This window comes from Burkholderia sp. YHN3-13, assembly GCF_055810675.1.
Map to the genome: position 1 here is coordinate 283,013 of NZ_JBVVNQ010000002.1, position 57,032 is coordinate 340,044.

The following is a 57,032-nucleotide window of genomic DNA, read 5'->3' on the forward strand; positions in this document are numbered from 1 at the left end:
AACAGGCATGCGTGCGTGATCGTCCGGCCGCGCAGCGAGCGCGTCGGATGATCGAATACCTGGCGATCCTTGATCGAGCCGCGCAGCACGGGCTCGGGCAGTTTGAGGCCGGTTTCCTCGCGCAGCTCGCGGATGCAGGCCGCGTCGAGCCGCTCGTCCTGGTTCACGAACCCGCCCGGCAGTGCCCACAGGCCGCGCCCCGGCTCGCTGCGGCGACGCACCAGCAGGATGTGGCCCGAGTGCACGACCACCGCGTCGACCGTCACGAACGTGACGGGATACGGTGCGGCCGCCCACGCCTTGCGATACGCGGCGATGAATTCGGCTTCCGACTTCAGCTGCGCGAATTCCGGCTGCGTGCGAAAGCGCTCGAGCCAGCCGAACACGGGTTCCGGCACGGCCCACTGCACGAAGCTGTTGGTGCGTTCGGCGAAATACTGGTCGCGGATCTCGGTGGCGGAAATGTCTTCCGTCGCATCGACGTCGACGAGCTCCCATTGCGGGAACATCCGCAGGTAATACGACGTGGCGTCCTTCTCGTGGCCGATCAGCCCGACCTTGCGCTGCGCGACATCGCCGAGCGTGACGGCCACGGCCTCCTGCACCCAGCGCACCCAGTCGCCGTCGTTGTACGTCGAATCCTGCAGCGGCGCGATCGTCACGCGGTCGCGCTCGGACGCGTCGAGCAGCGAAGCCAGCATCTGCCGGCGCTCGTCGAACGAAAACGGATCCTTGATGGTGCGGGGCTTGTCGGTCGACCCGATCAGCACGCACACGCGCTCGGCCCGGCTCAGTGCCGACTTCAGCACGTTCAGGTGACCACGATGCGGAGGCTGGAAACGACCAATGAAAACGAGCGCGTCGAAGCGCCGGTTCTGTTGCGTACTCATGAGGCTCCCTCAAGAGATTGAAACGCTCCGGGTCTGTCCCGAAGGGTTGGAATGAATCCTAGGGGAAATCCCGAGGTGCGTCAATCACACGCAGTCGAGCGCATGCTCGACTTGACGAAGTATGACGAAACGCAGGTTATTGGCGGGGTACACTCGATTGCATCCCAATCCACGCCTTCGCGCCCGCCATCATGAGGATCTCAGTCAGCCGGACCGTCGGCGTCGATCGCAGGCGCCTCTTCACGTGGTCGCAGGATTATGCGCGGCGGCTCGTGTGGGACAGCTTCCTCACCGACGCCTACCTGCTCGACGGGACCACGGCCAACGTGGGCGTCGACGCATTCTGCCGCAGCCAGTCGGGCGCGACGATGGTGTCGCGCTACATCTCGTACCGTCCGCCGCAGGTCGCCGCCGTCGAAATGGTCGAAGGGCCGAAGGTGCTCGAACGCTTCAGCGGCAGCTGGAACTTCACCGAACACACGCCCGGGTCGACCGAGGTGAAGTTCACGTACAACTTCCGCGCGCAGCCGTCCTGGCTGCGCTGGCTGCTCGAACCGCTGATCGGTGCGTTCTATCTCGTGCAGACGCGCCGGCGTCTCGATTCGTTCAAGCGCTGGGCCGAAGCCGAAGCCCTGCCGCACTGACCGCGGGAGCCGCGCACGCGCCCTGTCACGGTATCGACACGAACACGATCCGGGGAGCCCGATAGCCCGAACCGCGTGCGGCAACGTCACATGACGGCTGCGTGACAGCCGTCGGCCCACCTGATGAGGAGATGATCGTGTTCGGCATTTGCGTTGTTCTCACGCCGGCCGCGACCCTGTACAGCGTGTCGACGTTCCGGTTCGACCGCTAGCGCGTCACGAACGCTTCGGTGCCCGATTCGCGGCGCAACGTCACTTCCATTCCGGTCAGCCATCCTGACGATTTCAGGATCGGGCGCGCGATCGCGTACAGGCGGTCGGCGCTGGCGCCATGGAAATACAGGTAACCGTCGTTGCCGTCGCGATGGAGCTCGGTCTCGCCGAGTTCACCGGCCCCCGCCCGCCGCACCGCGCGATCGAGCCGTTGCTCGAGCCGGTGAAGGCGCGCGTCGTCCCTCGCGTCGTAGTCGAAGTGGATCATCACGACCGGCCCGGGCGGTTTTGGCGGCGACTTGTGCGGCAACGTTGCCAACGAAGCAGGCCAGGCAGATCGATGCGGTCATTCCGGTTCTTTTGAGCATGTCGATAACGGTTGGGCAACGCCCTTTCAGGTCAACGCCCCGCCACGCGCCACCTGCTGACGGACCTGCGCGTGCGTGCCGAGCGCCGCGGCGATCGCGTCGACGGCTTCGGCCGCGCGCGCCGCGCCGCACATGAACGCGTCGACGGCCGCGAAGCGATGCTCGGGCCACGTATGGATCGTGATGTGCGATTCGGCGAGCAGCACGACCCCCGTCACGCCGTGCGCGCCGCCGAAGTGATGGAAATGCGCGCCGATCACGCGCGCGCCGGCCCGTTGCGCGGCGTCGGTGAGGATCGCTTCGAGCCGTGCCGCGTCGCGCAGCAACGCCGCGTCGGCGCCGGCCAGGTCGGCCAGCACGTGCGAGCCGAGCGTCGCGCGTGGCGGCTCGATCCCGTCGCGCGCGGTCATTTGTGCGACCCGTACGACGAGTAGCCGCTGCGGGCCGACGAACTGCCCCAGCCGCTGCCGCCCGACCCGCTGCCGCCGATCGATGCGCAGCTGAACAGCGTGACGACGATCAGGCCGTAAATGCCGTAGAGGATGTACCGGATCACGACTGGCCCCCGTCCGACGCAAAACCCTTCCACAGCCATTCCGGCAGCCACAGTACCAGCAGGCCGATCAGCACGTAGACGGTACGGCCGCTGAACGCGAACAGCGATCCCATGTTGAAGATCACGAGCAACGCGCTGAACACCCACGGCAGCGGCGCGAAACTGTGCGGACCCTTTCCGCCGAACAGGCCCGTCGATGCGGCCGCGCCTGAAGCGGCCACCGCCGCCAGCGCCGGCGTACCGAAACGTTCGGCAAGCGCGCTGCCCGACAGCGGCCGTGCGCGCGACCAGACGATTTCCGCGTCGCTGCGCTCGCGCGTCAGCTTGTCCTTCTGCCAGCCATAGTCGACGATCGACGTGCGATCGCCCACCTGCACGCGCCAGTTGAACGCACCGACCACGTAGACGACCTCCGAGTCGTATGCCTCGCGCAGCCGGTAGGTCTTGCCGCCGTCGATCACGTCGGACTCGCCGCCGATCGTCGGCCATTGGTCGAGCACCTGCACGCGCTCCCAGCGCCCTTCGCTCTGCACGAGCCACAGGAAGCCGCGCTTCGGGTTCAGCAGCAGGTATTCGTCCCAGGTCTCGGCGTCGCCCGGCACGCGGCACCGCATCATGCCGATCACCGTGTACTTCACGCCGTCGAACGTGCCGATCGCGCCGAGCTCCAGCGCGCCCTTCACCGCATCGAGCTTGCGCTGCGCGGCGAACACGGTCTGCTGCTCGGCCGTGCATTGCACGCCCGCGTGGCAACTGCCGCACACGACGTAGTCGGCCACGTTCGGCAGATACGTCAGCGGCGCGCCGCAGCTCGGGCACGCGAACGGCACCATCTCCGCGCCGCGCTTCTCGCGCGTGTCGTGTTCGGTATCGCGCAGCCCGGTGAATGCGAGCGCATCGAATTCCAGCGCTTCGCCCGTATAGACGGCCGGACTGCCGCCGTTCGAATCGGCGTCGGAATAGTCGTAGGTCGCGAATGCATTGCCGGTCCGCAGGTCGACGACGCGCGCCTCCCAGCCGGCGTCGACGCGAAACGGCAATTCGCCGTCGCCGCCCGTGCAACGCGCGGTACGCACGTCGGACACGAGATACGCCCGGCCGCCGTGGTCGATCCGCATGCCCGGCTCGAGCGTGCCGAACGCGGGCCACGCGCCGCCGGATGCATCGTCGGGCTCGCGCACCGTGATCGCGTACTGGCCCGACGCATCCGACAGCCAGCCGAACGCGCCGTCGTCGAACACGACGTACCACTCGCTCCACGCGCCGGCGTCGTAGGTCATCTGGATGCGGCCGAGCACCGTGAACGCACGCTTGCCGTAGCGCCCGGCCGTACCGATCTGGATCGGCGACGCATCGTCGATCACGGTAGCCAGCTTGCCGATCCGCTCGACGTCGGCGCCGCGCTTGAGCAGCGTGCTGCGGCAGAACGCGCAGACGGCCATCACGGCCGCCGCCGAGCGAAACTCGACCGGCGCGCCGCACTGGGGGCACGAGGTACTGAACATGCGCGATGCTTACCGGGTGAGCTTCGCGAGGATCTCGGCCTTCGCGCGCGAATATTCGTCTTCGGTCACGAGGCCCTTGTCGAACAGCGCCTTCAGCTGCTCGAGCCGCTGCACGTAGTCGGTGCCCTCTGCCGGCGCGGCACCCGCCGGCACCGCGGCGGGCGCGGGCGGTGCGGGCGGCGCCGGTTGCGCGGCGCCCGCGATCTGGCCGGCCATCGCCTGCCCGATCGCCGCGCCGGCGGCCAGGCCCGCACCGACCCCGGCGATGCCGCCCGGGTTCTGCGCGGCGAGCGGAATCGCCTGCGCCGTCTGGTATTGCGTGGCGCGTGCGAGATCGCCGGCCATCCCCGCGCCGATCCGCAGGTCGAGCGCCTTCTGCAGCTCGGCCGGCAGCGACACGCTTTCCACCGCGAACGCGTCGAGCGCGAGCCCGTAGCGCGTGAACACCGGCACCAGCGCCTCGGCCACGCGCTGCGACAGCAGCGACTGGTTCGCGGCCATGTCGACGAACGGCACGTCGGCCGAGCCGAACGTCGTGCTCATCGCGGTGACGACCAGGTTGCGCAACTGCTGCTCGAGATCGTCGACCGTGTACTGCGCACGCGTGCCGCTCACCTCGCGGTGGAACGCGGCCGCGTCGACGATCCGGTACGAGTAGATCCCGAACGCACGCAGTTGCACGAAGCCGAACTCGCGATCGCGGATCGTCACCGGCTGCGCGGTGCCCCAGCGACGGCCGAGCTGCAAGCGCGTGCTGAAGAAGTAGACATCGGACTTGAAAGGCGATTGAAAGAACTTGTCCCAGTTCTTCAGGTACGTCAGCACCGGCAGCGTATTCGTTTCCAGCGTGTACAACCCCGGCTGGAACACGTCGGCCACCTTGCCTTCGTTGACGAAGATCGCGACCTGCGTTTCGCGCACGGTCAGCTTGCCGCCGTACTGGATCTCCTGGTCTTCCATCGGGTAGCGCCAGGCCAGCACGCCGTCGGTGTCTTCCGTCCATTGCAGGACGTCGATGAACTGCTTACGGATGAATGAACCCAGACTCATGTCGGTCTCCTCGGACGCGTGGCGCGTCAGGTCAGGCAGGCGGCATTGATGATGCCGACGACGAGCGACGCGGTGCCCATCAGGCCGCCCATCGCGATGTTGCGATCCTCGATCGCATGATTCATGCCGGGCATCAGGCGCGTCAGCGCCGCATAGGTGATCAGTTGCACGATCATCGCGCCAACGGCCCAGACCACGACTTCGCCAAGCGTCGAGTTGTGCGCGATGCTGGATGCGAGCGTCAGACAGAAACCGATCAGCGCGCCGCCGAACGACAGCGTCGCGGCCGCGTTGCCGTCGCGGATCAGCGCCAGTTCGTCGAACGGGGTGACCTTCAGGTACACTGCCGCGAACACAAGAAGCAGCACGAACGCCGACAGCAAATGAACCGCATAGAGATAGGCACTATTCATTCTTTCCCTCGGATTTTGTGCTCGGTTCGCCGCCCCGTCGCCGGCCGGCCCGCGCGGGGCCAGCGGTCAAAATTCCGCGCCAGTATATCCACATTGCCGATCGCTGCACAACGGACGCGCCATGCTGCATAAGCGCGCGCTCGTCCTGTCGATTCTCGTGCTCGCGTCGTGCGGGCTCGGCTACGAACTGATCAGCAGCGCGCTGTCGAGCTACCTGCTCGGCGATTCGATCCTGCAGTTCTCGTCGGTGATCGGCTGCTACCTGTTCGCGATGGGGATCGGCTCGTGGCTCGCGAAGTTCGTCGAGGACGACGACGTGCTCGACCGCTTCGTCGATATCGAGCTGCTCGTCGGCCTGCTCGGCGGCGTGTCGGCCGCGCTGCTGTTCGCGGTATTCGCGTGGCTCGCCGCGCCGTTCCGCGCGGCGCTCTACGCGCTCGTGCTCGCGCTCGGCCTGCTGATCGGGATGGAGATCCCGCTCGTGATGCGTGCGTTCCAGCAGCGGCGCCAGGCGTTCCGTCATACCGTCAGCGAAGTGCTGACCTTCGACTACCTCGGCTCGCTCGCCGTGTCGCTGATCTTTCCGCTCGTGCTCGCGCCGCGCCTCGGCCTGCTGCGCACGAGCTTCCTGTTCGGCCTCCTGAACGCATGCGTCGCGCTGTGGACGACACACCTGTTCCGCGACGAGATCCGCAACGTGCGCGGCAAGCTGATGCGCGCGTCGCTCGTGATCGGGCTGCTCGTCGCCGGCTTCGCCCTGTCGGACCGCATCACGCACTGGGCCGAGCACGGCGTGTACGGCGACGAGACGATCTATTCGGAAACGACGCCGTACCAGCGCATCGTGCTCACGCAGTGGCACGACGACCTGCGGCTGTACCTGAACGGCAACCTGCAGTTCTCGTCGCGCGACGAGCATCGCTATCACGAAGCGCTGATCCATCCGGCGATCGAGGCGCTGCCGTGGGCGAAGCGCGTGCTCGTGCTTGGCGGCGGCGACGGGCTCGCCGTGCGCGAACTGCTCAAGCATCGCAACCTCGAACAGATCACGCTCGTCGATCTCGACCCCGCGATGACGAAACTGTTCTCGACGTCCGCGCCGCTCGTCAGGCTGAACCAGGGCTCGCTGAAGGATCCGCGCGTGCGCGTGATCAACGACGATGCGGTACGCTGGCTCGAATCGAACGCCGACGTGTACGACGCGATCGTCGTCGACTTTCCCGATCCGACCAACTTCGGGCTCGGCCGCCTGTATTCGGTGCCGGTGTTCCGCCTGCTTGCGCGCCACCTGTCGGAGAACGGCTATGCGGTGATCCAGTCGACGTCGCCGTACTTCGCGCCGCACGCGTACTGGACCATCATCGCGACCCTGCACGAAGCCGGGCTCAACACGTGGCCGTACCACTGCTACGTGCCGTCGTTCGGCGACTGGGGCTTCGTGATCGCCGGCAAGCGCCGCGACTTCACGGTGCCGACGCGTTACTCGGTGCCGACCCGCTGGCTCGATGCGCAGACGGCCGCCGAGATGTTCCACTTCCCGGCCGACATGCCGGCGCTGCCGATGTCGCCGAACGAACTCAACGACCAGCCGCTCGTGCGCCGCTTCGACGACGACTGGAAACACGTGCTGCGCTGATGGACCGCCGCACGTTCCTCCTTGCGTCGGCGGCCGCGTCGCTCGCCGCATGCGGCCGCACCGGCTGGATCGAGACGACGCCGCGCGTCGGCTACCCCGGCATGCGCGAAGGCCACGCGTTGCGCGATCATGCCGCGCTGCCGCCGCCGTCGGGCACGATCGACACGGATGTCGCGATCCTCGGCGCCGGCGCGGCCGGACTGTCGTGCGCATGGCAGCTCGCCCGCGCGGGCCACAAGCGCTTCACGGTGCTCGCGGGGCCCGAATTCGGCGGCAATGCGGCCGGCGGGCGCTTCGGCGAACTCGGCTATCCTAAAGGCGCGCACTACCTGCCGTTGCCGTCGCTCGAATCCACGCATCTGCGCGACATGCTCGCCGATCTCGGCGTGATCGAATCCGCGCCGTTCTCCGCCCGCCCGGTGTACGACGAACGCGCGCTCGTCCATGCGCCGGACGAGCGGCTCTTCATCGCCGGCCAGTGGCAGGACGGCATCGTGCCGACCGCCGGCCTCGACCCCGACGCGCTCGCGCAGCAGGCGAAGTTCTTCGCGTACACGGACGGCCTGCGCACCGCGCGCGGCGCCGACGGCCGCAAGGTGTTCTGCATCCCGCTCGCGGAATCGTCGCGCGACCCGCGCTGGCGCGCGCTCGACCGGCGTTCGTTCCGCCAGTGGCTGCTCGACGAGGGCTACACCGCGAAGGCGCTGCACTGGTACCTGAACTACTGCTGTCGCGACGACTACGGCGCGGGCTACGAGCATGTATCGGCCTGGGCCGGCCTCCACTATTTCTCGTCGCGCGGCGGCCATGCGGGCGATGCGGGCGACGGCGCGGTGCTGACCTGGCCCGACGGGCTGCACACGATGGTGACGAAGCTGGGCGATTCGATCACCGCACGCACCGGCTCGAACGCGTGGTCGCGGGAAGGGTTCGCGGTGCGCGCGACCGAGCGCGCGGGCGGCGTCGACGTGCTGTGCGCGCGTCTGGGCGAGCACGGCACGCTGTCGACGTTCACGCTGAAAGCGCGGCGCGTCGTCTGCGCGATGCCGCTGTTCGTCGCGGCGCGCGTGTTTCCGCAGCTTGCCGCGTATGGCTTCGAACCCGCGCGCGACCTGCCGCCGCGCGCGCCCTGGCTCGTCTCCAACTTCCTGCTCGACGGCATGCCGGCCGAAGCGGCCGGTGTGCCGCTCGCGTGGGACAACGTCGTCTACGACGGCGCGGGGCTCGGCTATGTCGTGTCGACCCACCAGCTGATCCGGATGTCGCCGCCGACGCGTTCGGTGTTCTCCGCCTATCAGGCGTTGAGTTCGCAAACGCCCGACGACACGCGCCGCTGGCTTGCCGAGGCCAAGCCTGATGCGTTGCGCGAACAGGCCGCGATCGACCTGCAGGCCGTCTACGGACGCGAACTCTGGAAGCATGCGACGGCACTGGAAATCACCGTGCGCGGCCACGCGATGGCGATACCCGACGTCGGCTTTCTGAGCCGGCCGGGCCTGCTCGCGCTGCGCGACGCCGACGGCCCCGTCGTGTTCGCGCATGCCGACCTGTCCGGGCTGTCGCTGTTCGAGGAAGCGTCGTACTGGGGCATGCTCGCGGCCCGGCGCATGCTCGCCTGACCACCGCCGTTCGTCATTGCGGCGCCGCCGCCAAAGGCTATAATCGCGCGACATTCCGACTGCATCGAGCAGGCCGACGGTGCCGCACCGTGCGACGCACCGTATGCCCTCCGCGACAACAACAATGACGAACCGAATCCATCGACGCCTTCGCCCGTTCGTGCGCGCCGCCGCGCGCGTGCTCGCGTGCGTCCCGCTGCTCGGCGCGCCGCCCGCGCTGCATGCGGCCGGCACCGCAGGCACCACCGGCACCGAGGCGGCCTCCGGGCGCTACATCGTCGTCGACACCGGCCATACGCCCGCGCACCCCGGCTCCACCGGTGCGAGCGGCCGCGTCGAATACCTGTACAACCTCGACCTGTCCGGCGCGGTCGCCGACAGGCTCGCCGCGCACGGCGACCGCGTGCTGCGCACGTCGGCCGACGGCCGCGAGATCAAGCTCGATCAGCGCTCGACGCAGGCGCCGGATGCGAACCTGTTCGTGTCGATCCATCACGACTCGATGCAGCAGCAGTTCATCGACGCGGGCCGGCAGCGCGAATTCCGCGGCTTCTCGGTGTTCGTGTCGGAACGCAATCCGCGCTACGCGGAAAGCCTGCGTTGCGCGAAGGCGATCGCCGAACGCCTGGTCGCGGCCGGCGAACGGCCGTCGCTGTATCACGCGCAGCCGATCCGCGGCGAAAACCGCCCGCTGATCGACCCGTCACTCGGCATCCACCGCTTCGACGATCTCGTCGTGCTGCGCACCGCGCCGATTCCGGCCGTGCTCGTCGAAGCCGGCGTGATCGTCAATCCGGACGAAGAGGCACGGCTCGCGCGGCGCGAGACGATCCAGCGCCTGTCCGCCGCGATCGCGGGCGGGATCGACGCGTGCACGACGCTGCAATAAATGACGGGTTCGCCCGTCGGGTTCAACGGTTTTCACCCAGTCAGGAGCATCACGATGAAAAAGAAGACGCTGTTCGCATCCTGCGCGCTGCTCGCGCTCGCCGTTCCGTTCGCCGCACAGGCGGCTGGCTGCGGGAAGCCGCGCAGCGCGTTCGACCAGGTGTACTGCACCAGCACGCAGTTCTCGCAATCCGATCGCGATCTCAACGACGAGTACGGTCGCCTGCGCAAGCAACTGAGCGGCGACCAGCAGGCCGCGCTGAAGGCCGGCCAGCTCGCGTGGCTGAAGCAGCGCGATGCACAGTGCAGCGAAACGCGCAACAACAGCTACCTCGTGGATATCCAGTGCGCGAACGACATGACGCAGTCGCGGCTGTCGTTCCTGCGCGAGCGTGAGCGCGAATGCTCGAGCACGGGGTGCGTGACGTCGAAGCTCGGCGAGTAAGCTCGTCGGACGCGGTGTGCCGCCGTGCAGGTCGCGGCACGCCGCCTTTGGAAGACACGACGATGCGGCATGAATTCTCCGAAGTCCTCAACGACCTGATCGACTGTTTCCTCGTCGGCGATCTTCTGCTGCTGAAGCGCTACAAGGAAACACATCGGCTGCCGGACGACGTCGCGTTCGCGTTCACGACCGGCGACAGCGGCGACAACGCCGTGCTCGAAGGCGTCGTCATTCCGCTGGCCGGTATCGAGAACCATCCGTATACGGTCATCTTCACGCTGGACGACGACACGCCCGAACTGCTGAAGGCGGGAAGCCGTCTGCAGCATCGGCGCGGCGGATACGTGCTACGCGTCGAACACCGTTCGGTGATGCTTTACACGTGGCGCATTCTCGAACGCTTCAACGACGAATCGGTGAACGCGCTGCTGGCGCGTTATCGCGAACCGGGCCGGCCCGTGATCGACCTCGACAACGGCTGGTACGACGTCGAAGTCCTCGGTGGCGAAGTGCCGCGCAACGGCTGGTACGAACCCGCGTTCGAGTTCGTGCTGAAGAAAACCGACACGCCGAGCGACGCGTCACACGTGGATCTCGGCTACAGTTTCGCCATCGACAGCAGCCTGGATCCGGCGGAATGAATTCCGTGCAGGGCAACGCTGCGCACGGCACACGATCAGGCGAGGTACGCATGGCACCGAACACGACGACGATCGACATCCGCGCCGCCACCGCCGCCGATGCGCCCGCCATTGCCGGCATCCACGTCGCATCCTGGCAAGCGACCTACACGGACATCATGCCGGCTCCGTTCCTCGCCGGCCTGTCGATCGAAAAGCGCACGGCCGGGTGGCGTTATGCACTCGACGCAGGACGGCCGTGCGTCGCGCTTGCGCTCTCGGGAAACGCGTTGACGGGCTGGATCGCCTACGGTCCGACCCGCGACACCGACAAGGATCGCGCGTGGGGCGAAATCGAAGCGATCTATCTGCATCCGTCGCATTGCGGGCAAGGCATCGGCGCGGCGCTGGTCGATCATGCGTGCCGGTCGCTGCATGATGCCGGCCATGCCTGGGTGTCGCTGTGGGTACTGATCAAGAACCGCCGGGCCAGGGCATTCTACGAACGCGAAGGCTTCGTCGCCGAAGACGACATCAAGACGTTCGAGATCGACGGGACGCCGATCGAGGAGGTGCGCTACTGGCGCGCGCTTCCCTGACCGGCTCTAGCCGCCGGCACGGCCGTCAAAGAAACCACCGATACTCCCGCGCGCCGATTTCATTGCGAAAATCCAGCTCTTCCTGCCGCTTGTTTTCGCAATACACCATCACGAACTCGCTGCCGAGCCCTTCGCGTACGGCCGGATGATCCTGCATCGCGGCGACGGCCGACAGCATCTCCTTCGGGAAATCGATCCCGCTGCCGCGATCCTCGTTGAGCGGCGCGATCGGTTCGATCCGCGCGTCGAGCCCGTGTTCCATCCCTGACAGGATCGCCGCGAGCACCAGATACGGATTCGCATCCGCGCTCGCGAGCCGGTGTTCGATCCGCAGGTTGCGGGCATCCGACTCCGGAATCCGGATGCATGCATCGCGATCCTCGAAGCCCCAGCTTGCGCGGCTCGCCGCATTCACCATCGACCCGTAGCGCCGGAACGCGTTGTGATTCGGCGCGAACACGGGCATGCAGTGCGGCAGCAGCGCGAGGCAGCCGGCCACCGCATGCCGCAACGGCCGCTGCCCGTCCGCCGCGAGCAGGTTGCGCCCCGCGTCGTCGTACAGGCTCACGTGCACGTGCATCCCGCTGCCCGGCGCATGCAGGTACGGCTTGCCCATGAAGCTCGCGCGATAGCCGTGCTGCAACGCGACGCCGCGCGTGCTGCGGCAGAACAGCGCCGACCAGTCGGCCGCGCGCAGCGCGTCGTCGGTGTGGCCGAAATTGATCTCGAACTGGCCGGGCCCGAGCTCGGCGGTGATCACGGTCGCGTCGACACCCTGCTCGCGCGCGGCATCGACCATCTCGTGCAGCACGTCGGAAAAGCGCGACAGGCGCTCGATATGCATGTTCGGCTGATCGTCGCGGTCGTCGCTCAACCGGTCGCGCGGATACTGCGGCATCCCTTCCGCCAGCTGCGCGGCGAACAGGTAGAACTCGAGCTCGAACGCGACGACAGGCCGGATGCCGCGCGCCGCGAACCGCCGCAGCACGCGCGCAAGCACCTCGCGCGGCTCGAACTCGATCGGCGCATCGGTGCCGTCGGAACTGATCAGCATCTGCGCGAGCGGCTGCCGCTCCCAGCGCACCGGCTTCAGCGTGCCGGGAATCAAGCGGCGCGGCGCGTCGGGATCGCCGTCGTTGAAGCAGTAGTCGCCGATCTTGTAGAGGCCGCCCTGCGTGCCGAGCAGCACGCAGTTCTGCGGCAGCTTAAGCAGCGAACCGGCCGCGACCTTTTCGAGCGCATCGATCGGGTAACGCTTGCCGTAGAAGTGCCCTGGCAGATCGAGGCAGATCAGGTCGACATAACGGATTTCGGGGTGCGCCTGCCGGAACGCGCGGACTTCATCGACCAGCGCGGGAACGACGTCAGCCATGTCTCATCCTTTCCATGTCCTGGTATGGCGGTGCCGCGACGCGGCGAACCGGATTCGCTCGGCACGCGTGATCCTGCACGCCGCATTTCAATCAGTACTGCAAACAGGCTGCGTGGCGCGGCGGCCTGTGACACCGCGTGCCCCGCCGGCCACTCAGGTGAATACCCAGATCACGCGCGTCGGCACGTCGGTCAGGTTGGCGTAACGGAAGCGCTTGTGCGCGGGCAACTGGAATGCGTCGTTCGGGCCGAGCGTGACCGGCGTGTCGTCGCCGTCGATCCAGATCGTCAGCTCTCCTTCCAGCACGAAACCGCCCTGCTCGTCGCTGTCGTCGACCGGCCGCTCGCCGCTGCTCGCGCCCGGCGCGAGATGGCTCTCGAGGATCGAGAAGCGCGAGCGCATGTTCGGCGACACGAGAATATCGGTGATGCCGGCCGCGTAATACACGGTGCGCCGTTCGTCGGGCCGCGTGACCCACGGCACGCTGCGCGGCTTGCTCAGACTGTAGAAGTACGTGGTCGGCACGCCGAGCGCCTCGCCGATCGCGGTGAGATCCGCGACCGTCGGGCGCGACAGCCCGCGCTCGACCTGCGACAGAAAGCCGACCGAGCGGCCGATCCGTTCGGCCAGATCGTTGAGCGTGACCTTGCGGTGCTTGCGCAGGTCGCGGATCAGGATCGCCAGACTTTCTATCTCTTCCTGTTCGTTCATGACGGGTTCCGGTGGGTCAGACGGTATCGCGCAAACGGTACCAGGCCTTGCCGATCGCTTCCAGCGGTGCGGCGAGCCGGTCGCCGCCGGGAAAACGCGGGTTGCGGATGCGCTGGTACTGCGCGAGCAGGCGTTCGTCGCCGAGCACGGCGTCGGCCACCGCGCGCGCGCCGGCCAGCGTCGGCAGCACGCCGTGCCCCGAGAAGCCCTGCAGCCAGAAACGCTGCCCGTGTCGGCCGATGTCCGGCGTGCGGCGCATGCTGATGTCGATATGGCCGCCCCATGCGTAGTCGAGCGGCACGCCGGCCAGTTGCGGGAACACGCGTTCGAAGTGCGGCCGCGTCGCCGCCGCGATATCGGCCGGAATTCCGCCGAGATACGTGCAGCCGCCACCGAACAGCAACCGGTTGTCGGGGCTCAGGCGGAAGTAGTCGGGCACGAACTGGTTGTCGATCACGCAACTGTTCTGCGGCAGCAGCGCACGCGCGACGTCGGGTGCGAGCGGCGCGGTCGCGACCTGGTACGTGCCGACCGGCAGCAGCCGGCGCGCAAGCTCGCGATCGAGGCGGTCGACGTAGGCGTTGCATGCCAGCACGAGTACGTCGGCACGCACTTCGCCGCGTAACGTGCGCGCGACGTGGCCGCCGGCCGTCTCGCGGCAGTCGAGCACGCGGCTCTGCTCGAAGATACGGCCGCCCGCGCGCTCGATCGTCTGTGCGAGGCCGAGCGCGAGCTTCAGCGGATTCAGGTGGCCGGCCTCGGGATCGTGGAGCGCGGCGAGATAACGCTTGCCGCCGATCCATTCGGGCAGCTCGTCACGGCCGATCACCCGCAACCGGTCGTAGCCCCAGCGCTCGGCCGCCTCGTCGCGCGCCTGCGCAAGCATCGCGACGCGACGCGGCCGTACGGCCGCCCACAGGCTGCCCGGCCGGTAGTCGATGTCGAAACCGTGCCGCGCCGGCAGTTCGCGCACCTCGGCCGCCGCCCAGCGCATGCTGTCCCACAGCAGGCGCGCGCCGTCGCGGCCGAGCGAATCCTCGAGCGGCTGCATGTCGCACGACCAGCCCAGCAGCGCCTGCCCGCCGTTGCGCCCCGACGCCGCCCACGCGACGCGGCTCGCTTCGAGTACGGCCACGCGCTTGCCGGCCAGCGCCAGGCGCAACGCCGTATGCAGCCCGCTGAAGCCCGCGCCGACGACGAGCACGTCGGCATCGATGCGTTCGTCCAGTGCGGGACGATGCGGGATCGGCGCCGGGTAGGTGCCGGCGTAGTAGCTTGCGACGTGACGGTCGGACTGCACGAACATGCGCGCTCCCGTGAAAATTACGCCGATAAATTTCATGAAAAATTAGCACGGCAATTTCACGGAAGCAAGCGAGCGGAAACCCGGTCGGATGAACCGGCATGGCTGTCGAGATGCATCCAACTTGGATTTTTTTCCTTCAAATCGGAACTTGCAAGGACCCACGCCGGCTGCGAACGCCCGCGAATGTTTCTCAATAAAACAATAGCTTGAAGAGGTCGCCACACGCCCTCGGCGCTACAGCGTGATCGACCACCGACCGATGCACCGGCTGCTGCGCGCTGAAGTCGCGTATGGGCGACTGTTGACTGCATCAAGCCGGCGTTTCCTTACTCCGCCGCCCGCTCGTGCAATGCAGCGGTACACACCTGACCAGGAGTGCACGCGTACAGAACTCGGAATTCCCTATGGCTACCACAGACTTTTCGGCGCCATGTTAATTATGTCAAATTAATCTGACACGCTGACCTTTCATTTGATGCCAGGTTGACGATCACGCATCCGGCACTTTGTCGCGTTTATAAGACAAAGACACCGTGTCAGGGGCCTTCTTAGGCCGCTCAGGTTGCGAACACCGGCGTGTTCGCTCCAAAGCACCCACTCGACTGAAATCGGTTTCAACGAGAATTTAATTTCGATGACCGCGCTTTTTATTATCTCTAAATTTAATATTTAGCTTCTGTCGCGCGGAATAATCTCACCTATACCACCAATAAAAAATTCACAATGAATTCATTCGTGAAAATATTCTAAAAATACCTTCACTTTGCTTCGTATGAGAAATGCAGAATTCGAACTCCACGCAGGTGATTCCGAGCGTCAAATGCGGAATGCATCCGCAATCTTTCGTTAATATAACTGAAATTCTTGGCGATCGCAAGATCCCACATAGTGCGATGGGGATTGATGTAATCCGCCTGTACAGGCGAATCGCGGCGGGGACACGTGAAATAATCGACCGACAAAAAAACCATGAATGATTCCAACCTGAACAGGCGGGCCGCGTTACGTAATTTAATTGAGTCGAAATGCATATTTCGCGCACCAAAATACAAGCTTGCATCGTCAAGCGGAAAGTCCCTTAAATGGCTGATCGATTTGCGACCACTCCTTCTTTCTTCGGAAGGACTCGATACGCTTGCGGATTTATTCTGGAATCGCTATGCGGATCAACTGCCGTTTCAGGTCGGCGGCATGGAAATGGCCGCCGTCCCGCTCGTGGCTGCGATTCTTATGGCCGGCGCACGCAAAGGGCACCATCTCGGCGGCTTCATCATTCACAAAGAGCGTAAGCGTTATGGCCGGATGAACGCGATCGAAGGCGAGGTTTCGGATGCACCTATTCTGCTCGTGGATGATATTTTCAACAGCGGCGCGAGCATTGAACAATCACGCGTTGTATTAGCGGAAATTGATCGCCCCATCTGGAAAGTGTGGAGCGTGATCGACTACCAGTCCAATACGGGTGAGGACTGGCAAAAGCGACATGGCGTTACAGTAGAGTCCGCATACGTTCTAGGTGATTTCGGCCTGAAACTGTCGGTTCCGACGAGCCATTCGACGCAGCTTTCGTTCCTCGTGCGCTGGCTCAGCAAAGCGACCTCCGCGAATCACCACTATGTCGTACCGAAATCCGCACCGCGCGCGCAAGGCGGCTTGATCTATTTCGGAACCGACAGCGGCGAAATGCGCTGCATCGATGGCGCAAGCGGCGAAACGCGCTGGAGTTTCAAGATCGAGGCGGCGCGCTCAAAAGGGATTTGGTCTACGCCGTACGTGACGCCCGGACGCGTTTTCTTCGGCGGCTACGACGGTAACCTGTACGCGTTGTGTGCCCAAAGCGGCCGGGAAATCTGGCGATACGTCGAACCCGATTGGATTGGCTCTTCACCGGCCTACGCATCCGATCTGAATCTGGTCTTTATCGGCGTTGAATACGCCAGTCCAACGCGAGGCGGCGGCATAGCCGCGATCGACGCTGAAACCGGTCACAAGGTCTGGGAATGTCCGGTCCGTTGCTACGTCCACGGCTCCCCGCTCTATGCCGCTGATGATTCGCTTGTGCTCTGCGGCACGAACGACGGTGCTCTGCTGGCGCTCGACGCACGTACTGGCGCACTCCGTTGGCAATTTCAGACGAACGGCGCGGTCAAGCATGCGCCCGCACTCGATCCCGATCGCCGGCAAGTCGTGTTCGGATCGTTCGACGGCGGCATTCGCGGCGTAAGCCTCGATAGCGGCGAACTGAAGTTCTGCATCCAGACCGGCAACGCCGTCTACACAACACCGCTGATCGACGGCGCTCGCGCCTACTGCGGCTCTACGGACAAGTACCTGTACGTGATCGATTTGGCGACCGGCGAAGGCATCGCGAAGATCGGCGCGCACTCCAAGATTTTTTCGTCTCCTGCCCGCATCGGCCCATGGATTTGGTTCGGAAGCACGAACGGGCGCGTACGTGCAATCGATCCTCAAACGTTTGCGCTCGCCGGTGTGTTTCAGCTTCCTGATGCCGTGACAACCGCCGTCGAATATGACGCGGTTAATCAGATGCTCACGGTTGCGACGACGGCCAATCGCCTGTACGGCGTGTCCGTGACGCCGCCAGTCGTGCGCGAACCAGCACAAGACGGGCAGTCGACGGTCGACGTGACCGCATTACAGCTTGCGCGGCGTGCTGTCGATGCAATTGCGAATCGCACCGCTCTGCCTGATCCGCTAGGATACAAATTGACCGGCGCTCTCCCGCAAGGTGGTGTCTTCGTGAGCCTGCGAAATCGCGCGACTTTGCAGCGCATCGGGCGCGGCGGTCAATGGACGTTCGACTCAAGCGACCTATCACCGGAATTGTCGGTCATCGTGGCGGTGACGAAGGCGTGCGCGAACCTGGCCGTCGATTCGCTTCGCGATACCGCCATTGGCGTAAGTCTGTTCGGACCGCTTGAGCAAGTCGCAGTCGATCAGTTGGATCACGAGAAATTCGGAATACTCGTGCGCGCAACGGCAGGCGGCAAGCTCGGCGGTGGGCTGCCGAACTCCCCTGAATACTGCAACGAACACGGCCAGTATCTGCACGCGCTGCGCAACGCCAAACTGACGCCCAGTGAAGGGCACACGCTTTACCGTCATACCGTTAAACGACAGACCGATGATATGTCGTGGCCGGCCTATGGCGTTCCGCTTCCATACGACGCGACGACACTGACGCGCTTCGTGTCGTGGTTGCTCGATCCGCGAAAGCAGGATGAGCTGGAAGATTCGCTCTCGGGCGTGGTAGATCGACTTTCCGCTCTGGCCGTCACTCGGTACATGGATGCAGCGTTCACAACGCAGCTTGTGCCGGCACCCAAGATGGCGAATTTGCGTGATCTGCAACAGTCCCTGCCGGACCAAGGTGCCGGTGCATCGCACATGTTCCTGTCACTGATATTCAGAGGCCGTCCTGTTGATCGCTCGCGCTGTCGCGGTCACTTCCGCATGGATCAGGATGCACTGATATGCCGAAATGGCAATCAGACGCAAGCTTTCTTGCCTGTATCGACATTGCATCGATGGACGGACGAAGAGTCGTTCATCGCGGCGCTGCCGGATATTCCGGCCTCAACCTGGGAAGTCGCTCCTTGCCTGACGTGGGCGATAGCAGACGACGCAAATCCCCTACCAGTGCGCGGCGCATTCATCGAGCAGGCGCACACGCAACCGCCGTCGCAAGTGCTGCAACGCTCGGAATCCTGACGCACAACCTTTTCGCGTCAGCTGTTTCGACAACCGATTGTGAATCAATGGCTGCGCGGGTGCCATTGTGGATGTAGACGTCAAACCCGCATACTTCAGGAGTGAATCACATGCAAACGATCGACGATCTGGATTTGCTGCGCTACGTGGCTGGTGGTGATGGTGATGGCGGCGGTGACGGCGATGGTGATGGTGGCGGATACGGCGATGGCGATGGCGATGGCGACGGGGATGGTGACGGCGACGGTGATTCCGCAGCCGATTCGGCAGTAGGCAGCGACGCGACGTCGTTGGCCGACGCAGGCTTCAACTCCGATGCCAACGATGCCATCGGGCAGGCTGAAAACGACGGTCAACTCGCGGAAGCCACGAAGGGCTTGCAGGACGAATCAATGTCCACGTGGGGCGGTGCGGCCGTTGCCGGATATGACGCCGCGCAACAGGGTCTGTCGTTAGGTCAGGCTGAAACTGCCAACCTCGGCTCCTTCCAATCTTCTCCGATCGGTTTCGCCGCAGGATACGCGGTTGGCGCTGCCGCTCACGGGCTCGGTATCGGCGGCGGCGGTCACAACCACTAAGCAACGCGCTGGTGTACAGGCTATGAACCAAGCCTGATCGATGAATGACGGCGCGCTACTGGTCCCGCGACTGGACGCGTTATCTTCATCGGTATAGCACCACACAGCGCACCGAAAATTGCGTCGCCAAAAGCAAGCACCCGTTGTTTCACTCGATCATAATTCCATGAAAACTGAAGACAATATAGCGCGTGCGTTTATTGATCTTGCCAAGCTTGGCCGAACTGATTGGCGAGCAACAGCATCGACGATCCTTCTTAGCGCGATCGTCAGTATCATCGGCACGCTTGGAGTCCTGATGTTTTCAGGATGGACGCTGTATTTCAAGAATTTTGATGCCGCTCGGGCAGCTATCTCGCTGTACACCAATACAGCTAGCACCACGGGCATCATAGGCTTCTGGCTTGCATGCAAGATCGTCTTGCGACGCCCGTACCTCTCCCTGATTTCCGTCGACCTGCGTTTCCGACTTCGGCGTTGCCTGTTCGGCGCGGTCCTTTATCTTCCTGCCTTCGTGATAGCAGCCTTAGTCATGTCCATCTATACGTCGATTCGAATTGGCGCATGGACGCTTCCGTTCGGGCATCTTCAACCGCTGCAGGACATTCTAAGTTTTGGTCGGATTCTAGGGATGCTTGGCGCGTGGCTCGGCATTCTCGTTCTCGCGTTCGCCGAGGAATTGTTTTTCCGTGGGTGGTTGACGCAAACGCTCGGGCAATATGTGCGTTCCCCGCTCATCGTCGTCGCAATCGTTGCCGCCCTCTTCGCGATCTACCACACACATTACGACTGGCCCATCAAAACGACACTGTTCTTTTGCTCGCTTGGGTTTTCTGCATTGAGTTTACGCGATCAACGACTGGAACTGTCGATCGGGGCGCATACGATGATGAACATCTGCGCAATGATGCTGCCGATCCTGTTCTCCCACGCGCAGCAACATGCGCAAATTTCAACGTCCGGATTCGTAAACAATCCAGTCCTGGTAGCTGACGCGGTTGTCTTTGCCATGCTCAAAGGTGTCCTGCCTTTCGCTTTGATGTACTGGTTTTTGAAGAAGACGAACGGCTGGTTTGTATCTAAAGAAGCCGCAAGCGCCATCGATGCTCAGCGCGTGTGATCATCCGCTGACAATAAGATAAGCATGAGCGAGATATCGACCGTCCCCAACGCAGAGCAGCCGGAAGAGAAACAGCCACGGCAAAGTAACCGTGCATTGCTATTCCGCCCCGCTGCGCTCGAATTTCGTCAGCATCAATGGCTCGGTGAGGTTGTGCTGACGGGTTCGGCACGCAGCCTCACGACCAGCATCGTGTTCTTCGCAATCGCGACCGCCGTCGTGTTGTTCATGATCTTCGGCGAGTACACGCGAAAGGAGGAAGTACAAGGCCGGGTCATGATCGACAACGGCGCGGCGGAGATATTCGCGCCAACGGTCGGCACGGTTATCCGCGTGCTCGTCAACGAAGGAGACGTGGTTAATGTCGGCCGGCCTTTGGTCGTCGTGTCAACAGAACGCACTATCGCTGGCGGCAACTCGCGGCAGCAGATCGGTGTTGAACTGAATGCGCGGCGTTCCAGCCTGGAAGGCGACTCGCGGCATATACAAAGCATCGTCGAACAGAACATTGCGATGCTCAAGGCGAAGGCCATCGAACTGAGCGCGGGTATTCGGCATCTGGAGACGGAAATCACGACCCTTGAGGCGCGATCAAAACTGGCAGAAATCGACAGTGCGCGGTTCGAACAATTGCGGCGTGACGATGTGGTGTCCCAATCCGAATTCGAGCAGCATGAGCAAAGCATGCTGATGAGTCAGGCGCAACTCGAAGACCTGCGAAAGCAACGTACGGCCTCTCAAGTGGAACTCGCGCAGGTTAAGGCTGATCTTCGAAATGCACCGCTTGATGAACAAAACCAACTGGACTCGATCCGTCGGCAAATGCTACAGGTGGACGGCGAAATCGCTGACAACGAATCCAACCGAGAAATCACGATACCGGCGCAAATCGCAGGCACCGTAACGGCTCTGCTCACTCGTCCCGGCCAGTCGGTCAACGGATCAACACCTTTGATGTCGCTACTGCCGCAAGGCGGGAGCCTCGACGTGAAACTGTTTGCGCCGAGCAAGGCAGTCGGTTTCGTCAAGATCGGCGCGCCCGTCGAATTGCGATACGAAGCGTTCCCGTATCAGAAATTTGGGGCCTACGCGGGCAAGGTCACGCAGATCGCTCGCACCGCCTTGAGCCCGTCGCAATTGCAGACCGCAACCGAAACGGGCGATGCCGACAGGTCCGAGAACCTGTATCAGATTACGGTTGCGCTCGATTCACAGACCATCAACGCCTACGGCGAGTCGATTCCCTTGCAGGACGGGATGCGCGTCGACGCAGACGTAGTGCTCGATACGCGCAAGCTGTACGAATGGGTACTGGAACCGCTGTACACGCTAACCCGCCGCTCACCCTGACCGCAGTTCACGCTTTACCCTAACCAGAGCAACCATGAACCGCCAACTTCAATTCGGATTTCGGCGTAGTGTTGACGTGCATTTGCAAACCGAAGCAACGGAATGCGGACTTGCCTGCATCAGCATGATCGCAACGTTTCATGGCTACGACACCGATCTGCCAACGTTGCGGCGACGCTTTTCGCCATCACTCAAGGGGCTTACGCTGCTCGATCTTGTCAAGATCGGCGCATCCCTCGATCTTGCCGGGCGCGCGGTTCGACTGGAGCCGGAAGAGCTTCACCTGCTGCGGCTGCCGTGCATTCTGCATTGGGATTTTCGGCATTTTGTCGTCCTCGAACGAGTTGGCCGCGATCATGTGATGTTGGTTGACCCCGCGCTCGGCGCGCGGCGCATGCCGCTCAAGGAATTGTCGCTGCATTTCAGCGGCATGGCATTGGAACTCTTGCCGACGCCGGCCTTTCAGCCTCGCCGGGACAAGCAGGAAATCGGTCTGCGTTCCCTGATGGGTCGTGCAAGTGGTGTCGGGCGCGGGCTGCTCAGAATCTTCCTGCTCGCCCTTGCGCTTGAAGTCTTCACCATCGTTGCACCTTTCTATCCCGAGTGGGTCACGGACCAAGCCATTACGACCGGCGATCGACACCTACTTCTGATTTTGGCGCTGGGTTTCGGGTTGGTGCTGGTGATCCATATCGCGACAGAGGCAATGCGATCGTGGGCTGTCACGACGTTCAGCACGCTCGTGAATGTGCAATGGTTGGCGAACGTGTTCAGACATCTGCTGAATCTGCCGCTCGACTATTTCGGCAAACGTCACATCGGCGATATCGTTTCCCGCTTCGATAGCGTCAACACGATCCAGCAAGCGCTGACGGTCGGCTTCGTTGAATCCGTGCTCGATGGTCTCATGTCGATCGGCACCATCATTATCATGATCGTCTACAACGCCCGGCTATCGCTTATCAGTGTGGTTGCCGTGGTGCTCTACGCGATCTTGCGCGCCTGTATTTATGGCGCACTGCGCATGTCGAACCAGAAGCAGATTGTTTTCGCCGCACGAGGCAAAAGTCTGCTCATGGAATCAGTCCGAGGCATTCAGAGCGTGCGCCTGTTTGGTAAGGCGGAGGACCGGCTAGCCCGCTGGCTGAATGTGATCGTAAGCGAGAAGAACGCCGATCTGCGAACGCGACGGCTTCAACTGATCGCCACCACAAGCAATCATTTCATCTTCGGGCTCGAAGCGATTCTCGTAACCTACTTCGGCGCGCTTGCCGTCATTGACCGGTCGCTCTCGCTCGGGATGCTGTTCGCCTTCCTGTCCTATCGTGGGCAGTTCACCGCACGCTTTACTGCGTTGATCGACAAAGTTTACGAGCTGCGAATTCTCAAACTTCACGCGGCGCGACTGGCGGATATTGTGCTCACGAAACGGGAGCCGGATGAAGTGATGCGAGCGCCGGACGTGGATGAATTTGTGCCGACGCTCGAAGTCAAGAAATTGTCATACAGCTATTCGAAGAACGGACCGAAGATCATCGACAACCTCGATCTGCGTGTTGAGGCCGGCGAAGCTGTTGCAATTGTCGGGCCATCTGGCCAAGGCAAAACCACGTTGCTGAAACTGCTCGCAGGCTTGTTGGCACCGTATTCCGGGGAAATTATCGCGGGCGGAATACCGATTCGGCAAATGGGGCTTGCGAACTATCGTTCCCTGATCGGCGTCGTGATGCAAGAGGATCGACTGTTCGCCGGATCGATTGCCGAGAACATCAGTTTCTTCGATCCAACGCCCGACTTCGCGTGGATCACGGAATGCGCGGAAATGGCTTCCGTCAATGCTGATATTCGTGCGATGCCGATGGGCTACTACACCTATATCGGAGACATGGGGTCTGCCCTGTCCGCAGGTCAGCGGCAACGCGTGATGCTCGCACGCGCCCTTTACCGCCGTCCGAAACTGCTCCTGCTCGATGAGGCGACGAGCCATCTTGACGTGAACAACGAGCGCGCCGTGAACGCGGCGATGCGCAAGCTGAACATCACGCGGATCATTGTCGCGCACCGTCCTGAAACCATCGCAACAGCTGATCGCGTCATCGAACTTGGGCAGGTTCGGGAAACAGCATGAGAAAGAAGAATGTCGCGCTTCAGACGCTTTCATACCGTTGTGCGCTCGTTGTTGCCTGCCTCGCGGTCGCCATGCTCGTCGTTCCGCTGACGCATGCGCAACTCGATCCTTTTTCGACGCGAAGAGGACTGGAAGACGTGTCGCCCTATTTGAACCGGATGGCACGCGCTACAGGCGCCTGTAGCGACGCGAGCCTTCATTCGCCTGTTTCCCTGTATGACGCAGTCAGCCGGGCTCTGTGCAGCGATCCGACCGTGCGCGAGAGCTGGGCGAACATGGTCTTGAACGCGGCTCAGGTGGGTGTCGCAAAATCTGCGTGGTTGCCGACGCTAGACGCCAGTGGCACACGTTCGCGTACAGTTGAAACCGAAACCCTATCTGGTCCGACACTGCCTGATGCGATGGGCCGCGCATCGGATCGTTATGGCGAGTTGCGGCTCTCGTGGGTGCTCTTCGATTTCGGAAGGCGTGACGCGAATCTGGCCTACTATAACGGTCTTCTTGAGCTTTCCAAGGCGAGCCATACCGAAGCACTGCAATCTGTGTTCGAACAGGCCGCAGCGGCGTTTTACTCAGTCTGGACTGCACAAAGCACACTTGATGCTGCGGGCAACGCCGAGGCGAATGCCGAACGAAGCTTTCAGATTGCCCGGCATAAACACCTTGCAGGCGCTGGTACACTGAACGATGAATTGCAGGCAAAGGCCGCGTGGCAGGAAGCAATTTACACACGCGTGAACGCGACAGGTGCGCTCAAGGCAGCGCAGGGCACCTTGTGTCTACGCATGGGAATTCCCGTCGAAACCTCCATTGAAGTCGATGTGAGCGCGGGCGCTCAACCGGACGTGAATTTCACGTCTTCGATTGCTGATCTGCTGGCGCTCGCAAAAGCTGTCAACCCGAAGGTACGCGAGGCGCAAGCCCTGATCGAAGCTGACGACGCGAACGCGAAACTTGCACACAGGGAGGAACTGCCCACGATTTCCTTGTCCGGCTCGTTGAGCAACGACAAGTCATTAGGCGCATTTCCACGCGACACGCGCACGTACAGCAAATATGTGGGAATTCAGATCAGCATCCCGATCTTTTCAGGGTTTGGTCAGGAGTATCACCGTCAGGCATCGGAAGCTCAAGTTGATATCGACCGCGCAAGCCTGCACAAAGCCGAACTGGAAGTCGCGTCGGCAGTATGGCGCAACTATCAGGACGTGATAACGAAGACGGCCAATCTACAGGTCGCCTCTTCGACGCAGGAAAGCGCGCAGGAAGCGTACGACGTGGCGAGCAAACGCTACAGTGCCGGCGTCGGTCCCCTGCTCGATGTTCTGAACGCCCAAACTACCCTCGCAACGGCGCGACGTCAGGTCGTGCAATCTCAGGCCGATTGGCGTGTGTCGAGGCTAGTGCTGGCATTTTCGATTGGGACGCTCGACGGCGAGCGTTGGACGCCGCACGCTGAAGCGCCATGACGATATTCGTCGTCAACAACGCTACGACGGAGATTTTTCTTGCCTTCTCTGCGACTTCTTATCCGGGCCTTGCCTGTGCCAATCACTGCATCAACGTCATCCGTTGCCGGACCGATGACCAAGACGGCCACGATGCCTGAACGTCAGCTTGTCGATACGCCAGTACCGGTCGTGCAACCGGGGCGCTTGGTCGGCGCAGGCGATCAAGCGACGCAGTCGACGCGGCTTGACGCCTCCTCCAGCATCGGATGCTCGACGCACGGCGCATCGAAGGCGGAAAGACGGACGTCGGCCGGACCGCCGCCCTCGCCGCTCATACGCGGTCGATCACCCGGCACGACCGGCACGCACCGGGAAACCGACGCTCAGTCGTAGTGCTTGTTGCGCTTCTTCTTGTGCTTGTTGCCGTGATAGTGGTCGTTGGAACGGGCGTTGTTGCGCGACACGTGGCCGCCCAGCGCCGCGCCCGCGCCGCCGCCCACGGCTGCGCCGACGAGACCGCCCGCCGTACCGCCCATCGCATTGCCCGCTGCGGCGCCCGCGCCGCCGCCCAGTGCGCCGCCGACGACCGCGCCCGTGCGCTCGCGCTTGTTCGACGTGACCGCACCGCCCGCGCCGCCGCCTACCGCACCGCCGATGACCGTGCCCGTGCTGCCGCCGATCGCATTGCCGACCGCCGCGCCCGCGACGCCGCCCAACGCACCGCCCAGTGCGTTATTCGTATCGCCTGCCACGGCAGGTAACGACACCATCGCCGTCACGCCGGCCACCACTGCCATCACACCCAGTTTCTTCAGCATCTGTCCGCCCTTCTGATTTTCGAGATATCGACGGGAATTTAGCACCATTCCGTTAAGCCTATCGTAATGAAGCGTTAAATCGGGCGTGTTCCCGGCTCGAACGCCACGCGCACGGCTGCGCCTGCGCACCCGGACCGCGCTCGCGCCACGAGGCGGCGAAGCACCGACGAACGCGATCCTGCATTACCATCGGGCGTCCACCGCGCCTGCCCGTATCCGGCAAGCGGGCCTGCCACCTCCCTCGTTGCGCTCCGATGCTCGCTCTCGTCATCCTCGCCGGCCTCTGGGCCGGCCTGCAGAACACCCTCGCCGGCGGCGGCTCGTTCGTCACGCTGCCCGCACTGATCGTGTCGGGCATGTCGCCGCTCGCGGCGAACATCACGTCGACGGTCGCGCTGTTTCCCGCGCAGGTCACGACCGGCTGGGCCAGCCGAAAAATGGTGCGCGGCGCGGGCAAGCTGTCGTTTCGCGCGCTGTTCGTGATCAGCGTGATCGGCGGCGCACTCGGCGGGCTGCTGTTGCTGAAGACGCCTTCGTCGATCTTCTCGCGCCTCGTGCCGTGGCTCGTGCTGTTCGCAACCATCGTGTTCGCGTGGGGCAGCTTCTTCCGCAAGCCGCGCGAAGGCGCGGCGCACCTCGGCACCGTCCCTGCCGCGATCTCGCAATTCATGATCGCGATCTACGGCGGCTACTTCGGCGGCGGACTCGGCTTCCTGATGATGGCCGTGTTGACGATGGCCGGTCTGTCGCCGCGTCACGCGATGTCGACGAAGAACGCACTCGCGGGCGTGATGAACGCATCGGCCGTCGTGCTGTTCGTGACGTCGCCGCACCTGCACTGGGGATCGGCACTCGCGCTCGGCGGCGGCGCGATCGTCGGCGGGCTGCTCGGCACGTGGGCGCTGCATCGCGTGAACGAACGCATCCTGCGGATCGGGATCGTCTGCATCGGCGTCGTGCTGACCATCGGATTGTTCGTCAAGCCGATCTGACGCACGCGCTTCCCGCCCAACGATAACGAGAGGCAGGAGAGGCGGACAACGCGTTGAGGCAAAGCCTCAAGCAACGGCATATCACGATGATCGCGCTTGGCGGCGTGATCGTGCGCGTGATGGTGTGCTACGTCGGCTCGGTGTCGATCCTGATCCTGTGCATGCCGTGGACCGACAAGGCCAACCAGAAATCGCCGCAAGTGTCGCTGTTCAACATGGCGGGCTTCAGGGGTGCGGCCGTCGCGATGAAAACCGTGCTGTTCGAATCGTTCATGTCGGTGATGAACTCGTTCCTGGCGAGGATGCGTTGACCGGCGGCCGGCGTGCGCGTTCAGCCGAACGGCCGCACGCCGATCAGCGGGCCGTGCAGGAACCGCGCGAACACGGCCCAGACGACGATCCCGCCCAGCACGGCGACGATGTCGCCCGACAGCGCGCCGGCCGGGTAGCGGACGCCGTCGCGGCGATCGCGCGCACGCGACACGACGAAATCGACGATCGACCACACGAAGAACGCACCGAACAGCACGACCGCATGCACGGTGCCGTTCACGAGCAGGTGCGCCACGGCCCAGACCATCACGCCGGCCAGCATCGGGTGTCCGACGAGCGTCTTGATCCGGTTGCGCGGCACGTACGACGCGGCGATCAGCACGAACGCGACCGCGGTCAGCATGCCCGTCAGGTGGCGCACGCCGACCGGCGACACCCACAGCAGCGTCGCGCCCGAGCGGGCGATCCCGTACCCCCAGACGATCAGCACGAAGCCGACGACCGACGCGATCGAATAACCGGCCTTCCAGCCCTTCTCCCCGATCCGCTCGATCGTCGTGGAGCGCCAGCCGCCGGCGACGATCCGGATCGAGTGCACACCGAGGAAGATCGCTAAACCGAGAATCAGGACGAGCATCGACTGTCTCCGTCTGGAATGATGAGTGGGGATACGTTCCGCGCGACGTACGATGCGCCGTTCGCGGAGCCGGCGGCAAGGCCGGCGCGGGCCGCGCCCGGCGGCGCAACCCGCGCCGATCATAAACGCCGGGACTGCCGTTGTGAAGCATGCAGGATGTGCGGCGCGTCAAGCTTGATGCGTTCGTACGTCCGGTCGTGCGGGCCTGCGGCCGTACGACGCACCGGTCGCCCGGTGATGGGTACGCCTGAAGAAAGGAAAGCGAACATCGCGCGGCTGTCGCTTCGCGCGGCCGGTATTACGTCTGCTTGCGCTTCGCCGACGGTTTCGATGCCGGTTTCGGCGCAGGTTTCGATACGCGCGCGGCTTTCGGCACGGAGAGCGGTTCGGCCGTGGATTTCGGCGCGGATTTCGCCGCCACCGTGGATGCCGTCTTCCGCGCCGGGTTCGGCGCAGGCTTGGGCGCGGATTTCAGTGCCGCTTTCGGCGCGGCTTTCGATGCCGATTTCACTGCCGTCCCGGCACCCGCCTTCGACGCCGGCTTCGGCACCGCCCTCGCCTTGCGCTTCGGCGGCCCGGCCAGCAACGCCGCACGATACGCGCCGCGGCACCAGTCGAACAGCGCACCCGCATCCTCGAGCACGTCGGCCGGCGTTTCGTAGTAGCCCTCGAGCGCGACCGTGCGCGTGGGCCTGGTATACGAGAACGGCCCCATGCCCGCCGCGACGAACGCCGGACGGTTCACGTCGTCGACACGCAGGAACAGCGACCCGCGCGACATGAAGCCGAACATCACGCCGTCGAGCCGCAACGCCGCGCCGCTGAAGAACCGGGCGACCGCGACCGTGCCGAGCGGCGCGAGCTGATAAGCGATCTCCTCGCCGTGCGCCTTCTCCGCTTGCCAGCTCATGCGCAGGCCTCGCAGCGCCGCGTCCACGCATCGAGCTCGGCGTCGTCGAAACCGACGGCCGTCGCACTCTCGCGGATCTGCCGCCACGTCGCGCGGTCGACCGGGATGCCGGCGGCCCCGCGTGCGGCACGGCTGGCATCCTCCGGCTCGCCGGGCATCCGCACCGGCGCATTGCCGGCCTGCGGCGATGCCTTCGCCCACGCGACGAACGCATCGGCCTCGCGCTCGGCGTCGGCCGCGTCGAACGCGTTCGGATCGATCAGCACCGACAGCATCCCGTTGACGATCGCGCTCGTCTTCTGCAGCGTATCGCCGTACGTCGTATGCCCGCCGACCAGCGCGCCGCCGAAGATCTCGCACATCGCCGCGAGCGCATACCCCTTGTGCAGCCCGAACGGCAGCAGCGCGCCGAACGGCTGCTCGTGCATCACGGCCGGATCGTCGGTCGGCTGGCCGCGATGGTCGATCAGCGACCCGGCCGGCACATGCTTGCCCTGGTTGTACGCGACGCGCGTCTTGCCGTACGCGATCGCGCTCGTCGCGAAATCGAGCAGCAGCGGCGGTTTGCCCGCCCGCGGATACGCGGCGCAGAACGGGTTCGTGCCGAAGCGCGGATCGGTGCCGTGCAACGGCGCGACCAGCAGGTCGCCCGGCACGTTGACGAAATGGAACGACACGAGCCCCGAGCGCGCGCACTGCTCGGCCCAGTGCCCGATGCGGCCGAGGTGATGGACGTCGCGCAGCCCGATCGCACAGATCCCCATGCGCCGCGCACGCTCGATTCCCTCGACCATCGCCTCGAACGCGATCACCTGGCCGAAACCGCGGCCGCCGTCGATCGTCAGCACCGCGCCGCCGTCGCGCACGATCGACGCGTGCCCGTTCAGTTGCAACTGCCCTTCCCGCCACGACGCGACGTAATTCGGGATCATCCCGATCCCGTGCGAGTCGTGGCCCGCGAGATTCGCGCCGACCAGGTGATCGGCGACGAGCGCTGCCTCGCGCGCACTGCTGCCGGCCCGCTCCCAGAGTGCCGCGACGAATGCGTGCAGCGGTTCGGCGCGCATGCGCAGCGGTTCGGTAGCGGGCGTCGGCAGGACGGTCATCGGCAACACTCCATCAAGTCGGATCGGGCAATCGATGCTTCGGACGCTGCGACGCTCAGCGCGCGGTCGCGATCACGTCGGCCACGGCCGCGGTCAGCTTCTTCGCGTACGGCACATGCAGGAACTCGTTCGGGCCGTGCGCGTTCGACTTCGGCCCGAGCACGCCGCACACCATGAACTGCGCGGACGGGAAGCCTTCCTGCAGCACGTTCATCAGCGGGATCGTGCCGCCGAGGCCCATGTACGCGCAGTCGGCGCCGAAGTGGCGGCGCGACGCGGCGTCGAGCGACGACGCGAGCCACGGCGCGAGATCGGGCGCGCTCCAGCCCGTCGCGGCGCCCGCGTCCGGCTTGAACGTGACCTTCGCGTTGTACGGCGGATCGAGTTCGAGCAGTTCCTTCAGCTGCTGCACGGCCTGGGCGGCATCGACGAGCGGCGGCAGGCGCAGCGACAGCTTGAACGCGGTGCGCGGACGCAGCACGTTGCCGGCATCGGCGAGCGCCGGCATGCCGGCCGCACCCGTGACCGACAGCGACGGACGCCATGTCGAATTCAGCAGCGCCTCGCGCGGATCGGTCGTGGTCGGCAGCACCGGCTTGCCGTCCGCGCCGCACGCCCACGGCAGCCCCTTCCATACGGTGTCGCCGAGAATCGCGGCGGCCGCTTCGGCCTCGCGCACGCGGCTCGACGGAATCTCGCAATGGAACACGCCCGGCAGCAGGTTGCCGTTCTTCGCATCTTCCAGGCGCTCGAACAGCTGGCGCATCACGCGGAAGCTCGATGGCGCGATGCCGCCGTAGACACCCGAGTGGATGCCTTCTTCCAGCACCTCGACCTGCAGGTCGCCCGACACGAGGCCGCGCAGCGACGTGGTGAGCCACATCTGGTCGTAGTTGCCGGCGCCCGAATCGAGACAGACGACGAGCGACACCTGGCCGAGCCGGTCGCGCAATGCATCGACGTACGGCAGCAGGTCGTAGCTGCCCGACTCCTCGCAGGTCTCGATCAGGCCGACGCAGCGCGGCCGCTCGATGCCCTGCTCGTCGAGCGCGCCGAGCGCCGCGAGGCTCGCGTAGATCGCGTAGCCGTCGTCCGCGCCGCCGCGGCCGTACAGCTTGCCGTTCTCGAGCTTCGGCGTCCACGGGCCGAGGTCCGCGCGCCAGCCGTCGAATTCGGGCTGCTTGTCGAGGTGGCCGTACAGCAGGATCGTATCGGTGCTGCCCGAGCGCGTGGCGGGCGTCTCGAAGAAGATCACCGGCGTGCGGCCCGGCAAGCGCACGATTTCGAGCGTCAGGCCCTTCACGGGCTGCCGTTCGGCCCACTGCGCGGCGTCCGTGACGACGCGCTCGAGATAGCCGCGCTTCGCCCAGTCGGGGTCGAATGCGGGACTCTTCGCGGGAATCGCGATGTAGTCGGTCAGGGCATGGAGGATTTCATCGTTCCACTTGCGCTCGACGAAGGTAACGAGCTTGTCATGGTCGAGGACGGGGGTCGTGTCGACGGAAGTCATGATGGGGGTGCCTGGATCGGGCTGACGAAAACCCAGATCATACGCCGATGCTCCCCCGCCGGCGCCCCCTCCTGGCCGTTCAGACGACCTTCGGGAACGCGTCGCGCAGCCCTGCCGCGCAGGCCAGCGCGTCGTCCCACAGGCGTCGCGTCAATGTGCCGGCATCCGCCTCGCGCGCGAGCGCCGCGGCCTCGCCCGACCACAGCAGCGAGAAATCGTCGCGGCCCTGCCGCTCGAACGCGCTACGCAGCGGATCGACCGCGGTCGTCGCGAGCGGGAACGCGGGCGCAAGGGCACTCATCGGCCCCTGTTCGCGCATGAAGCGCGTCAGCAGCCCGCGCGCGGGGCGGCCGGTATACAGGTTGGTCATGCGCGTGCCGTCGTCGCGTGCCGCGCGCACCGCCGCGCGATGCTGCGCCGACCGGCCGGCCTGCGGCGTCAGCAGGTAGGCGGTACCGATCTGCACCGCACGCGCGCCGAGCGCGAACGCGGCCGCGATGCCGCGCCCGTCGGCGATCGCACCGGCCGCGATCACCGGCGCGCGCACCGCGTCGACGATCTGCGGCAGCAACGCGAACAGGCCCGGTTGCGCATGGATGTCGTCGGTCAGGAACATCCCGCGGTGGCCGCCGGCCTCCGCGCCCTGCGCGACGATCGCGTCGACGCCGCGCGCATCGAGCCAGCGCGCTTCCGCGACGGTCGTCGCGGAAGAAACGACTCGCGCGCCCGTACGCCGCACGCGTTCGAGCAGCGTGTCGTCCGGCAACCCGAAATGGAAGCTCACGACGGCCGGCCGCCATTCCTCGACGACCGCGCACGTCGCATCGTCGAACGGCGCGCGGCCCGGGCCGCCCTTCACGCCGGCCGGATCGACTCCGGCTTCCGCGTAGTAGCCGGCGAGCGCCGCGCGCCAGCGCGCGTCGACCTCGGCGTCGGGCGCGGGCGGCGTGTGGCAGAAGAAGTTCACGTTGAACGGCGCGGGCGTGCGGGCGCGGATCGCCGCGATCTCGTCGCGCAACTGCTGCGGGCCGAGCGCCGCGCACGCGAGCGAACCGAGCCCGCCGGCTTCGCACACGGCGATCGCGAGCGGGCTCAGCGAACCGACCATCGGGGCCTGGATCAACGGCAAACGGGAAGGCAGTGTCGTCATCGGAATCCTTTTTCGCCATGCATGGTCGTCGCCACGCGGGTTGTTCCTCGTCTCGTCGCGCACAACCGGCCTGATGCCGCGTGCGCTACGTGCCGCCGCGATCCATGCCGCGCCGGTATGCGGCCGGGCTGGTCGCCGCGACGCGCCGGAAATGCCGGCGCAACGATTCCTCCGAGCCGAACCCCGCGCGCGCCGCGACCTGCGCGAGCGGCAGCGCGGGCTGCGCCTCGAGCATGTCCTTCGCGACGTTCACGCGCTCGCGGATCAGCCACGTGAGCGGCGACATCCCCGTCGCATCCGCGAACTGGCGCTGCAGCGTGCGCGTGCTCATCGCGGCCTGCGCGGCGAGCGATGCCAGCGTGTGCGGCTCGGCCGCATGGGCGCGCATCCAGTCGATCAGCTTCGCGAGCCGGTCGGTGCCGCCCGGCGCGACCGGGCGCGGCACGAATTGCGCCTGCCCGCCATCGCGGTGCGGCGGCAGCACGAGGCGCTGCGCGACCCGGTTCGCGATCGCGCCGCCGTGGTCGCGGCGCACCAGATGCAGCAGCATGTCGAGCCCCGCCGCCGAACCGGCCGACGTGACGATCTGCCCTTCGTCGACGTACAGCGCATCGGGATTCACGCGCAGCGCCGGATAGCGCGCCTGCAGGCGTTCCGCGTAACGCCAGTGGGTGGTCACCGTGAGCCCGTCGAGTACGCCGGCCGCCGCGAGCACGAACACGCCCGAACAGATCGAGCAGAGCCGCGCGCCGCGCCGATGCGCGGCCCGCAGCTTCTTCAGCAACGGCTCGGGCGGCCGTTCGTCCGGATCGCGCCAGCCGGGAATCACGATGGTGTCCGCGCGATCGAGCATCGCGAGCCGGTACGGCGCGGCGACCGTGATGCCGCCCGCCGCGCGCACCGGCCCCGGCTCGCTGGCGCATACCGCGAAGCGATACCAGTCGACGCCGAGTTCCGGGCGCTCGAGCGCGAACAGTTCGACCACGCAGCCGAATTCGAATGTGCAGAGGCGATCGTAGGCGAGCGCGACGACGAGATGATCATGCATGGCGCAATGTTACCGGAACTTGTCGATTGCGCCACTGCCGCAAAGGGGGCCGAACCGCGATACTGCCTCTCATCCCGGCGCGCTCCGCGCCCCTTCCACCCGGAGAACCTGCCCATGTCCTACGTCACCGACGTGCCCGCCGCCGACAGCCCCGCCGCCCTCGCCCATTTCGAGGCGTCGCTGCGATTCGAGACCGATTGCTGGGACGTGCACGACGCGCTCGCGTCCGGGGCACCCGACTTCGTGCTGCTCGACGTGCGCGGCCCGGACCAGTTCGCCGCCGGCCACGTGCCCGGCGCACGCAACCTGCCGCGCCGCAAGATCATCGAGAGCAAGCTCGCCGGCTATCCGGCCGGTACGCTGTTCGTCGTCTACTGCGCGGGCCCGCACTGCAACGGCGCCGCACGCGCGGCGATCCAGCTGGCGCGCCTCGGCCGGCCGGTCAAGCTGATGATCGGCGGCGTGACGGGCTGGCGCGACGAAGGTTTCGCGTTGAGCAACGAAGTGCAGCCGATCGGCGCCGAAGCCGACTGATCGTCATTAAAAACGCAACAATCAATTGCCAGCACACGAACGAAAAAAGCGCGACAATCAGCCACATTGCAGTTCGGACGGAGCAGCACCATGCATGATGCAGTCCTGATTCAAGTGGCCGGTTCAGTCGCCGCGATCGCGATCTATTTTCTGCCGGCCGTCATTGCCGACCGGCGCGGCCGGCACGACAAGCTGACGATCGCGATGTTCAACGCGCTGTTCGCATGGACCGGCATCGGCTGGCTGATGACGCTGTACTGGGCGTGCCAGCCGAACCCGCGTACCGACGTCGCGCAGACGATCCTCGCGAAGCGCCGCGGCGTCAGCATGCGGACGTTCTCGTCCGGCCTCGTCGAACGCGTGCAGCGCCGCGTCGCGGCCCAGGAGCAATGGGCCGAGAAGCAAGGCTGCCGTTAAGTCCCTTTTTCCCTTTCACCGTGCCGCGTCGAACTTCGGCATCCTGACGTTGGTCGACGCGCGGTAAGTCCAGTGCAGTCCCTCGTGCGGCGGCCAGCCGTCTGCGCGCAAGCACGCCCCGAACGCCCCCGCCGTCACCGCCCGCGCGATCCGCTCGCCCGGGCACGCGTGCGGCCCCGTGCCGAAGCCGAAATTCGGCCCCGCCGCGCGGCCGGGCATCAGCCGGTGCGGTTCGCGATGCACGGCCGGGTCGCGGTTCGCCGCGGCGAGCACGACGAGGATCGCGTCGCCGGCTTCGACGGTCGCGCCGTCGATCGTCGTGCGCGCCGCGACGAAGCGGCGCGTGTTCTGCACCGGTGAATCGAAGCGCCCGACTTCGGCGACGAAGGCGTCGAGCGCCGTGTCGTCCGGCACGGCGCGCGCGGCGTGGGCTTCCCCGTGCCATGCCACCAGCGTGTTGCCGAGCCACGCGGCCGTCGCTTCACAGGTCTGCGACAACAACCCGACGAGATTCGCCACCAGCGCGCCGCTTGCCTGCCAGCCCGACGCGCGGGCTGCCTGCTGCACGGCGGCGACGAGCGTGCCGTCGTGCGCACGCGTCTGCGCGACGCGCTCGGTCATCCGGTCGAGCAATTGCCGCGCGCCTTCGCTTGCGCGCGCCAGCGCCGCGGCATCCGACAACGGCGACAGCGCGGCGACGAAGTCGACGACCCGCGCCGCGATGTCGTCCAGCTGCGCTTCGTCGAAGCCGAGCAGATCGGCAACCGCACACACGGGTACGGTCATGCACCACGTATTCAGCGCGTCGGCGTCGCCCGGCGCCGGCAACCGTCGCGCGGCAAGCTGCGCCGCGCGAGCGCGCAGCGCCTCCGTGTCGATCGGCGCGAACGCCGCGCGCAACGCCTGCTTCGGCACGTCGTGCCGCGACGCGCCGTCGTTCATGCGCACCAGCTCGCCGAACAGCGCGCCGGCCGTCGTGCCGCGCAACGCGGGCGGCACCGGCATGTCCAGCGGGCGTACGCGGCAGGCCGGATGGCCGAGCACGGCCGTCACGGTCGACGCGCGGCTCGCGACCCACAGGCCGAGCGCGGCGTCGAACGCGAGCGGCGGCCCGTCGACGAGCGTCGCATAGTAGGGATAGGGATCGCGGTGCGTCACCGCTGCAATGGGATCGGTCGGGTTCATGCGCTCAGTATCGATGCCGTGCACCGCCGCATGTTTCGGGTTCACGTGAAATGTCGCGGCACGGGCGCCGCGCGCCGCGGCCTCGCAACGCAAGGCAACGGTCAGGCGGCCGACCGGTCGCGGTGCGACTGCATGCGCATCCGGACGCGCCCGGCCGAAATCGCGCGCGGCTCGGGCAGCACCGTGTCGTGATGGAACATTTCCTGCCGGAATTCGCCGTTTTCGTCGAACCACTGGCAGATCAGCCAGTCGCCGTCGTCGAACACGACCGGCCCCGCATAGGTGACGGTCATGCGCGGCCCGCCCGTTTTCAGCGTCACGACATCGCCGACGCGAAACCTGACGCGCTGATTTTCTCGGATCGTCATCGCTCTCTCGGATTTTATATATTGATATTCCCGGCGGCCCGCCAACCGGTCATTTGAATGTGCCGCAGATTATCAATCAAAAAAACGGCCGGCAACTGCCGCACACGAAAATACATTGATCGAGAAAATGCAACGATACGCGCCATCGACACGCGCGGCGGGCCGCCGATCGCCCGATCCGGCGCGGCCTGCACGGCGGATCGGGGCAACCGGGGGAAATGCGGAGAATAAACGATGGTTTTCGCGCCGTCATCGACGGTTAATTAAGACGCGAAATAGGTTGATTATTGTCAATCGACGTTTCCGCTGGAAACGATCCCATGTTTAATTGGCCGTCATTCTCCGAACAAAACCGGCGAATTATCGGGTGCCGCAAACCAGCGGTTGATGTCGCGCCCCGACACGGCCGCCTGTGCGAACGTAAACGTGCCGTCGCGCGCCATCTCGGTCGCGGCGCGCAGGAACGCGCCGAGCGCGGCCCGCGCCAGCGCGCCGCCGACGCTGACGCGCTTCACGCCGAGCGCAGCGAGTTCGTCCAGGCTCAGCAAGCCGCCCTGCAGCCCCATCACGACGTTCACCGGCGCGCCGACCGCCCGCGTCACGGCCGCGATTTCATCGGCATCGGTGATGCCCGGCGCATACAGCACGTCGGCGCCCGCGTCACGATAGGCGACGAGCCGGGCAATCGTGTCGTCGAGATCGCGGCGGTCGTGCAGGTAGTTTTCGCAGCGCGCGGTCAAGGTGAACGGAAACGGCAGCGCGCGCGCCGCGTCGACGGCCGCCGCGATGCGCTCGACCGCCGCGCCGCGCGGGTAGATCGGCGCGTCGGCGCGGCCCGTCGCGTCCTCGATCGAGCCGCCGACCGCGCCGGCCTCGGCCGCCAGCCGGATCGTTTCGGCCACCGTGTCGGGTGCATCGCCGAAGCCGTTCTCGAGATCGGCGCTCACCGGCAGGCCGCCCGCGGCGACGAGATCGGCAATGTGGTCGAGCATCGCGTCGCGGTCGATCGCGTTGTCGGGCTGCCCTTTCGAAAACGCGTAGCCGGCGCTCGTCGTGGCGAGCGCCTCGAAACCGGCCATCGCCAGCAGGCGCGCGGTGCCGGCGTCCCACGGGTTCGGGATGATGAACGCGCCGGGGCGCGTGTGCAGCGAACGGAAAACTTCGGCGTGGCGCGCCTGCAGGTCGGAACGGGTCATCGTGGACTCCCGGATGGTGATGACGGGTGAGCTTACGCCGGTCGTGCGCGCGACGTTTCAGCGATGGCCGAAATGTCGTCGCGCGACCGGAAAAAAACCGACGCGCGGGACGCGCGCCGGCAGCCGGCGCTTACGTCGATGCAGCCGGCCCGCCGTCGATGCCGAGCAACACGTCGGCGACGGCCTCGGAGAACTGCATCGTGCGGCCGTCGATCAGCACGGCGTCCGGATGCGACGGATCGCGCACCGCCTGCGGCACGCCATGTGCGATCAGCACGCGTGCGCACGCTTCCCAGTCGGGTACGTCGACGCCCTCCGGTTCGTTGATGGACGCCCAGGACAACGTGCCGAGCGCGTCGCTCCCGAATCCGTGCGGCTCGCGCCAGCTTGCGCCGTGCGCGAGCAGGAACGCCAGCAGATCGGCATCGCCGCGGAACACCGCGTGATTGAGCGCGCTCGCGTCCCAGTCGCCGCCGCGCACGGCAATCGGCCAGCCCAGCTCGACCATGACCTTCACCGCGTCGCGCGAACCCCATGCGGCAGCATCCGGCAGTTGCCGCAGCCGGTCCTCGGTCAGCGCGCCGGGCAGTTCCGGATGGCGCGCCCGGATACGCCGCGCGGTGTCGGCGTCGGCACGCGCACAGGCCGCCACGAATGCGTCGTCCGGGCCGAGCGCCTCTTCCGCGCCGGCTGCGCGCAGCAGCGCCGCGACGTCGGTCAAGCCGACCTGCATCGCCAGCCGGTACGCACTGACGCCCGCCGGCGTGCACGCGCGCGGATCGGCGCCGGCCGCCAGCAGCGCGGCGACATGGCGCGCCGAGCAGCGCACGCCGATCGCGCGCAGCAACGGCGCGCCCCAGGTCCGCGCGAGGCCCGCGCCGGGCGGCTCGTTCGCGTCGCCGCCATGCGCGAGCAGCAGTTCGAGCGCCGCCGCGTCGCGCATGTCGAACGCGCGCCGCAACGCATTCGTGCCGCCCACTTGCGCGCCGTGCTCGAGCAGCACGCGCGTGCAGGCCGGATTCTCCAGCGAGTGATACAGCGATTCGCCGTCGTTCGGGTCGGCGCCGGCTTCCAGCAACATCGCCGTGAGCGCCGGATCGCGATTGACGCCCGCGGCGCCGTACAGCGCCGACAGTGGCGCCGACTCGTCGGGCTCGGCAAGCGAAGCCGGCGGAAACCGGTTGCCGATCCGCTGGTTCGGATCCGCGCCTGCATCGAGCAGATGACGCGCGCAGTCGCGCAGCCCGATGGCGAACGCCGAAATCTGCCCGAGCCGCGAATGCGTGACGGCGACCAGCGGCGGCAGCTTGAACGCACCGCCGGCGCGCGCGATCCAGCCGGGATCGGCAGCCAGCGCCGCCTTCACCGCGTCGAGATCGCCCGCCGCGCATGCGATGGCCGGATCGGCCGACACGAGATCGGGATGGTCGAGCAACAATTGCGCGGCGACACGCGGCCGGGGCGCATCGACGCCGCCGGTCACCTCACCGCCGTAGGCGAGGTGGAGCCAGCGCCGGATCAGCGCCGACCGCGGTTGCCGCGCGAGCGCGCGCATTTCGACGAACGCGCCGAGATCGGCCCACGACGCGAAGCCGTACTCGCGCGCGATGCAGGACTGCGCGTCGTGCAGGCGGAGCCCGAGCGCGCGTGTTTCGTCGTGCGTGCGGTTCGCGGCGGCGGGGAGCGACCGGACAAAGCGCGCGACGGCACCGGTGTCGCCTTGCCGGTACAGGCGCAACAATGCCTTGGCCTGCTTTTTCAGATGATCGGGATGGGCGTTGGGAGGCAGCGTGTTCATGCGGATCCTCGTGCATGGATGGCCGAAGGTCCGCAATACCGCCAGCACAAAGGATGGGGAAACCTCGAGTGGATGCGACACAGGTGGGTTCAACCCTTTCCGCGGACCCGGAAGCGACCTGCATCGCTGCCCGGTATCGTAGGCGACGGCCGGCGACATCGTCAACCTGCCGACGCTGCGCCGCTCAGCCCGCGAGCCGCTTCGTCAGGAAAATGCGCGTGTGCCCGACCGGATAGTCCGGCAGCTCGCCGAAGCGGACATAGCCGCGCTTTTCGTAGAACGGTCGCGCCTGGAAATCGAACGTGTCGAGCCACGCGCTGTGGCAGCCGCGCGCGAGCGCCTCCGCTTCGGCCAGATCCATGATGCGCGTGCCGGCGCCCTGGCCGCGCACGGCCTCCGGCACCACGAGCAGGTCGACGTGCAGCCAGCCGAACGCCGTGCCGCCCCACAGGCCGCCGACCACCGCGCCGGCGGCGTCGGTCACGACCACGGCCAGCGGCCGGAACTCGGCCGGACCGGCCTGGCTTTCGTTGAACCGGACGAGCGGCGCGACGATCTGCTTGCGTACGTCCGCGTCGCCCGCGTCGGTCACTTCGTAGGTGAACGTCATCGGTTGCGTCGGGTTGAATCGTGAACGGGAATTGGCTGGAGCCGCACGCACCGCGCGCGTCAGACCACGTAGGCGCCCTTCGCGTGCAGCGCCGCTTCGGTACGCTCGAGCGCCGCGATCGCATCGCTGCCTTCGAGCGCGAGCAACTGCGCGACCAGCGCCTCGGCCATCGCATGCGCGGCCACCAGCGACGGGAAGAACGACGGGCTGTCGTGCGTGAAGATCAGTTGCGCGTCCGCGTGCAGCGCGATCGGCGCCACCGCGCTGTCGGTGATCGCGACGATCTTGCTGCCCTGCTCCTTCGCGGCCTGCGCGACGCGTGTTGCTTCCGCCGAGTACGGCGCGAAACTGACGACCACGGTCACGCTCTGCTTCGCGATCGTCCGCAGCTCCATTTCGAGCGAACCGGCGACGCCGTTGAGCAGCGACACGGTCGGGCGGAACAGCCGGTAGCCGTACACGAACCCGAACGCGACCGGATAACACGAGCGGAACCCCGCCACGTGAACATGCGATGCCTTGCGGATCAGCCTGGCCGCGTCCGCGAGCGCGTGCTCGTTCTGCGCGGCGGTGGCCGACAGGTTGTGCTGCTGCGCGGCGAGCAGGTCATGCGCGAGCGACGCCTTCGCGTCGGGCCGCACCAGCGAGCGCGCGCGCTGCGTGAGCGGCTCGGGCCGCGCGCGCACGCGCGCGACGCACAGATCGCGCAACTCGTTCCAGCCGGGAAAGCCGAATTGCTGCGCGAGCCGCACGAGCGACGCAGGCTGCACCTGCGCGCGCTGCGCGACCTTGCGCATCGACGACGTGGCGACTTCGTCGGGATGGTCGAGCAGGAAGGCGGCGCCCGCCTGGAATTGCGGGCTCAGCTCGGAAAATTGCGCCCGGATCCGGGACGCGAGTTCGTCGAAATTGGCAGCCATCGTGATGGGAACGGGAACCGGTCGCTCATGGTATCACCGGCCCCGCGCGCACCGGTCAGCGCAGCACTTCGACGTGATCGGCGTCGACCTTCACGCTGCCCGACCATTTGCGCTCGAATTCGCCGGTCACCTTCACTTCGTTCTTGTCGCTGACCGGCTGGCCGGCCGCCCACAGCTTGTGGTCGATCTCGACGCGGATCGTGCCGGTGGCGTCGGCGAACTCGTAGTCCTCGCCGCCGACGTGCTTGACGATGCGCCCTTGCAACTGCACGTGCTGATCGTCCTTGCCGTTGGCGAGCAGTTCCTTCACGGTCGTCGTGGTCAGCGCGGATGGCCCCGTGTATTGCGCATAGACGGCGGCGGGCAGCGTGGCGAGTGCAACCGCCAGGATTCTGGCCAGGTGTTTCATGATGTCGGTCCTCTGCTTGAATGTGACGCCGCGCTCCGTTGAACGCGACGGCACCAGATTACGGACCGTAAGATTAAGCAAACCTGAAGGGCGCGCCGAGGCGACACGGTGCCGCATTGGACAGGTACGAAATGGCGGCGGCGCCCTCCGCATTTAAGCTTGACCTAAGACGCGCGCGCTTATCATGGGAATCCCGGGCGTTGCCGCGCCCTGCTGAAGAGACACGAATCCATGCGCGTACTGCTCGTCGAGGACGATCCGCTGATCGGCAGCGGGCTCGAACAGGGCCTCAAACAGGAAGGCTTCGCGGTTGACTGGGTGAAGGACGGCGATGCCGCGTCGCTCGCGCTGCGTTCGACCGGCTACGGCCTGCTGCTGCTCGATCTCGGGCTGCCGAACCGCGACGGCCTGTCGGTGCTCGCCGCGCTGCGCCGCCGCGACGAAAACCTGCCCGCGATCATCATCACCGCGCGCGACGGCGTGCCCGACCGCATCGCGGGCCTCGACAGCGGCGCGGACGACTATCTCGTCAAGCCGTTCGAACTCGACGAACTGCTCGCCCGCATCCGCGCGGTCAACCGCCGCCACGCGGGCCGCGCGCAGACGACACTCGCGATCGGCCCGCTGCGGCTCGATCCCGTCAAGCACCTCGTCTGGCTGGACGATGAGGAAGTGCCGCTGTCGCCGAAGGAGTTCGTGCTGCTGCACGAGCTGATGCGCGAACCGGGCGCGGTGATTTCGCGCGAGCAGTTCGAGGAGCGGCTGTACAGCTGGGGCGAGGAAATCGAGAGCAACGCGGTACAGGTGCATATCCACAACCTGCGCAAGAAGCTCGGCCACGACATGATCCGCACGGTGCGCGGCGTCGGCTACCGGATCGGTGACGGCACATGACGCACGTGCAACGCGCGATCGCACGCTGGCGCAACGCGTCGCTGCGGCGACGCCTGCTGACCTGGCTGCTGCCGGCCGCGTGCGTGATCGGCCTGGTCGCGAGCGCGGGCACCTACTGGGGTGCGTTGCGCGAGCTCGACGACCTGCTCGACGACCAGATGCGCAGCATGTCGAAGCAAATCGTCGTCGGCCCGAACGGCGAGCTGTCGTTCAGCGACCGTGCAAACGGCAAGCACGGTTTCGAGGCGAGCGACCCCGATGCGGTGCTGCTGCAGGTGTGGCGCAACGGCACGCTGGTGTATTCGACCGACCGCGATTCGAAGTTGCCGGCACCCGCGCAGAAGGGTATCGCGAGCGTCGACGTCGGTGGCCAGTCGTGGCGCACCTACGTGACCGAACGCGGCGGCACGACGATCCGGCTCGCGCAGGCGCGGCATGCCCGCTGGGAAGCGATCGCCGGGATCGCCGTGCATCTGCTGTGGCCGGTGTTCTCGATGCTGCCGCTGCTCGCGATCGGCCTGTGGTTCGGCATCGGCGCCGGGTTGCGGCCGCTGCGCACGATCGCATCGGGCCTGAAACGCAGGAATGCGAACAACCTCGAGCCGGTCGACGTCGCGTCGATGCCGAACGAGGTCCGCCCGCTCGCCGAAGCGATCAACGACCTGCTTGCGCGGCTCGACCGGTCGTTCACGCTGCAGCGGCATTTCATCGCCGATGCCGCGCACGAGTTGCGCACGCCGATCATGGGGCTGTCGATCCAGTCGCAGTTGCTGCGGCGCGCGGCGACCGCCGAGGAGCGCGAGCACATTCTCGCGCAGATCCAGGCGGGCACGACGCGCCTCGGCCACCTCGCCGAGCAGCTGCTGACGCTCGCGCGCCTCGAACCCGATGCGCAGGCGGCCGCCTCGACGTCGGAGCCCGTCGATCTCGCCGCGCTGTGCCGGTCGGTGGTGTCGGACCGCGCGCGCGTCGCCGACGCGCACCGGATCGATCTCGGCGCGATCGTCGCCGCGCCCGTGATCGCGGCGGGCAATGCCGACACGCTGCGCGTGCTGCTCAACAACCTCGTCGACAACGCGATCCGCTATGCGGGCGCAGGCGCGCGCGTCGACGTGTCCGCGCGCGTCGACGGCACGACGCCCGTGCTCGAAGTCGCCGACGACGGCCCCGGTATTCCGGAAGCCGAACGCACGGACGTGTGGGAACGCTTCTATCGCGGCGAAGGCGCGCAGGCCGTCACGTCGTCGGGCAGCGGGCTCGGGCTGTCGATCGTCAAGCGAATCGCCGAACAGCATCGCGCGACGGTCGCGCTCGGCACCACGCAGGGCCGGCGCGGGCTGACCGTCACGGTGCGGTTTCCCGCACCGGTCTGATGCGCACGTGACCGGAAGCTTGTCCACAGATTATGTTGGCAAGCTTGTGGACAACCTTCCATTAACGACACCAAGCCCTTGATCGGAAAGGATTTGTCGGGCATGCGCGGCAAATGCGCCAGCCCGGGGCAGCCGCGCGCCCGTCGATCGTCGTGGACGATTCGTTTGATCCGCACACCCAGATTGACAACCAGTTGTCTATTTTGTAAAGTGGTTGTCAATTCATGATGCGATCGGGAAATGACGAAATCCGAGAAATTGACCACCGTCGCGCTGTCCGTATTCCGCTTGAACGGGCTGCTGATCGAATGGGGCAACACCTTTTCCGGCCCGCACGGCCTGACCAGTGCGCGCTGGCAGGTGCTGGGCGCGATCTCGATGGCGCCGGACGCGCCGACCATCCCGCAGATTGCCGATGCAATGGGCATCACGCGGCAAGCCGTGCTGAAACAGGTCAACGTGCTGACCGAAGAAGGGCTCGTCCTGTCATTGCCCAACCCGGCGCACAAGCGCTCCCCTCTGTATGCGCTGACGCCGCGCGGCGAAGCGGCCTATCGGGCCGTGGCCGAGCAGTGGCAGCAGCATGTCCGCGACATCGCCGGCGACTTCAGTGCGGCCGACCTCGATGCCGCCATTCGCGTGCTGTCGGCGATGTCCCGGGCGCACGGCCAGGACGGCCTCGCGTAACCCCGCCAGCCCGCCACCTCACCAGGAATTCCCATGCCCCACTTCAAGCCGATGGATCCGGCCTTTCCGATCCAGCAACAGATCGCGATCGACGCGGAGCCGTCGTTCTCGTCAACGTGTTCACCCTGGCACCCGCCGACGAAGCGGACTTTCTCGCCGCATGGAAGGACGACGCGGCATTCATGAAGCAGCAGCCGGGGTTCATCTCGACCCAGTTGCATCGCGCACTCGGCGACAGTCCGACCTACCTGAACTACGCGATCTGGGCATCGACCGCTACGTTTCGCGCGGCCTTCACGCATCCGGCGTTCGTCGCCAAGCTGTCGGCCTATCCGTCGTCCGCCGTCGCCAGCCCGCACCTGTTCCAGAAAGTCGGTGTCGCCGGTATCTGCACCGCGTAAGTGCGCGTGCGTCACGTGGCAACGCGTGGCATCCGCCGGTATCGCACCGGCCGATCGCGAACGCGGACTTCTCCACAGAAAATGTTGGCAAGCTTGTGGATATCCTGCGCACCGCGACGCTAAACCCTTGATCCGATGGACTTTGGCACGCGTGATGCAGACGAGGGCCGGGCGATGGCCGTCGCGCTCGCCACTTCGCCCCAGTTCGCATCACGACGCCACGACGATGCACGCAACGACCGCCGCATGCACGCCGGCCGGCTGCCGTGCCGGCCACTTACCCACAGATTGTGTTGGCAAGCTTGTGGATATCCTGAGCACGCATGCGCTAACCCGTTGATCGGCCTGAGGTTCGTGCGCGGGGTCACCGTTGCGGCAACGCGTGGCGCAAGCGTGCACGAACGATCCGGCACGACGGCTACGCTCAACCCGCGCCTTGACGCCCGCGCAGGTCACGCATCAAGATCATGCGAGCCGCACCACGACGCATCACCATCACTCCGAGGAAGACCATGGAACACTTCACCGCGTGGCAGTTGCTCGTCTCGCTCGTGCTCGTCGCCATCGTCGTCTATCCGTACGTCCGCATCGTCCGGCGCACCGGACATTCGGGCTGGTGGATCCTGACGATGTTCGTCCCGGTCCTGAACTTCATCATGTTGTGGGTATTCGCGTTCGCCCGCTGGCCCGCGGTCGACGATCGGCAGCGCTGACTATCGCGGCGACGGCCCGCGAGCTTGTCCACAGATTGTGTTGGCAAGCATGTGGATAGCCTGCGCATACCGCGACCAAGCGCTTGATCCGAAAGACTTTGTCCGCGCCGCCTCAAACGCGGCACGCAGCCGGCATATCGCCGGTTGCGTGCCCTCGCGCGGCGTGACGCGTCGCCACCGGCGCCGGCCGGCGCGCTTGTCCACAGATTGTGTTGGCAAGCGTGTGGACAGCCTGCGCATACCGCAGCCAAGCGCTTGATCCGAAAGACTTTGTCCGCGCCGCCTCAAACAGGGCACGGCCGCGCACGCCGCGCCGAACGCGGCCGCACGCGGGCTTGTCCACAGTTTTTGTTGGCAAGCATGTGGATATCCTGAGCATGCGCGACCTAAGTCGTTGATCGCACAACGTTTGGTCGCGCGGGTCACGACTGCGGCACGGCGTGCATGCGGATCGCGTCACGCTCGCCGCGCCGCCCGACTCAACCGAACGTCCGCGCCACGATTTGCGCGACCGACGCGATCACGCCGTCCTTCGCCCGCGCATCGGCTTGCGCCTGCGTGTAGTACACGACCAGCACGATGGGCGCGCCCGACGCCGGCCAGATGACGCCGGCATCGTTCGTCGTCCCGTAGTCGCCGGTGCCCGTCTTGTCGCCGACCGTCCACCCTGCCGGCACGCCTGCGCGGATCCGCTTGTCGCCGACCTTGTTGCCGCGCAGCCACGCGACGAGCTGCGCACGCTGCGCGGCCGGCAGCGCGTCGCCGAGCGTGAGCACGCGCATGCTCGCCGCCATCGCGGCGGGCGTCGTCGTGTCGCGCGGGTCGCCCGGCAGCGCGGTATTCAGTTCGGTCTCCCATCGATCGAGCCGGAACGTGTCGTCGCCGATCGAGCGCGCGAACGCGGTCACGGCGGACGGGCCGCCGATCAGCTTCATCAGCAGGTTCGCGGCCGAGTTGTCGCTGTACTGGATCGCGGCCTCGCACAGCGCGGCAACCGTCATGCCCGAACCGACATGCTTCCCAGACACCGGCGAATAGTTGACGAGATCGGCCTTCGTGTACGTCACGCGCTGCTGCAGCCAACCCGGGCGATCGACGCTCTGCGCGAGCACCGCCGCGCTCAGCATCGCCTTGAAGGTGCTGCAGAACGGGAAGCGCTCGTCCGGGCGATGCGCGATGACCCGGCCGCTCGCGGTGTCGATCGCGCACACGCCGAGACGGCCGCCCGCGTCGCGCTCGAGATCGGCCAGCGCCGCCGCGGCAGCGGCCACCGCTGCCGGATCGGCCGCGTCCGCCTTCGCGGCCTGCCGCGACGCGCACGCGGTGACGGTGAGGACGAGCGGCGCCGTCGCGGCGGCCAGCAACAGGGTTCGACGTTTCGATGAGTAGGTCATGTCGGTTGTCTCGGAGTGGAATGGCGGCGAATCGAGGTTGAAACGGCGGCGCCGAGACAGCACTATCGAGACTTTACGGTTAGCCGACAAGCAACGATAATTGAGCGCTGACAAAAGAAATTCTTATGACTAAGCTCCGCCCTCATCTTCCGCTCAATGCGTTGCGCGCGTTCGAATCGTCGGCGCGCCACCTGAACTTCACGCGCGCCGGCCTCGAGCTGAGCGTGACCCAGGCCGCGGTCAGCCAGCAGGTGCGCTCGCTCGAGGAGCGGCTCGGCTGCACGCTGTTCACGCGGCTGCCGCGGGGCCTCGGGCTCACCGATGAAGGGCGGGCGTTGCTGCCCGTGCTGAGCGATGCGTTCAGCCGCATCGAGACGGTGCTCAAGCAGTTCGACGGCGGGCGCTTCCGCGAGGTACTGACACTCGGCGTCGTCGGCACCTTTGCCCTAGGCTGGCTAATGCCGCGACTGAAGCAGTTCGGCGACACGCATCCGTTCGTCGAACTGCGGCTGCGCACCAACAACAACGTCGTCGATCTCGCCGCCGAGGGCCTCGATTTCGCGATCCGCTTCGGCGAAGGCAACTGGCCGGCGACGCGCAACGAACGGCTGCTCGATGCACCGCTCACCGCGTTGTGCGCGCCGGAGATCGCGCGGCGCCTCGCGCGGCCGGCCGATCTCGCGAACGAAACGCTGCTGCGCTCGTACCGCACCGACGAATGGCACGGCTGGTTCGACGCCGCGCAGCTCGAGCCGTGGACGGTCAACGGGCCCGTGTTCGATTCATCGCGGCTGATGGTCGAGGCCGCGATGCAGGGTGCGGGCATCGCACTCGCGCCGGCCTGCATGTTTGCACGCGAACTGCAGCTCGGCCTGCTCGCGCGACCGCTCGACATCGACGTGTGCGCGGGCGGTTACTGGCTCACGTCGCTGAAATCGAAACCGCTGACGCCCGCAATGACGCTCTTTCGCGACTGGATCGTGGCCGAGGCGGCCGACACGACACCGGACGCGTAACGCAACCGCCCTTGTCCACAGAAAGTGTTGGCAAGGATGTGGATATCCTGGGCACCCGGGACCTAAGCCCTTGATCGCGCACGAATTTGCGTTCCGACCCACACATCGGGCAGCCTTTGTGCACGCGCCTCGCGCGCATGCCGCATTCGGGCCCGATACTCAACCCATGCGACACAATCGATGGCAAGTTGTCCACAGAATTTGTTGGCAAGCCTGTGGATATCCGCCGGATCCGGCGCGTAACATCTTGATACACAAGGGGATTCGATATCAGGACCTTGACCGGTCAATGGTGTGGCACCGCACCATCATTCAAACGGCCCCCGGGCACACATCGGAAGCGCAGCGCACGTGCGGCCGAAGGCCGGCCGGTTCTCCACAGATTGTGTTGGCAAGCTTGTGGATATCCTGCGCACCGGGCGCCTAACTCATTGAGCGCACGGGGTTTTGTGCTTCATCCGCAGAATCGGGCAGCGCCGGCGCGGCCCGTGCGGCTCGCGTCGGCGCACGCCGTGGATCAATGCCGGTCGAGCCCGCCGCGCAATTCGCTGGCCTTGTCGCGCAACGCTTCGTAACCCGAACGCGCATGCTCGGGCAGGTCGGGATCGCCGATCAGCGCGCCGAGCGTTTCGATCAGGCTGAACAGGATGCCCTTCGCCGCGCCGACCGCGATGCTCTGCGATTCGATCGACTTGTGCAGGTGGTCGACCGCCGCCTCCAGGTTTTCGAGCTTGTGCTCGCCGTCGTCGGGCCGGTTGTCGGTCGTCATCGTCTACCTCCTCCATCGTTCAAGGGTCATGTCACGATTCTATGCCGCTGCGCACGAACGTGGCGCGACATCGCGCAACGTTCGTGCAGCACGGCGCTACAGCACCGCGACCACCTTCACACGCCCCGGCTGCTCCGCCGCCGCGACGACCTGGCCGTCGACACGGCGGAACGTCAACGACACGGTTTCGTCGCCGACGCGCAGTGCGTCGATCCGCAGCCAGTCGACGCCCTCCGGCAGCGCCGGACGCTCGACGCGCACCTCGTGGCGCGTCGCGTCGATGCTCACACCGAGGCACGCCTGCAGCATCATGAATGGCGCACCGGCCGCCCAGGCCTGCGGCAGGCAGGCCACCGGATACGCGGTCGGCGGTTCGCCGCGCCGGCGCGGGAACCCGCAGAACAGCTCCGGCAAGCGCATCTCGAAGCTCACTGCCGCCTCGAACAGCGCGCGCAACAGGTTCACCGCGGCCGTCTTGTCGCCGTAGCGCGCCAGGCCGCGCGCGATGAGCGCATTGTCGTGCGGCCATACCGACCCGTTGTGATAGGCCATCGGGTTGAAACGCGGCTGCCCGGCCGCGAGCGTGCGGATGCCCCACCCCGTCTGGAACAGCGTCGAGCCGAGCACGCCGGCCACCGCCGCGCCGCGCTCGGCATCGGGCAGCCCGAACGCGAGCAGGTGCCCCGCGTTCGACGCGAACACGCGGCACAGGTCGCCATGGCCGTCGAGCGCGATCCCGTAGAAATGGCCCTCGGGCATCCAGAACAACGCGTCGACCTGGTCGCGCAGCGCCTTCGCGCGCAACGCGTAGCGCGTCGCGTCGGCCGCGTGGCCGCGCCGGTGCGAGCACGCCGACATCGCATCGAGCGCCGCGCACGCATAGGCCTGCACTTCGACGAGCGCGATCGGCCCGTCGGGAAAACGGCCGTCCGCATGGAACACCGAATCGTGGCTGTCCTTCCAGCCCTGGTTCGCGAGGCCGCGCTCCGACGTGCGCTGGTAATCGAGCAGTCCGTAGGGATTGCGGTCGCACTTGTCGATCACCCATTGCGCGGCGCGCTCGAGCGCGGGCCACAGCTCGTCGATCAGCGCATCGTCGCCGGTACGTTCGACATAGGCGCCGGCCAGCACGATGAACAGCGGCGTCGTGTCGACACCGCCGTAGTACAGCGCGAACGGCACTTCGCCCGTCGCGGCCATCTCGCTGCGGCGGAACTCGTGCATGATCTTGCCGGGCTCCGCGTCGCGGAAGGCGGAGGTTTCACGCGCCTGGTGCTCGGCAAGAAAACGCAGCACGCCGCGCGCGAGCGACGGCTGCAGCCACAGCATCTGCAACGACGTGATCACCGCGTCGCGGCCGAACGGCGTCGAGAACCACGGAATGCCCGCATACGGGTAGGGCCCCGTATCGAGCTGCGTCGTCAGCAGCCCGAGATCCGCGAGCGAACGATCGAGCCAGGCGTCGAACAGCGGATTGCCGGTGTTCACGCGCGCCATCGACTCGCGCCGCGCACGCATCTCGCGATGCACGCCGACGAGCGCGGTGCGCAGCGCGACGCGGCCGCACCCGGGCCCTTCGCCGTGCGCCGGGCCGAGCGTCGCGTCGACGGTCAGGTAGATCGACACGCAGGCCTGCGCGGCGATCGTCAGCGTGTAGTCGGCACGATCGACCGACAGCGCGTCGGGCGCCGGCGAGAAATGCACGGTCACGTTGCGCTCGACGCGGTCGAGGCCGTCGTAGCGCAGCCGCACCGCGCCGGCATCGACGCGCGGAGCAACGACCGTGCCGCGCTTCGGGCGCTGCGTGCCCCGCACCTCGAACATGTCCTTGAAATCGGCCGCGAACGACAGCGACAGCGGCACCTCGGCCTCGCTCGCGCCGTAGTTCGTCAGCGTCAGCGCTTCGTAAAGCACGTCGCCCGCGAGCACGCGCATCCGCTCGATATGGATCACGCCCTCGGGCGTCTCGTGGCCGCCGAGCGGCGGCAGCGGGCGGTTCGTCAGGTGCGCGGTGAACGACGCGTTGTCGGCGCTCGTCGCGCCCGACAGCAGCGACGGCGCGCGGCCGCCGAACGTCAGGCGCCACGTCGACAGCACGCGCATGTCGTCGACGAACAGGCCGTCGTCATGCCCGCCGATGTCGCCGAGCGCGTCGCTCACCACGAACGCGTCGCCGGATTTCAGCACGTACTGGTTGTTGCGCGCGAGCGCCTGCGGATCGGCTTCGGGCGCGATGAAGGCGGGGCCCGACGCGGTGGTCGGGGCGACGGGCGCGACTTGCGGCGCCTGCGTCGTCGTGGCTTCGGCGTGATTCGGCATCGATGCTCCTGTGTCGAGGCGCAACGCGCGGCGCGCGTCGCGTGTTTCGCACAGGATAGGCCAGAACGGGGCACGTGCGCAGCGACGAAACGGCCGCGGCGCCCGCGACGTTGCCGTCGTCGCGGGCGCCGCGTGCGGGCACGTCAGTTGCCGGTCAGAACTTCCACAGGATGTTGCCGAGGATCGCGTTGTCGCGCACGCCGCTGCCATACTGGCCGCTGTACGTGAGGCCGAGCGTCAGGCGCTTCGTGATGTTCGCGTCGATGCCGGCTTCGAGCACCGCGCTGTCGCGCGCGATCGGCACGCCCGACACCTGGAACGACGTGCCGCCGTTCGCGAACGTGAACGCCGACGACGGCCGCACGTTGCCGAACGCATGGCGCCAGCCGACCGTCCCGCGCGCGGTGAACGTGCCGCTCCCGATCGCGCCGAGTTGCGACGCCGCGCGCAGGCCGAGCGTCGAGAAGCCGACGTGGGTCGTCTCGCCGCCGGCGCGCAATGCGGACGCGCCCCCGGTTTCCGTATAACCGTCGGTATGCAGGTTCACATACGCGAGGCCCGCGAACGGTTCGATCGCGACGTGCCCGACCGGCAGCGCGTAGCCGACTTCGCCGAACACCTGCGCCGAATTCGCGTTGTAACCGGCCGAGTCGTGATCCGAGAAACCCGCGAAGCCGGGATAACGGTCGCTGTTGATCCGGTACCACGTGTACGACGCGCCGCCGCGCACGCCGAGCGCGCCGTACTGCGCGCCGCCATACAGCGACAGGTAGTAGCTGTTCACGGCCGCCGACGAGCTCTGGTCGTTGTCGAGCGAGCTGTGCGTGACGCCTGCCGCCAGGCCCGCACGCCACTTGTCGTTGAGTGCCATGTCGGCGCCGGCGATGAAGCCCGTCACGCTGCGGTTGATCGTCGACGCGTTGCCGTCGCCGGTGAGCCGGCTGCGGCCGCCGAATGCCTGCCCCCAGACGACCGGCTGATAAGGCGTGCCGCCGTAGCAGCCCTCGCGTGAACCGATCCGGCGTTCCGGCGGCAGCATCGGGTCGACCGCGCCGGCCGTGTTGTCGCCGCACAGCGCGGCGCCGCCCGACGACAGCGCGGCAAGCGGCCCCGCCCCGGGCGCGAGGCCCTGGCGGACACGATCGGTCACCGCGTCGCGCACATAACGGCTGTCGAGCAGCAGCATGCTCTTCAGGCTCGCCTGCAGTTCGCCGTCGAGCAGCCCGTACGCGCGCCGCGCGGTGGGCGCGTCGGTCGTCAGCACCGCGTCGTACAGCGGGTTGCCGGCCCCGAGCCCGCCGAGCGCGGCCGCGACCGAACGCTGGTTCGGCGTCGTCGCGACGTCGGGCAGCGACGTGCCGTTCTCGACGAGCCGCAGGTACACGTGGCCCGGATCGTAACTGAGCGTCGGCATCAGGAACGCGTAGTTCGCGCTCACCTGGCTGAAGGTGCCCTGCACGCCCGACGCCGCCGTGAGGATCGTGTAGGTCGTGCTCGGCTGGTAGCCGCTCTGGTTCGCGATCACCTGCACGGTGCCGCCGTTCAGCGTCGCCGTGCCGCCCGCCGCGAGACTGCCGCTTTGTTGCGGCGCCGCCGCGACCTGGAACGTCGAACCCGGCTGGAACGTGACGTTGCCGCCCACGTTCAGCGCCGCGCCCGGCTGCGAGGCGGCCGCCGTCGCGCCGCCCTGCACCACGAGGCCGCCGACCGTGCCGGTGCCCGTCAGCGTCGCGCCGCTCTGCACGGTGACGTTCGACTGGCCGAGCGAACCGTTGACGGCAAGCGTGCCCGCGCTGACCGTGGTCGGGCCGCTCAGCGTGTTCGTGCCCGTCAGCGTCAGTTGCCCGCTGCCGGCCTGCGTCAGCGAACCGGTGCCGGACAGCACGCTCGCGATCGTCACGTTGCCGGATTGATTGACGACCAGCGCCCCGTTGTCGACGACGTTGCCGGCCACGCTGCCCGACGTGCCGCCGTTGCCGAGCTGCAGCGTGCCGCCGGCCGCGATCGTGGTGCCGCCCGTGTACGTGTTGCCGCCGGTCAGCACCTGCGTGCCGCTCGCCACCGTCACGCCGCCCGAGCCGCCGATCGTGCCGCCGAACGTGCTGTTGCCGCTGCCGTTCAACGTCAGCGCGTTGCTGCCGAGGTTCACGTTCGTGCCGGCCGCGCCCGACAGCGCGCCGACCGTCTGCGCGCCCGATGCGCCGCTCGCGTCGAACGTCGCACCCGCGCCGGCGAGATTCACCGCGCCCGTCGATGCGAGGCTGCCGCCCGCACCGAGTGCGAGTGTGCTGCCTGCGTTGATCGTCGTGCCACCGGTGTACGTGTTCGCGCCCGTCAGCGTTTGCGTGCCCGCACCGGCCACCGTCACGCCGCCTGCGCCGCCGATGGTCCCGCCGAACGTGCCGCTCGCGCCGCCGTTCAGTGTCAGCGCATTCGTGCCGAGCGTCACGTTCGTGCCGGCCGCGCCGGTCAGCCTGCCGATCGTCTGCGCGCCTGTCGCGCCGCTCGCGTCGAACGTCGCACCCGCGCCGGCGAGATTCACCGCACCGGTCGATGCGAGACTGCCGCCCGCGCCGAGCGCCAGCGTGCTGCCGCCGTTGATCGTCGTGCCGCCCGTGTAGGTGTTGGCGCCCGTCAGCGTCTGTGTGCCGGTGCCGGCGAAGGTCACGCCGCCCGTGCCGCCGATCGCACCGCCGAACGTGTTGTTGCCGCCGCCGTTCAGCGTCAGCGCATTCGCGCCGAGCGTCACGTTCGTGCCGGCCGCGCCGGTCAGCGCGCCAATCGTCTGCGCGCCCGACGCGCCGCTCAGGTTGAACGTTGCACCTGCGCCCGCGAGATTCACCGTGCTGCCCGATGCGAGACTGCCGCCCGCACCCAGCGCCAACGTGCTGCCGCCGTTGATCGTCGTGCCACCCGTGTAGGTGTTCGCGCCCGTCAACGTCTGTGTGCCGGTGCCCGCGAGCGTCACGCCGCCCGTGCCGCCGATCGTGCCGCCGAACGTGCCGTTGCCGCTGCCGTTCAACGTCAGCGCGTTCGCGCCGAGGCTCACGTTCGTGCCGGCCGCGCCGGTCAACGTGCCGATCGTCTGCGCGCCCGACGCGCCGCTCAGGTTGAACGTCGCGCCCGTGCCTGCCAGATTCACCGAGCCGGTCGATGCGAGGCTGCCGCCCGTGCCGAGCGCCAGCGTGCTGCCACCGTTGATCGTCGTGCCACCGGTGTACGTGTTCGCGCCCGTCAGCGTCTGCGTGCCCGTCCCGGCCAGCGTCACGCTGCCCGTGCCGCCGATCGCGCCGCCGAACGTGCTGTTGCCGCTGCCGTTCAGCGTCAGCGCGTTCGCGCCGAGGTTCACGTTCGTGCCAGTTGCACCGGCCAGCGAGCCGATCGTCTGCGCGCCCGATGCGCCGCTCAGGTTGAACGTCGCGCCCGTGCCGGCGAGGTTGACCGCGCCGGTCGATGCGAGACTGCCGCCCGCCCCCAGCGCCAGCGTGCTGCCGCCGTCGATCGTCGTGCCACCGGTGTACGTGTTCGCGCCCGTCAGCGTCTGCGTGCCCGTCCCGGCCAGCGTCACGCCGCCCGTGCCGCCGATCGTGCCGCCAAACGTGTTGTTGCCGCTGCCGTTCAGCGTCAGCGCATTCGCGCCGAGCGTCACGTTCGTGCCGGTCGTACCGGTCAGCGCCCCGAGCGTTTGTGCGCCCGTCGCGCCGCTCACGTCGAACGTGGCCCCCGTGCCCGCGAGATTCACCGCACTGCCCGATGCGAGACTGCCGCCCGCCCCCAGCGCCAGCGTGCTGCCGCCGTTGATCGTCGTGCCGCCCGTATAGGTGTTCGCCCCGGTCAGCGTCTGCGTACCGGTACCGGCGAACGTCACGCCGCCCGTCCCGCCGATCGTGCCGCCAAACGTGTTGTTGCCGCTGCCGTTCAGCGTCAGCGCATTCGCGCCGAGACTCACGATGGTGCCGGCCACACCGGTGAGCGGACCAACCATCTGCGCGCCCGATGCGCCGCTCAGATTGAACGTCGCACCCGTGCCCGCGAGGTTCACGGCACCCGTTGCCGCGAGACTGCCGCCTGCGCCGAGTGCGAGTGTGCTGCCGCCGTTGATGGTCGTGCCGCCCGTGTACGTGTTCGCGCCCGTCAGCGTCTGTGTGCCGATGCCCGCGAGCGTCACGCCGCCCGTGCCGCCGATCGCACCGCCGAACGTGCTGTTGCCGCTGCCGTTCAGCGTCAGCGCATTCCCGCCGAGATTCACGTTCGTGCCGGTCGTGCCGATCAGCGCCCCGAGCGTTTGTGCGCCCGTCGTGCCGCTCACGTCGAACGCGGCCCCCGTGCCCGCGAGATTCACCGTGCTGCCCGCCGCGAGGCTGCCGCCCGCGCCGAGTGCGAGCGTGCTGCCGCCGTCGATCGTCGTGCCGCCCGTGTACGTGTTCGCCCCCGTCAGCGTTTGCGTGCCGGAGCCGGCGAAGGTCACGCTGCCGGTGCCGCCGATCGCACCGCCGAACGTGTTGTTGCCGCTGCCGTTCAGCGTCAGCGCATTTCCGCCGAGGCTCACGTTCGTGCCGGCCGCGCCGGTCAGCGCGCCGATCGTCTGCGCGCCCGTCGCACCGCTCACATCGAACGTCGCACCCGGGGCTGCAAGATTCACGCCCCCCGTCGCCGCGAGGCTGCCGCCCGCGCCGAGTGCGAGCGTGCTGCCGCCGCCGATCGTCGTGCCGCCCGTGTAGGTATTCGCACCCGTCAGCGTTTGCGTGCCCGCGCCGGCCAGCGTCAGGCCGCCGGTGCCGCCGATCGCGCCGCCGAACGTGTGGTTGCCCGCCCCGCTCAGCGTCAACCCGTTGCCGCCCAGGTTCACGTTCGTGCCGGCCGCACCGGTCAATGCGCCGATCGTCTGCGCGCCCGTCGCGCCGCCCAGGTTGAACGTCGCGCCCGCGCTGGCCAGATTCACCGTGCCGGTCGACGCCAGGCTGCCGCCCGCCCCGAGTGCGAGTGTGCTGCCGCCGTTGATGGTCGTGCCGCCCGTGTAGGTGTTTGCGCCCGTCAACGTCTGCGTGCCGGTGCCGGACAGCGTCACGCCGCCCGTGCCGCCGATCACGCCGCCGAACGTGCCGCTGGCGGTGCCGCCCAGCGTCAGCGCGTTACCGCCGAGGTTGAGGTGGGTCCCCGCGACGCCCGACAGTGCGCCGAGCGTTTGCGCGCCCGTCGCGGCGCTCAGATCGAGCGTCGCGCCGGCACCCGCGAGGTTCATCGCGCCGGCCGACGCGAGGCTGCCGCCCGCGCCCACCGCCAACGTGCCGGCGTTGATCGTCGTGCCGCCCGTATAGGTATTCGCGCCGGTCAGGATCGTCGTCGCCGCACCGTCCTTCACGAGCGCACCCGCGCCGGAAATCGTGCCGCTCAGCCCGAGCGCATTGCTGCCGCCGAGCGTCAGCGTCGCACCCGTGCCGAGATCGATCGTGTTGGCCACCGACAGGTTCGCATTCGTGTCGAGCGTCGCCGCGCCGCCGACGCTCAGCGCGCCCGTGCCGAGCGCCGTGTTGTTGCCGAGCACCAGGCCGCCGCTGTCGAGGTTCGTGCCGCCCGAATAGGTGCTCGCGCCGTTCAGCGTCTGCGTACCGGTGCCGGCGAGCGTCAGGCTGCCGGTGCCGCCGATCGCGCCGCTGAACGTGCCGCTCGCGGTGCCGCCCAGCGTCAGGGCGTTGCCGCCGAGATTGAGGTTCGTTCCCGTGACACCCGACAGCGCGCCGAGCGTCTGCCCGCCCGTCGCGGCGCTCAAGTCCAGCGTCGCGCCGGCATTCGCGAGGTTCATCGCGCCGGTCGATGCGAGACTGCCGCCCGCACCGACCGCCAGCGTGCCGGCATTGATCGTCGTGCCGCCCGTGTACGTGTTCGCGCCGGTCAGCGTCGTGGTCGCCGCGCCGTTCTTCACGAGGCTGCCCGCACCGGAAATCGCGCCGCCCAGCGTGAGGGTGTTGCTGCCGCCCAGCGTGAGTGCCGCGCCCGCGCCGAGGTTGACTGCGTTGCCGACCGACAGGCTCGCGTTCGTGTCGAGCGTCGCCGCACCGCCGACATTCAGCGTGCCGGAGCCGAGCGCCCCGTTGTTGCCGAGGACGAGGCTGCCGCTGTTCAGGTTCGTGCCGCCGGAGTATGCATTCGCGCCGTTCAGCGTCTGCGTGCCGGTGCCCGACAGCGTCAGACTGCCGGTGCCGCCGATCACGCCGCCGAACGTGCCGCTGGCGGTGCCGCCCAGCGTCAGCGCACTGCTGCCGAGACTCACGCTCGTGCCGACGCCGCCCGACAGTGCGCCGATCGACTGTGCACCGCCCGCGCTGATGTCGAGCGTGGCGCCCGGATTGACCAGGTTCACCGCGCCCGTCGACGACAGGCTGCCGCCCGC

Annotated in this window: 49 protein-coding genes and 2 pseudogenes (2 of these 51 running past the window's edge); 23 read left to right on the forward strand and 28 right to left on the reverse strand. The window is 66.8% G+C overall.

The annotated features are described in order from the left end of the window. Positions 1-890, reverse strand: the 5' portion of a protein-coding gene (locus AC0KUR_RS06190) for a bifunctional nicotinamide-nucleotide adenylyltransferase/Nudix hydroxylase (RefSeq protein ID WP_034189376.1). It extends 151 nt beyond the left edge of the window; only the first 890 of its 1,041 coding nucleotides appear in the window; it begins with the start codon at positions 888-890; its stop codon lies off the left edge, out of view. A gap of 191 nt (positions 891-1,081) precedes the next feature. Between AC0KUR_RS06190 and AC0KUR_RS06195 the strand changes: the two genes are divergently transcribed. After that, positions 1,082-1,534 (forward strand): type II toxin-antitoxin system RatA family toxin, encoded by a 453-nt coding sequence (locus AC0KUR_RS06195; protein ID WP_034189375.1) that lies wholly within the window; start codon positions 1,082-1,084, stop codon positions 1,532-1,534. 208 nt (positions 1,535-1,742) lie between these two features. Here the strand turns inward: AC0KUR_RS06195 and AC0KUR_RS06200 are convergent, their stop codons facing one another. From AC0KUR_RS06200 to AC0KUR_RS06225, 6 genes are all read right to left on the reverse strand, one after another. Next, positions 1,743-2,015 carry a hypothetical protein gene (locus tag AC0KUR_RS06200; RefSeq protein WP_226194131.1) on the reverse strand — a complete coding sequence of 91 codons (273 nt, stop codon included), beginning with the start codon at positions 2,013-2,015 and terminating at the stop codon, positions 1,743-1,745. 126 nt (positions 2,016-2,141) lie between these two features. Then, the gene (gene speD / locus AC0KUR_RS06205; RefSeq protein WP_049035595.1) at positions 2,142-2,525 is read right to left on the reverse strand and encodes an adenosylmethionine decarboxylase; all 384 of its coding nucleotides are present in this window, start codon (positions 2,523-2,525) and stop codon (positions 2,142-2,144) included. Further along, positions 2,522-2,671 carry a hypothetical protein gene (locus AC0KUR_RS06210; protein ID WP_155291822.1) on the reverse strand — a complete coding sequence of 50 codons (150 nt, stop codon included), beginning with the start codon at positions 2,669-2,671 and terminating at the stop codon, positions 2,522-2,524. Before AC0KUR_RS06210 ends, speD begins: the two co-directional genes overlap by 4 nt. Further along, a complete protein-coding gene (locus AC0KUR_RS06215; protein ID WP_473375552.1) occupies positions 2,668-4,176 on the reverse strand; it encodes a DUF4178 domain-containing protein in 1,509 nt (502 codons plus the stop codon). Before AC0KUR_RS06215 ends, AC0KUR_RS06210 begins: the two co-directional genes overlap by 4 nt. Positions 4,177-4,185: 9 nt before the next feature. Beyond that, positions 4,186-5,226 (reverse strand): SPFH domain-containing protein, encoded by a 1,041-nt coding sequence (locus AC0KUR_RS06220; RefSeq protein ID WP_473375553.1) that lies wholly within the window; start codon positions 5,224-5,226, stop codon positions 4,186-4,188. Positions 5,227-5,252: 26 nt separating this feature from the next. Continuing rightward, complete coding sequence (locus AC0KUR_RS06225; protein ID WP_034189370.1) at positions 5,253-5,639, reverse strand: DUF350 domain-containing protein; 387 nt, start codon at positions 5,637-5,639, stop codon at positions 5,253-5,255. A gap of 121 nt (positions 5,640-5,760) precedes the next feature. Here AC0KUR_RS06225 and AC0KUR_RS06230 point away from each other — a divergent pair, with 121 nt between their 5' ends. The 6 genes from AC0KUR_RS06230 (at position 5,761) to AC0KUR_RS06255 (ending at position 11,446) form a co-directional block, all read left to right on the forward strand. After that, on the forward strand, positions 5,761-7,275 hold the full coding sequence (locus tag AC0KUR_RS06230; RefSeq protein ID WP_049033466.1) for a polyamine aminopropyltransferase: 1,515 nt from the start codon (positions 5,761-5,763) through the stop codon (positions 7,273-7,275). Beyond that, a complete protein-coding gene (locus AC0KUR_RS06235) occupies positions 7,275-8,894 on the forward strand; it encodes an FAD-dependent oxidoreductase (protein WP_473375554.1) in 1,620 nt (539 codons plus the stop codon). Before AC0KUR_RS06230 ends, AC0KUR_RS06235 begins: the two co-directional genes overlap by 1 nt. A gap of 124 nt (positions 8,895-9,018) precedes the next feature. Further along, positions 9,019-9,783, forward strand: coding sequence for an N-acetylmuramoyl-L-alanine amidase family protein (locus AC0KUR_RS06240; protein WP_034189367.1), 765 nt, complete (start codon positions 9,019-9,021; stop codon positions 9,781-9,783). Positions 9,784-9,837: 54 nt separating this feature from the next. Beyond that, positions 9,838-10,227, forward strand: coding sequence for a lysozyme inhibitor LprI family protein (locus AC0KUR_RS06245; RefSeq protein WP_034189366.1), 390 nt, complete (start codon positions 9,838-9,840; stop codon positions 10,225-10,227). A 62-nt stretch (positions 10,228-10,289) separates the two neighbouring features. Continuing rightward, entirely contained in the window at positions 10,290-10,868 is a 579-nt protein-coding gene (locus tag AC0KUR_RS06250) for a hypothetical protein (RefSeq protein ID WP_473375674.1), read from the forward strand. A gap of 50 nt (positions 10,869-10,918) precedes the next feature. Further along, positions 10,919-11,446, forward strand: coding sequence for a GNAT family N-acetyltransferase (locus AC0KUR_RS06255; RefSeq protein WP_049029693.1), 528 nt, complete (start codon positions 10,919-10,921; stop codon positions 11,444-11,446). A gap of 25 nt (positions 11,447-11,471) precedes the next feature. Here the strand turns inward: AC0KUR_RS06255 and AC0KUR_RS06260 are convergent, their stop codons facing one another. The 3 genes from AC0KUR_RS06260 to AC0KUR_RS06270 form a co-directional block, all read right to left on the reverse strand. Next, a complete protein-coding gene (locus tag AC0KUR_RS06260) occupies positions 11,472-12,818 on the reverse strand; it encodes a glutamine synthetase family protein (RefSeq protein ID WP_069706811.1) in 1,347 nt (448 codons plus the stop codon). A gap of 153 nt (positions 12,819-12,971) precedes the next feature. After that, positions 12,972-13,529 (reverse strand): helix-turn-helix domain-containing protein, encoded by a 558-nt coding sequence (locus tag AC0KUR_RS06265; protein WP_034189364.1) that lies wholly within the window; start codon positions 13,527-13,529, stop codon positions 12,972-12,974. Between the two features lie 16 nt (positions 13,530-13,545). Continuing rightward, on the reverse strand, positions 13,546-14,835 hold the full coding sequence (locus tag AC0KUR_RS06270) for an NAD(P)/FAD-dependent oxidoreductase (protein ID WP_473375555.1): 1,290 nt from the start codon (positions 14,833-14,835) through the stop codon (positions 13,546-13,548). 969 nt (positions 14,836-15,804) lie between these two features. Here AC0KUR_RS06270 and AC0KUR_RS06275 point away from each other — a divergent pair. The 6 genes from AC0KUR_RS06275 to AC0KUR_RS06300 all read left to right on the forward strand — a co-directional run bounded on the left by AC0KUR_RS06275 (position 15,805) and on the right by AC0KUR_RS06300 (position 25,212). After that, complete coding sequence (locus tag AC0KUR_RS06275) at positions 15,805-18,567, forward strand: outer membrane protein assembly factor BamB family protein (RefSeq protein ID WP_473375556.1); 2,763 nt, start codon at positions 15,805-15,807, stop codon at positions 18,565-18,567. Between the two features lie 110 nt (positions 18,568-18,677). Next, the gene (locus AC0KUR_RS06280) at positions 18,678-19,145 is read left to right on the forward strand and encodes a hypothetical protein (RefSeq protein WP_473375557.1); all 468 of its coding nucleotides are present in this window, start codon (positions 18,678-18,680) and stop codon (positions 19,143-19,145) included. Between the two features lie 166 nt (positions 19,146-19,311). After that, positions 19,312-20,265 carry a lysostaphin resistance A-like protein gene (locus AC0KUR_RS06285; protein WP_473375558.1) on the forward strand — a complete coding sequence of 318 codons (954 nt, stop codon included), beginning with the start codon at positions 19,312-19,314 and terminating at the stop codon, positions 20,263-20,265. Between the two features lie 24 nt (positions 20,266-20,289). Beyond that, on the forward strand, positions 20,290-21,615 hold the full coding sequence (locus tag AC0KUR_RS06290) for an HlyD family secretion protein (protein WP_124670260.1): 1,326 nt from the start codon (positions 20,290-20,292) through the stop codon (positions 21,613-21,615). A 34-nt stretch (positions 21,616-21,649) separates the two neighbouring features. Further along, positions 21,650-23,743: a peptidase domain-containing ABC transporter gene (locus AC0KUR_RS06295; protein WP_034189359.1), complete on the forward strand. Its 2,094-nt coding sequence runs from the start codon at positions 21,650-21,652 to the stop codon at positions 23,741-23,743. After that, positions 23,740-25,212, forward strand: coding sequence for a TolC family protein (locus tag AC0KUR_RS06300; RefSeq protein ID WP_080287874.1), 1,473 nt, complete (start codon positions 23,740-23,742; stop codon positions 25,210-25,212). Before AC0KUR_RS06295 ends, AC0KUR_RS06300 begins: the two co-directional genes overlap by 4 nt. Positions 25,213-25,577: 365 nt before the next feature. Here AC0KUR_RS06300 and AC0KUR_RS06305 read toward each other — a convergent pair whose 3' ends face one another. After that, positions 25,578-26,012 (reverse strand): hypothetical protein, encoded by a 435-nt coding sequence (locus AC0KUR_RS06305; protein ID WP_034189357.1) that lies wholly within the window; start codon positions 26,010-26,012, stop codon positions 25,578-25,580. A gap of 254 nt (positions 26,013-26,266) precedes the next feature. Here AC0KUR_RS06305 and AC0KUR_RS06310 point away from each other — a divergent pair, with 254 nt between their 5' ends. Further along, positions 26,267-27,004: a sulfite exporter TauE/SafE family protein gene (locus AC0KUR_RS06310; protein ID WP_059556817.1), complete on the forward strand. Its 738-nt coding sequence runs from the start codon at positions 26,267-26,269 to the stop codon at positions 27,002-27,004. Positions 27,005-27,036: 32 nt separating this feature from the next. Further along, positions 27,037-27,300: pseudogene (locus AC0KUR_RS06315) on the forward strand (GABA permease); the annotation flags it as partial. 35 nt (positions 27,301-27,335) lie between these two features. On the opposite strand, the gene AC0KUR_RS06320 reads toward AC0KUR_RS06315, so the two are convergent. From AC0KUR_RS06320 to ftrA, 6 genes are all read right to left on the reverse strand, one after another. Further along, positions 27,336-27,914: an NnrU family protein gene (locus AC0KUR_RS06320; protein ID WP_473375559.1), complete on the reverse strand. Its 579-nt coding sequence runs from the start codon at positions 27,912-27,914 to the stop codon at positions 27,336-27,338. A gap of 298 nt (positions 27,915-28,212) precedes the next feature. Then, positions 28,213-28,824: a TfoX/Sxy family protein gene (locus AC0KUR_RS06325; RefSeq protein WP_473375560.1), complete on the reverse strand. Its 612-nt coding sequence runs from the start codon at positions 28,822-28,824 to the stop codon at positions 28,213-28,215. Beyond that, the gene (locus AC0KUR_RS06330; RefSeq protein WP_473375561.1) at positions 28,821-29,930 is read right to left on the reverse strand and encodes a malate/lactate/ureidoglycolate dehydrogenase; all 1,110 of its coding nucleotides are present in this window, start codon (positions 29,928-29,930) and stop codon (positions 28,821-28,823) included. The genes AC0KUR_RS06325 and AC0KUR_RS06330 overlap by 4 nt, the downstream gene beginning before the upstream one ends. Before the next feature lie 55 nt (positions 29,931-29,985). Next, positions 29,986-31,440, reverse strand: a complete 1,455-nt coding sequence (locus AC0KUR_RS06335; RefSeq protein WP_034189352.1) for a M20 family metallopeptidase — start codon at positions 31,438-31,440, stop codon at positions 29,986-29,988. A gap of 79 nt (positions 31,441-31,519) precedes the next feature. Next, positions 31,520-32,590 (reverse strand): NAD(P)H-dependent flavin oxidoreductase, encoded by a 1,071-nt coding sequence (locus tag AC0KUR_RS06340; RefSeq protein WP_034189513.1) that lies wholly within the window; start codon positions 32,588-32,590, stop codon positions 31,520-31,522. An 85-nt stretch (positions 32,591-32,675) separates the two neighbouring features. Further along, positions 32,676-33,638, reverse strand: a complete 963-nt coding sequence (gene ftrA / locus AC0KUR_RS06345) for a transcriptional regulator FtrA (RefSeq protein WP_034189351.1) — start codon at positions 33,636-33,638, stop codon at positions 32,676-32,678. Between the two features lie 114 nt (positions 33,639-33,752). On the opposite strand from ftrA, the gene AC0KUR_RS06350 reads away from it, so the two are divergent. Next, positions 33,753-34,172 (forward strand): rhodanese-like domain-containing protein, encoded by a 420-nt coding sequence (locus tag AC0KUR_RS06350; RefSeq protein ID WP_049032816.1) that lies wholly within the window; start codon positions 33,753-33,755, stop codon positions 34,170-34,172. A 90-nt stretch (positions 34,173-34,262) separates the two neighbouring features. Then, positions 34,263-34,589 (forward strand): superinfection immunity protein, encoded by a 327-nt coding sequence (locus AC0KUR_RS06355; protein WP_034189349.1) that lies wholly within the window; start codon positions 34,263-34,265, stop codon positions 34,587-34,589. A 15-nt stretch (positions 34,590-34,604) separates the two neighbouring features. Here AC0KUR_RS06355 and AC0KUR_RS06360 read toward each other — a convergent pair whose 3' ends face one another. From AC0KUR_RS06360 to AC0KUR_RS06390, 7 genes are all read right to left on the reverse strand, one after another. Continuing rightward, positions 34,605-35,774, reverse strand: coding sequence for a cytochrome P450 (locus AC0KUR_RS06360; RefSeq protein WP_473375675.1), 1,170 nt, complete (start codon positions 35,772-35,774; stop codon positions 34,605-34,607). Between the two features lie 101 nt (positions 35,775-35,875). Beyond that, the gene (locus AC0KUR_RS06365; protein WP_049032821.1) at positions 35,876-36,142 is read right to left on the reverse strand and encodes a YodC family protein; all 267 of its coding nucleotides are present in this window, start codon (positions 36,140-36,142) and stop codon (positions 35,876-35,878) included. A gap of 335 nt (positions 36,143-36,477) precedes the next feature. Continuing rightward, positions 36,478-37,338 (reverse strand): isocitrate lyase/PEP mutase family protein, encoded by an 861-nt coding sequence (locus AC0KUR_RS06370; protein ID WP_059556823.1) that lies wholly within the window; start codon positions 37,336-37,338, stop codon positions 36,478-36,480. 130 nt (positions 37,339-37,468) lie between these two features. Further along, positions 37,469-39,136, reverse strand: a complete 1,668-nt coding sequence (locus AC0KUR_RS06375; protein ID WP_473375562.1) for an ankyrin repeat domain-containing protein — start codon at positions 39,134-39,136, stop codon at positions 37,469-37,471. Between the two features lie 184 nt (positions 39,137-39,320). Next, positions 39,321-39,746, reverse strand: a complete 426-nt coding sequence (locus AC0KUR_RS06380; RefSeq protein ID WP_034189344.1) for a GNAT family N-acetyltransferase — start codon at positions 39,744-39,746, stop codon at positions 39,321-39,323. A 59-nt stretch (positions 39,747-39,805) separates the two neighbouring features. Then, on the reverse strand, positions 39,806-40,666 hold the full coding sequence (locus tag AC0KUR_RS06385) for a MurR/RpiR family transcriptional regulator (RefSeq protein WP_034189343.1): 861 nt from the start codon (positions 40,664-40,666) through the stop codon (positions 39,806-39,808). Positions 40,667-40,721: 55 nt separating this feature from the next. Next, positions 40,722-41,075: a YgiW/YdeI family stress tolerance OB fold protein gene (locus tag AC0KUR_RS06390; protein WP_034189342.1), complete on the reverse strand. Its 354-nt coding sequence runs from the start codon at positions 41,073-41,075 to the stop codon at positions 40,722-40,724. A 231-nt stretch (positions 41,076-41,306) separates the two neighbouring features. Here AC0KUR_RS06390 and AC0KUR_RS06395 point away from each other — a divergent pair, with 231 nt between their 5' ends. The 5 genes and pseudogenes from AC0KUR_RS06395 to AC0KUR_RS06415 all read left to right on the forward strand — a co-directional run bounded on the left by AC0KUR_RS06395 (position 41,307) and on the right by AC0KUR_RS06415 (position 45,143). Beyond that, entirely contained in the window at positions 41,307-41,969 is a 663-nt protein-coding gene (locus AC0KUR_RS06395) for a response regulator (protein ID WP_034189341.1), read from the forward strand. Then, on the forward strand, positions 41,966-43,342 hold the full coding sequence (locus AC0KUR_RS06400) for an ATP-binding protein (protein WP_473375563.1): 1,377 nt from the start codon (positions 41,966-41,968) through the stop codon (positions 43,340-43,342). The genes AC0KUR_RS06395 and AC0KUR_RS06400 overlap by 4 nt, the downstream gene beginning before the upstream one ends. A gap of 240 nt (positions 43,343-43,582) precedes the next feature. Continuing rightward, positions 43,583-44,029: a MarR family winged helix-turn-helix transcriptional regulator gene (locus tag AC0KUR_RS06405; protein WP_034189339.1), complete on the forward strand. Its 447-nt coding sequence runs from the start codon at positions 43,583-43,585 to the stop codon at positions 44,027-44,029. A 33-nt stretch (positions 44,030-44,062) separates the two neighbouring features. Next, positions 44,063-44,430 (forward strand): annotated as a pseudogene (locus tag AC0KUR_RS06410) (antibiotic biosynthesis monooxygenase family protein). A gap of 512 nt (positions 44,431-44,942) precedes the next feature. After that, positions 44,943-45,143: a DUF805 domain-containing protein gene (locus AC0KUR_RS06415; RefSeq protein WP_034189337.1), complete on the forward strand. Its 201-nt coding sequence runs from the start codon at positions 44,943-44,945 to the stop codon at positions 45,141-45,143. A 479-nt stretch (positions 45,144-45,622) separates the two neighbouring features. Here the strand turns inward: AC0KUR_RS06415 and blaPEN-bcc are convergent, their stop codons facing one another. Then, positions 45,623-46,537, reverse strand: coding sequence for a PEN family class A beta-lactamase, Bcc-type (gene blaPEN-bcc, locus AC0KUR_RS06420; protein WP_069706798.1), 915 nt, complete (start codon positions 46,535-46,537; stop codon positions 45,623-45,625). Positions 46,538-46,662: 125 nt separating this feature from the next. Between blaPEN-bcc and penR the strand changes: the two genes are divergently transcribed. After that, positions 46,663-47,553 (forward strand): beta-lactamase transcriptional regulator PenR, encoded by an 891-nt coding sequence (gene penR, locus AC0KUR_RS06425; protein WP_034189335.1) that lies wholly within the window; start codon positions 46,663-46,665, stop codon positions 47,551-47,553. Between the two features lie 517 nt (positions 47,554-48,070). Here penR and AC0KUR_RS06430 read toward each other — a convergent pair. The 3 genes from AC0KUR_RS06430 to AC0KUR_RS06440 all read right to left on the reverse strand — a co-directional run. Then, entirely contained in the window at positions 48,071-48,322 is a 252-nt protein-coding gene (locus tag AC0KUR_RS06430; RefSeq protein WP_006482135.1) for a hypothetical protein, read from the reverse strand. A gap of 96 nt (positions 48,323-48,418) precedes the next feature. Continuing rightward, entirely contained in the window at positions 48,419-50,641 is a 2,223-nt protein-coding gene (locus AC0KUR_RS06435; protein ID WP_473375564.1) for an amylo-alpha-1,6-glucosidase, read from the reverse strand. Positions 50,642-50,795: 154 nt separating this feature from the next. Then, on the reverse strand, positions 50,796-57,032 hold the 3' portion of the coding sequence (locus AC0KUR_RS06440; RefSeq protein ID WP_473375565.1) for an autotransporter-associated beta strand repeat-containing protein. 2,310 nt of this gene lie beyond the right edge of the window; the window shows 6,237 of its 8,547 coding nt (coding positions 2,311-8,547); its start codon lies off the right edge, out of view; it ends in the stop codon at positions 50,796-50,798.

Excerpts from the sequence above, each read along its gene's own strand:
- AC0KUR_RS06415 (WP_034189337.1), top strand. The coding sequence starts at position 44,943 with ATGGAACACTTCACCGCGTGGCAGTTGCTCGTCTCGCTCGTGCTCGTC.
- AC0KUR_RS06390 (WP_034189342.1), bottom strand. The coding sequence starts at position 41,075 with ATGAAACACCTGGCCAGAATCCTGGCGGTTGCACTCGCCACGCTGCCC.
- AC0KUR_RS06220 (WP_473375553.1), bottom strand. The coding sequence starts at position 5,226 with ATGAGTCTGGGTTCATTCATCCGTAAGCAGTTCATCGACGTCCTGCAA.
- AC0KUR_RS06200 (WP_226194131.1), bottom strand. The coding sequence starts at position 2,015 with ATGATCCACTTCGACTACGACGCGAGGGACGACGCGCGCCTTCACCGG.
- AC0KUR_RS06265 (WP_034189364.1), bottom strand. The coding sequence starts at position 13,529 with ATGAACGAACAGGAAGAGATAGAAAGTCTGGCGATCCTGATCCGCGAC.
- AC0KUR_RS06305 (WP_034189357.1), bottom strand. The coding sequence starts at position 26,012 with ATGCTGAAGAAACTGGGTGTGATGGCAGTGGTGGCCGGCGTGACGGCG.
- speD (WP_049035595.1), bottom strand. The coding sequence starts at position 2,525 with ATGACCGCGCGCGACGGGATCGAGCCGCCACGCGCGACGCTCGGCTCG.
- AC0KUR_RS06335 (WP_034189352.1), bottom strand. The coding sequence starts at position 31,440 with ATGACTTCCGTCGACACGACCCCCGTCCTCGACCATGACAAGCTCGTT.
- AC0KUR_RS06310 (WP_059556817.1), top strand. The coding sequence starts at position 26,267 with ATGCTCGCTCTCGTCATCCTCGCCGGCCTCTGGGCCGGCCTGCAGAAC.
- AC0KUR_RS06300 (WP_080287874.1), top strand. The coding sequence starts at position 23,740 with ATGAGAAAGAAGAATGTCGCGCTTCAGACGCTTTCATACCGTTGTGCG.
- AC0KUR_RS06295 (WP_034189359.1), top strand. The coding sequence starts at position 21,650 with ATGAACCGCCAACTTCAATTCGGATTTCGGCGTAGTGTTGACGTGCAT.
- AC0KUR_RS06195 (WP_034189375.1), top strand. The coding sequence starts at position 1,082 with ATGAGGATCTCAGTCAGCCGGACCGTCGGCGTCGATCGCAGGCGCCTC.
- AC0KUR_RS06350 (WP_049032816.1), top strand. The coding sequence starts at position 33,753 with ATGTCCTACGTCACCGACGTGCCCGCCGCCGACAGCCCCGCCGCCCTC.
- AC0KUR_RS06365 (WP_049032821.1), bottom strand. The coding sequence starts at position 36,142 with ATGACGATCCGAGAAAATCAGCGCGTCAGGTTTCGCGTCGGCGATGTC.
- AC0KUR_RS06375 (WP_473375562.1), bottom strand. The coding sequence starts at position 39,136 with ATGAACACGCTGCCTCCCAACGCCCATCCCGATCATCTGAAAAAGCAG.
- blaPEN-bcc (WP_069706798.1), bottom strand. The coding sequence starts at position 46,537 with ATGACCTACTCATCGAAACGTCGAACCCTGTTGCTGGCCGCCGCGACG.
- AC0KUR_RS06395 (WP_034189341.1), top strand. The coding sequence starts at position 41,307 with ATGCGCGTACTGCTCGTCGAGGACGATCCGCTGATCGGCAGCGGGCTC.
- AC0KUR_RS06260 (WP_069706811.1), bottom strand. The coding sequence starts at position 12,818 with ATGGCTGACGTCGTTCCCGCGCTGGTCGATGAAGTCCGCGCGTTCCGG.
- AC0KUR_RS06225 (WP_034189370.1), bottom strand. The coding sequence starts at position 5,639 with ATGAATAGTGCCTATCTCTATGCGGTTCATTTGCTGTCGGCGTTCGTG.
- AC0KUR_RS06255 (WP_049029693.1), top strand. The coding sequence starts at position 10,919 with ATGGCACCGAACACGACGACGATCGACATCCGCGCCGCCACCGCCGCC.
- AC0KUR_RS06215 (WP_473375552.1), bottom strand. The coding sequence starts at position 4,176 with ATGTTCAGTACCTCGTGCCCCCAGTGCGGCGCGCCGGTCGAGTTTCGC.
- AC0KUR_RS06240 (WP_034189367.1), top strand. The coding sequence starts at position 9,019 with ATGACGAACCGAATCCATCGACGCCTTCGCCCGTTCGTGCGCGCCGCC.
- AC0KUR_RS06280 (WP_473375557.1), top strand. The coding sequence starts at position 18,678 with ATGCAAACGATCGACGATCTGGATTTGCTGCGCTACGTGGCTGGTGGT.
- AC0KUR_RS06250 (WP_473375674.1), top strand. The coding sequence starts at position 10,290 with ATGCGGCATGAATTCTCCGAAGTCCTCAACGACCTGATCGACTGTTTC.
- AC0KUR_RS06330 (WP_473375561.1), bottom strand. The coding sequence starts at position 29,930 with ATGACCGTCCTGCCGACGCCCGCTACCGAACCGCTGCGCATGCGCGCC.
- AC0KUR_RS06340 (WP_034189513.1), bottom strand. The coding sequence starts at position 32,590 with ATGACGACACTGCCTTCCCGTTTGCCGTTGATCCAGGCCCCGATGGTC.
- AC0KUR_RS06400 (WP_473375563.1), top strand. The coding sequence starts at position 41,966 with ATGACGCACGTGCAACGCGCGATCGCACGCTGGCGCAACGCGTCGCTG.
- AC0KUR_RS06245 (WP_034189366.1), top strand. The coding sequence starts at position 9,838 with ATGAAAAAGAAGACGCTGTTCGCATCCTGCGCGCTGCTCGCGCTCGCC.
- AC0KUR_RS06275 (WP_473375556.1), top strand. The coding sequence starts at position 15,805 with ATGAATGATTCCAACCTGAACAGGCGGGCCGCGTTACGTAATTTAATT.
- AC0KUR_RS06270 (WP_473375555.1), bottom strand. The coding sequence starts at position 14,835 with ATGTTCGTGCAGTCCGACCGTCACGTCGCAAGCTACTACGCCGGCACC.
- AC0KUR_RS06405 (WP_034189339.1), top strand. The coding sequence starts at position 43,583 with ATGACGAAATCCGAGAAATTGACCACCGTCGCGCTGTCCGTATTCCGC.
- AC0KUR_RS06370 (WP_059556823.1), bottom strand. The coding sequence starts at position 37,338 with ATGACCCGTTCCGACCTGCAGGCGCGCCACGCCGAAGTTTTCCGTTCG.
- AC0KUR_RS06380 (WP_034189344.1), bottom strand. The coding sequence starts at position 39,746 with ATGACGTTCACCTACGAAGTGACCGACGCGGGCGACGCGGACGTACGC.
- AC0KUR_RS06355 (WP_034189349.1), top strand. The coding sequence starts at position 34,263 with ATGCATGATGCAGTCCTGATTCAAGTGGCCGGTTCAGTCGCCGCGATC.
- penR (WP_034189335.1), top strand. The coding sequence starts at position 46,663 with ATGACTAAGCTCCGCCCTCATCTTCCGCTCAATGCGTTGCGCGCGTTC.
- AC0KUR_RS06290 (WP_124670260.1), top strand. The coding sequence starts at position 20,290 with ATGAGCGAGATATCGACCGTCCCCAACGCAGAGCAGCCGGAAGAGAAA.
- AC0KUR_RS06430 (WP_006482135.1), bottom strand. The coding sequence starts at position 48,322 with ATGACGACCGACAACCGGCCCGACGACGGCGAGCACAAGCTCGAAAAC.
- ftrA (WP_034189351.1), bottom strand. The coding sequence starts at position 33,638 with ATGCATGATCATCTCGTCGTCGCGCTCGCCTACGATCGCCTCTGCACA.
- AC0KUR_RS06320 (WP_473375559.1), bottom strand. The coding sequence starts at position 27,914 with ATGCTCGTCCTGATTCTCGGTTTAGCGATCTTCCTCGGTGTGCACTCG.
- AC0KUR_RS06435 (WP_473375564.1), bottom strand. The coding sequence starts at position 50,641 with ATGCCGAATCACGCCGAAGCCACGACGACGCAGGCGCCGCAAGTCGCG.
- AC0KUR_RS06325 (WP_473375560.1), bottom strand. The coding sequence starts at position 28,824 with ATGAGCTGGCAAGCGGAGAAGGCGCACGGCGAGGAGATCGCTTATCAG.
- AC0KUR_RS06385 (WP_034189343.1), bottom strand. The coding sequence starts at position 40,666 with ATGGCTGCCAATTTCGACGAACTCGCGTCCCGGATCCGGGCGCAATTT.
- AC0KUR_RS06235 (WP_473375554.1), top strand. The coding sequence starts at position 7,275 with ATGGACCGCCGCACGTTCCTCCTTGCGTCGGCGGCCGCGTCGCTCGCC.
- AC0KUR_RS06230 (WP_049033466.1), top strand. The coding sequence starts at position 5,761 with ATGCTGCATAAGCGCGCGCTCGTCCTGTCGATTCTCGTGCTCGCGTCG.
- AC0KUR_RS06285 (WP_473375558.1), top strand. The coding sequence starts at position 19,312 with ATGAAAACTGAAGACAATATAGCGCGTGCGTTTATTGATCTTGCCAAG.
- AC0KUR_RS06360 (WP_473375675.1), bottom strand. The coding sequence starts at position 35,774 with ATGAACCCGACCGATCCCATTGCAGCGGTGACGCACCGCGATCCCTAT.